General features: G+C 58.1%; 52 protein-coding genes, 2 rRNA genes and 2 pseudogenes (2 of these 56 only partly in view). 36 read left to right on the top strand and 20 right to left on the bottom strand.

The genetic code is table 11. The features are described from left to right. From tusD to AC1MEE_RS04405, 6 genes are all read left to right on the top strand, one after another. Positions 1-374: the 3' portion of a sulfurtransferase complex subunit TusD gene (gene tusD / locus AC1MEE_RS04430; RefSeq protein ID WP_480414045.1), read on the top strand. 19 nt of this gene lie to the left of the window's left edge; only the last 374 of its 393 coding nucleotides appear in the window; the start codon falls outside the window, past its left edge; the stop codon is at positions 372-374. A 1-nt stretch (position 375) separates the two neighbouring features. Continuing rightward, positions 376-738, top strand: coding sequence for a sulfurtransferase complex subunit TusC (tusC, locus tag AC1MEE_RS04425; protein WP_480414044.1), 363 nt, complete (start codon positions 376-378; stop codon positions 736-738). Next, positions 738-1,037 carry a sulfurtransferase complex subunit TusB gene (tusB, locus tag AC1MEE_RS04420; protein WP_480414043.1) on the top strand — a complete coding sequence of 100 codons (300 nt, stop codon included), beginning with the start codon at positions 738-740 and terminating at the stop codon, positions 1,035-1,037. Before tusC ends, tusB begins: the two co-directional genes overlap by 1 nt. Beyond that, a complete protein-coding gene (locus tag AC1MEE_RS04415; protein ID WP_480414042.1) occupies positions 1,034-1,369 on the top strand; it encodes a TusE/DsrC/DsvC family sulfur relay protein in 336 nt (111 codons plus the stop codon). The genes tusB and AC1MEE_RS04415 overlap by 4 nt, the downstream gene beginning before the upstream one ends. Next, entirely contained in the window at positions 1,366-2,367 is a 1,002-nt protein-coding gene (locus AC1MEE_RS04410) for a glycosyl transferase family protein (RefSeq protein WP_480414041.1), read from the top strand. Before AC1MEE_RS04415 ends, AC1MEE_RS04410 begins: the two co-directional genes overlap by 4 nt. An 88-nt stretch (positions 2,368-2,455) precedes the next feature. Then, positions 2,456-3,457 (top strand): glutathione S-transferase family protein, encoded by a 1,002-nt coding sequence (locus AC1MEE_RS04405; RefSeq protein ID WP_480414040.1) that lies wholly within the window; start codon positions 2,456-2,458, stop codon positions 3,455-3,457. 58 nt (positions 3,458-3,515) lie between these two features. On the opposite strand, the gene cysG is transcribed toward AC1MEE_RS04405, so the two are convergent. Genes cysG through ftsK form a run of 6 tightly spaced genes read right to left on the bottom strand, consistent with a single transcriptional unit; the run spans position 3,516 to position 11,036 of the window. Beyond that, complete coding sequence (gene cysG, locus AC1MEE_RS04400; protein ID WP_480414039.1) at positions 3,516-4,910, bottom strand: siroheme synthase CysG; 1,395 nt, start codon at positions 4,908-4,910, stop codon at positions 3,516-3,518. Further along, positions 4,911-6,191 carry a serine--tRNA ligase gene (gene serS, locus AC1MEE_RS04395; protein WP_480414038.1) on the bottom strand — a complete coding sequence of 427 codons (1,281 nt, stop codon included), beginning with the start codon at positions 6,189-6,191 and terminating at the stop codon, positions 4,911-4,913. A 16-nt stretch (positions 6,192-6,207) separates the two neighbouring features. Beyond that, positions 6,208-6,582, bottom strand: a complete 375-nt coding sequence (gene crcB / locus AC1MEE_RS04390; protein ID WP_480414037.1) for a fluoride efflux transporter CrcB — start codon at positions 6,580-6,582, stop codon at positions 6,208-6,210. After that, on the bottom strand, positions 6,582-7,904 hold the full coding sequence (locus AC1MEE_RS04385; protein WP_480414036.1) for a replication-associated recombination protein A: 1,323 nt from the start codon (positions 7,902-7,904) through the stop codon (positions 6,582-6,584). The genes crcB and AC1MEE_RS04385 overlap by 1 nt, the downstream gene beginning before the upstream one ends. Before the next feature lie 19 nt (positions 7,905-7,923). Next, positions 7,924-8,547 (bottom strand): outer membrane lipoprotein periplasmic chaperone LolA, encoded by a 624-nt coding sequence (lolA, locus tag AC1MEE_RS04380; RefSeq protein ID WP_480414035.1) that lies wholly within the window; start codon positions 8,545-8,547, stop codon positions 7,924-7,926. Positions 8,548-8,603: 56 nt separating this feature from the next. Continuing rightward, the gene (gene ftsK, locus AC1MEE_RS04375; protein ID WP_480414034.1) at positions 8,604-11,036 is read right to left on the bottom strand and encodes a DNA translocase FtsK; all 2,433 of its coding nucleotides are present in this window, start codon (positions 11,034-11,036) and stop codon (positions 8,604-8,606) included. A gap of 237 nt (positions 11,037-11,273) precedes the next feature. Here ftsK and AC1MEE_RS04370 point away from each other — a divergent pair, with 237 nt between their 5' ends. The 4 genes from AC1MEE_RS04370 to infA all read left to right on the top strand — a co-directional run bounded on the left by AC1MEE_RS04370 (position 11,274) and on the right by infA (position 13,213). Next, positions 11,274-11,447, top strand: a complete 174-nt coding sequence (locus AC1MEE_RS04370; RefSeq protein WP_480414033.1) for a hypothetical protein — start codon at positions 11,274-11,276, stop codon at positions 11,445-11,447. Positions 11,448-11,451: 4 nt separating this feature from the next. Then, positions 11,452-12,144: a leucyl/phenylalanyl-tRNA--protein transferase gene (gene aat, locus AC1MEE_RS04365; RefSeq protein ID WP_480414032.1), complete on the top strand. Its 693-nt coding sequence runs from the start codon at positions 11,452-11,454 to the stop codon at positions 12,142-12,144. 43 nt (positions 12,145-12,187) lie between these two features. Continuing rightward, on the top strand, positions 12,188-12,895 hold the full coding sequence (locus AC1MEE_RS04360; RefSeq protein ID WP_480414031.1) for an arginyltransferase: 708 nt from the start codon (positions 12,188-12,190) through the stop codon (positions 12,893-12,895). Between the two features lie 99 nt (positions 12,896-12,994). Next, on the top strand, positions 12,995-13,213 hold the full coding sequence (gene infA, locus AC1MEE_RS04355) for a translation initiation factor IF-1 (RefSeq protein ID WP_480414030.1): 219 nt from the start codon (positions 12,995-12,997) through the stop codon (positions 13,211-13,213). Between the two features lie 222 nt (positions 13,214-13,435). Here the strand turns inward: infA and clpA are convergent, their stop codons facing one another. Together clpA and clpS are read right to left on the bottom strand one after the other, a co-directional pair. Next, positions 13,436-15,706 carry an ATP-dependent Clp protease ATP-binding subunit ClpA gene (gene clpA / locus AC1MEE_RS04350; protein WP_480414029.1) on the bottom strand — a complete coding sequence of 757 codons (2,271 nt, stop codon included), beginning with the start codon at positions 15,704-15,706 and terminating at the stop codon, positions 13,436-13,438. Between the two features lie 29 nt (positions 15,707-15,735). Further along, entirely contained in the window at positions 15,736-16,098 is a 363-nt protein-coding gene (gene clpS / locus AC1MEE_RS04345; protein ID WP_480414027.1) for an ATP-dependent Clp protease adapter ClpS, read from the bottom strand. Positions 16,099-16,319: 221 nt separating this feature from the next. Here clpS and cspD point away from each other — a divergent pair, with 221 nt between their 5' ends. Next, positions 16,320-16,619, top strand: coding sequence for a cold shock domain-containing protein CspD (gene cspD, locus AC1MEE_RS04340; protein WP_480414025.1), 300 nt, complete (start codon positions 16,320-16,322; stop codon positions 16,617-16,619). A gap of 98 nt (positions 16,620-16,717) precedes the next feature. Here the strand turns inward: cspD and icd are convergent, their stop codons facing one another. After that, positions 16,718-17,974 (bottom strand): NADP-dependent isocitrate dehydrogenase, encoded by a 1,257-nt coding sequence (gene icd, locus AC1MEE_RS04335; protein ID WP_480414023.1) that lies wholly within the window; start codon positions 17,972-17,974, stop codon positions 16,718-16,720. A 519-nt stretch (positions 17,975-18,493) separates the two neighbouring features. On the opposite strand from icd, the gene AC1MEE_RS04330 reads away from it, so the two are divergent. The 22 genes from AC1MEE_RS04330 to nuoN all read left to right on the top strand — a co-directional run bounded on the left by AC1MEE_RS04330 (position 18,494) and on the right by nuoN (position 44,619). Further along, the gene (locus AC1MEE_RS04330) at positions 18,494-20,722 is read left to right on the top strand and encodes an NADP-dependent isocitrate dehydrogenase (protein WP_480414022.1); all 2,229 of its coding nucleotides are present in this window, start codon (positions 18,494-18,496) and stop codon (positions 20,720-20,722) included. A gap of 97 nt (positions 20,723-20,819) precedes the next feature. Further along, positions 20,820-21,260 (top strand): NUDIX hydrolase, encoded by a 441-nt coding sequence (locus AC1MEE_RS04325; protein ID WP_480414021.1) that lies wholly within the window; start codon positions 20,820-20,822, stop codon positions 21,258-21,260. A gap of 71 nt (positions 21,261-21,331) precedes the next feature. Then, positions 21,332-22,462, top strand: a complete 1,131-nt coding sequence (gene mnmA, locus AC1MEE_RS04320; RefSeq protein WP_480414020.1) for a tRNA 2-thiouridine(34) synthase MnmA — start codon at positions 21,332-21,334, stop codon at positions 22,460-22,462. Next, positions 22,462-23,082: a high frequency lysogenization protein HflD gene (hflD, locus tag AC1MEE_RS04315; protein ID WP_480414019.1), complete on the top strand. Its 621-nt coding sequence runs from the start codon at positions 22,462-22,464 to the stop codon at positions 23,080-23,082. The genes mnmA and hflD overlap by 1 nt, the downstream gene beginning before the upstream one ends. A 145-nt stretch (positions 23,083-23,227) precedes the next feature. Then, complete coding sequence (gene purB / locus AC1MEE_RS04310) at positions 23,228-24,598, top strand: adenylosuccinate lyase (RefSeq protein ID WP_480414018.1); 1,371 nt, start codon at positions 23,228-23,230, stop codon at positions 24,596-24,598. Positions 24,599-24,659: 61 nt separating this feature from the next. Next, positions 24,660-25,826, top strand: a complete 1,167-nt coding sequence (locus AC1MEE_RS04305; protein ID WP_480414017.1) for a ribosomal protein uL16 3-hydroxylase — start codon at positions 24,660-24,662, stop codon at positions 25,824-25,826. Next, positions 25,819-26,244 carry a GNAT family N-acetyltransferase gene (locus AC1MEE_RS04300; RefSeq protein ID WP_480414016.1) on the top strand — a complete coding sequence of 142 codons (426 nt, stop codon included), beginning with the start codon at positions 25,819-25,821 and terminating at the stop codon, positions 26,242-26,244. The genes AC1MEE_RS04305 and AC1MEE_RS04300 overlap by 8 nt, the downstream gene beginning before the upstream one ends. A gap of 296 nt (positions 26,245-26,540) precedes the next feature. After that, positions 26,541-27,329: a secretin N-terminal domain-containing protein gene (locus AC1MEE_RS04295; protein WP_480414015.1), complete on the top strand. Its 789-nt coding sequence runs from the start codon at positions 26,541-26,543 to the stop codon at positions 27,327-27,329. A 523-nt stretch (positions 27,330-27,852) separates the two neighbouring features. After that, positions 27,853-29,178, top strand: coding sequence for an isocitrate lyase (gene aceA / locus AC1MEE_RS04290; RefSeq protein ID WP_480414013.1), 1,326 nt, complete (start codon positions 27,853-27,855; stop codon positions 29,176-29,178). Positions 29,179-29,667: 489 nt separating this feature from the next. Next, on the top strand, positions 29,668-30,081 hold the full coding sequence (locus tag AC1MEE_RS04285) for an NADH-quinone oxidoreductase subunit A (RefSeq protein ID WP_480414011.1): 414 nt from the start codon (positions 29,668-29,670) through the stop codon (positions 30,079-30,081). A gap of 10 nt (positions 30,082-30,091) precedes the next feature. Next, on the top strand, positions 30,092-30,766 hold the full coding sequence (locus AC1MEE_RS04280; RefSeq protein ID WP_397452470.1) for a NuoB/complex I 20 kDa subunit family protein: 675 nt from the start codon (positions 30,092-30,094) through the stop codon (positions 30,764-30,766). 74 nt (positions 30,767-30,840) lie between these two features. Then, positions 30,841-32,622, top strand: a complete 1,782-nt coding sequence (gene nuoC, locus AC1MEE_RS04275) for an NADH-quinone oxidoreductase subunit C/D (RefSeq protein WP_480414010.1) — start codon at positions 30,841-30,843, stop codon at positions 32,620-32,622. Positions 32,623-32,624: 2 nt separating this feature from the next. Further along, on the top strand, positions 32,625-33,122 hold the full coding sequence (gene nuoE / locus AC1MEE_RS04270; protein ID WP_480414009.1) for an NADH-quinone oxidoreductase subunit NuoE: 498 nt from the start codon (positions 32,625-32,627) through the stop codon (positions 33,120-33,122). Next, positions 33,119-34,477 (top strand): NADH-quinone oxidoreductase subunit NuoF, encoded by a 1,359-nt coding sequence (gene nuoF, locus AC1MEE_RS04265; RefSeq protein WP_480414007.1) that lies wholly within the window; start codon positions 33,119-33,121, stop codon positions 34,475-34,477. The genes nuoE and nuoF overlap by 4 nt, the downstream gene beginning before the upstream one ends. A 137-nt stretch (positions 34,478-34,614) precedes the next feature. Continuing rightward, positions 34,615-37,332, top strand: coding sequence for an NADH-quinone oxidoreductase subunit NuoG (gene nuoG / locus AC1MEE_RS04260; protein WP_480414006.1), 2,718 nt, complete (start codon positions 34,615-34,617; stop codon positions 37,330-37,332). Next, complete coding sequence (nuoH, locus tag AC1MEE_RS04255) at positions 37,329-38,336, top strand: NADH-quinone oxidoreductase subunit NuoH (RefSeq protein WP_480414005.1); 1,008 nt, start codon at positions 37,329-37,331, stop codon at positions 38,334-38,336. Before nuoG ends, nuoH begins: the two co-directional genes overlap by 4 nt. 12 nt (positions 38,337-38,348) lie before the next feature. Further along, positions 38,349-38,897 (top strand): NADH-quinone oxidoreductase subunit NuoI, encoded by a 549-nt coding sequence (gene nuoI, locus AC1MEE_RS04250; RefSeq protein ID WP_480414004.1) that lies wholly within the window; start codon positions 38,349-38,351, stop codon positions 38,895-38,897. Positions 38,898-38,906: 9 nt separating this feature from the next. Then, complete coding sequence (gene nuoJ / locus AC1MEE_RS04245) at positions 38,907-39,407, top strand: NADH-quinone oxidoreductase subunit J (protein WP_480414003.1); 501 nt, start codon at positions 38,907-38,909, stop codon at positions 39,405-39,407. A 4-nt stretch (positions 39,408-39,411) separates the two neighbouring features. Next, on the top strand, positions 39,412-39,720 hold the full coding sequence (gene nuoK, locus AC1MEE_RS04240; RefSeq protein ID WP_449636070.1) for an NADH-quinone oxidoreductase subunit NuoK: 309 nt from the start codon (positions 39,412-39,414) through the stop codon (positions 39,718-39,720). Next, positions 39,717-41,570 carry an NADH-quinone oxidoreductase subunit L gene (gene nuoL / locus AC1MEE_RS04235; RefSeq protein WP_480414002.1) on the top strand — a complete coding sequence of 618 codons (1,854 nt, stop codon included), beginning with the start codon at positions 39,717-39,719 and terminating at the stop codon, positions 41,568-41,570. Before nuoK ends, nuoL begins: the two co-directional genes overlap by 4 nt. 39 nt (positions 41,571-41,609) lie before the next feature. Next, the gene (gene nuoM, locus AC1MEE_RS04230) at positions 41,610-43,142 is read left to right on the top strand and encodes an NADH-quinone oxidoreductase subunit M (RefSeq protein WP_480414000.1); all 1,533 of its coding nucleotides are present in this window, start codon (positions 41,610-41,612) and stop codon (positions 43,140-43,142) included. 7 nt (positions 43,143-43,149) lie between these two features. Continuing rightward, positions 43,150-44,619, top strand: a complete 1,470-nt coding sequence (gene nuoN / locus AC1MEE_RS04225) for an NADH-quinone oxidoreductase subunit NuoN (RefSeq protein WP_480413999.1) — start codon at positions 43,150-43,152, stop codon at positions 44,617-44,619. 70 nt (positions 44,620-44,689) lie between these two features. Here nuoN and AC1MEE_RS04220 read toward each other — a convergent pair whose 3' ends face one another. From AC1MEE_RS04220 to tnpA, 6 genes and pseudogenes are all read right to left on the bottom strand, one after another. After that, on the bottom strand, positions 44,690-45,754 hold the full coding sequence (locus AC1MEE_RS04220) for an AI-2E family transporter (RefSeq protein WP_480413998.1): 1,065 nt from the start codon (positions 45,752-45,754) through the stop codon (positions 44,690-44,692). Between the two features lie 372 nt (positions 45,755-46,126). Continuing rightward, the gene (locus tag AC1MEE_RS04215; protein WP_480416150.1) at positions 46,127-46,882 is read right to left on the bottom strand and encodes a methyl-accepting chemotaxis protein; all 756 of its coding nucleotides are present in this window, start codon (positions 46,880-46,882) and stop codon (positions 46,127-46,129) included. A 102-nt stretch (positions 46,883-46,984) separates the two neighbouring features. After that, positions 46,985-47,716 (bottom strand): annotated as a pseudogene (locus AC1MEE_RS04210) (cache domain-containing protein); the annotation flags it as partial. 228 nt (positions 47,717-47,944) lie between these two features. Beyond that, positions 47,945-49,471: an IS66 family transposase gene (tnpC, locus tag AC1MEE_RS04205; RefSeq protein WP_480411501.1), complete on the bottom strand. Its 1,527-nt coding sequence runs from the start codon at positions 49,469-49,471 to the stop codon at positions 47,945-47,947. A gap of 61 nt (positions 49,472-49,532) precedes the next feature. Beyond that, a complete protein-coding gene (gene tnpB, locus AC1MEE_RS04200) occupies positions 49,533-49,868 on the bottom strand; it encodes an IS66 family insertion sequence element accessory protein TnpB (RefSeq protein ID WP_480411502.1) in 336 nt (111 codons plus the stop codon). Then, a complete protein-coding gene (gene tnpA / locus AC1MEE_RS04195) occupies positions 49,865-50,182 on the bottom strand; it encodes an IS66-like element accessory protein TnpA (RefSeq protein WP_480411503.1) in 318 nt (105 codons plus the stop codon). Before tnpA ends, tnpB begins: the two co-directional genes overlap by 4 nt. Before the next feature lie 193 nt (positions 50,183-50,375). Here tnpA and AC1MEE_RS04190 point away from each other — a divergent pair. Both AC1MEE_RS04190 and AC1MEE_RS04185 read left to right on the top strand, forming a co-directional pair. Next, a pseudogene (locus AC1MEE_RS04190) lies at positions 50,376-51,665 on the top strand (cache domain-containing protein); the annotation flags it as partial. A gap of 102 nt (positions 51,666-51,767) precedes the next feature. After that, complete coding sequence (locus AC1MEE_RS04185; protein WP_480416149.1) at positions 51,768-52,523, top strand: methyl-accepting chemotaxis protein; 756 nt, start codon at positions 51,768-51,770, stop codon at positions 52,521-52,523. 38 nt (positions 52,524-52,561) lie between these two features. On the opposite strand, the gene AC1MEE_RS04180 is transcribed toward AC1MEE_RS04185, so the two are convergent. The 3 genes from AC1MEE_RS04180 to AC1MEE_RS04170 are packed head-to-tail and all read right to left on the bottom strand — an operon-like array spanning position 52,562 to position 54,884. Next, entirely contained in the window at positions 52,562-53,905 is a 1,344-nt protein-coding gene (locus AC1MEE_RS04180) for an ATP-binding protein (protein WP_480413997.1), read from the bottom strand. Beyond that, entirely contained in the window at positions 53,902-54,570 is a 669-nt protein-coding gene (locus AC1MEE_RS04175; protein WP_480413996.1) for a response regulator transcription factor, read from the bottom strand. Before AC1MEE_RS04175 ends, AC1MEE_RS04180 begins: the two co-directional genes overlap by 4 nt. After that, the gene (locus AC1MEE_RS04170; protein ID WP_480413995.1) at positions 54,570-54,884 is read right to left on the bottom strand and encodes a PepSY domain-containing protein; all 315 of its coding nucleotides are present in this window, start codon (positions 54,882-54,884) and stop codon (positions 54,570-54,572) included. The genes AC1MEE_RS04175 and AC1MEE_RS04170 overlap by 1 nt, the downstream gene beginning before the upstream one ends. 272 nt (positions 54,885-55,156) lie before the next feature. On the opposite strand from AC1MEE_RS04170, the gene queD reads away from it, so the two are divergent. Further along, entirely contained in the window at positions 55,157-55,513 is a 357-nt protein-coding gene (gene queD / locus AC1MEE_RS04165; RefSeq protein WP_480413993.1) for a 6-carboxytetrahydropterin synthase QueD, read from the top strand. A gap of 148 nt (positions 55,514-55,661) precedes the next feature. Here queD and rrf read toward each other — a convergent pair. Continuing rightward, positions 55,662-55,777 (bottom strand): 5S ribosomal RNA (rrf, locus tag AC1MEE_RS04160). Between the two features lie 155 nt (positions 55,778-55,932). After that, positions 55,933-57,671, bottom strand: a 23S ribosomal RNA gene (locus AC1MEE_RS04155); it runs 1,152 nt beyond the window's last position.

Here is a 57,671-nt window from a genome sequence, read left to right as displayed (position 1 = left end):
TTTTCTCCGCGGCCCATGCGCCCTCTTCCCGCCGTGCCTTGCTGTTTGCCCAGGCGGCGCTGGCTGGCGGCCATGAGATTGTCCGGCTGTTTTTCTATCAGGATGGCGTGCACAGCGCGTCGGGCAATATCGTCACGCCTCAGGATGAGCAGGACCTGCCCCGCCAATGGCGCGAATTCGTCAGCCAGCATCAACTCGATGGCGTGGTGTGCATCGCCGCCGCCTTGCGTCGCGGCGTCTTGAATGAAGAAGAAGCTCTGCGCTATGCGCGACCGGCAGTCAATCTGCCAGCACCGTGGGAGCTGTCCGGACTTGGCCAGTTGCATGATGCGGTGCAGATGGCCGACCGACTGATCTGCTTCGGAGGGCCTTGAGATGTCTAAATCCTTGTTGATTATCAGCCGTCAGGCCCCGTGGTCAGGCCCCGGCGCACGAGAGGCACTGGATATCGTGCTGGCGGGCGGCGCCTTCGATTTGCCCATCGGCTTACTGTTTCTCGATGACGGGGTGTTCCAGCTTTTACCCGAGCAAATGGCCGCTCAAGTACAACAGAAGGACCTGACGGCTAACCTGAAGGCCCTGTCGCTGTTTGGCATCGAGGACATTTATGCTTGTGGCGACAGCCTGGCAGAACGCGGGGTTTTTCCTGCGGGGTTGAATATGGACACACTACAGCTGCTTCATGCGTCAGAAATTTCCGTGATTATTGACCGCTACGACCAAGTGATAACGCTCTGATGTCGACTTTGCATGTTTTGTCTCACTCCCCCTTTGCAGATAGCCGTCTGACGAGTTGCCTGCGCGTGCTCGGCAAGGAGGACGCCATTTTGCTGTGCGGCGATGCGACGTACGCCCTGCGCCCTGATTGCGCGCCGCGTCGCGACCTGGAAGCGCAAATAGCGTCGATCACGCTGTTCGCACTTGAGGAAGATATCCTGGCTCGCGACCTTGAGGCTCCGCACTGGGTCGAAAGCGTCGACTACGCAGGCTTCGTCGCGCTGTCGATCCGCTTCGACAAGGTCAACACCTGGCTATGAAACAGTTGATGATTGCCGAGCGCAGCGTTGCTCTGGACAAGGACGGCTTCCTCGAAGACCTGAACGACTGGTCGACTGAGGTCGCCGCCGCCCTCGCTGTGCAGGAAGACATCATTCTCAGCCCGGAACACTGGGAGATCCTGGAATTGCTGCGGGCTTTTTATGCCGAGTTTCAGTTGTCGCCCGCGACCCGCCCGCTGATCAAATACACGGCGTTGAAGCTGGGCCCGGAAAAGGGCAACAGCCTGCACCTCAATCGCCTGTTCAATGGCACTCCCGCCAAACTTGCCGCCAAGCTGGCGGGCCTGCCCAAGCCGACGAATTGCATATGACCACTATTGCCCCGCTGATCACCGAAACCCCTGCCGAGCATCCGTTCGCCCAGTTCGTGCGCATCCTTGGCAAGGGCAAACGCGGGGCGCGCAATATGACCCGCGAAGAAGCCCGGGAGGCCATGGGCATGTTGCTCGACGAGAAAGTCGAAGACACCCAGCTCGGCGCTTTTCTGATGCTGTTGCGGCACAAGGAAGAAAGCGCGGAGGAGCTGGCAGGCTTCACCGAGGCAGTGCGCGAACGCTTGCAGACCCCAGCCTTGCAGGTCGATATCGACTGGCCGACCTACGCCGGCAAGAAACGCCACCTGCCGTGGTATCTGCTCGCCGCCAAGTGCCTGGCGCAAAACGGCGTTCGCGTACTGTTGCACGGCGGCGGCGCACATACCGCAGGTCGCCTGTACAGCGAGCAATTGCTCGACCTGCTGGGCATCCCGCTGTGCCGCAATTGGCAGGAGGTCGGTACAGCGCTCGAACAACACAACCTGGCGTTTATCCCGCTGGGCGATTGGGCGCCGCAATTGCAGCGAATGATCGACCTGCGCAACACCCTGGGCCTGCGTTCGCCGATCCATTCACTGGCGCGGGTTCTCAATCCGCTGGGCGCCCGCTGTGGCCTGCAAAGCATTTTCCACCCCGGCTATCAGGGCATGCACCGCGACGCCAGCGGCTTGCTGGGAGACCATGCGATTGTGATCAAGGGCGATGGCGGTGAGGTCGAAATCAACCCGGACACCATCAGCCATTTGTACGGCACCACGGCCGGGCAAAGCTGGGATGAGGAATGGCCCGCGCTGTCGCCAAGACGCCATGTCAAACCCGCGACCCTCGATCCTGCGCAACTGGTCGCTTTGTGGCGCGGCGAAGTAGAAGACAGCTACCCGCAACTGGCCTTGATTTCGACCATGGCGCTGGCTTTGCGTGGCCTGGGGACGCCGCGCGATGAGGCCTTCGTGCTGGCCCAGCAGTATTGGGACGCTCGCGACCGATCGATTTAACCGATCATAATTGCCCATGCTTTGCGCTATTCGTTCGAAGCAATGCAATTAAACTGGCCTTCAACGCTAAACAGCTTAGGAGTCAGACATGGGCCTTCTGGTCGAGGGACGCTGGCATGACCAGTGGTACGAAAGCAGCAACGACGGCGCCTTCCAACGTGAAAACGCGCAACGCCGCCACTGGATCACCGCTGACGGCAAACCCGGCCCGAGCGGTGAAGGTGGCTTCGCCGCACAAGCTGGCCGCTACCACCTGTACGTGTCCCTCGCCTGCCCATGGGCCCATCGCACCCTGATCCTGCGCAAGCTCAAGGGCCTGGAAAGCTTGATCGACGTGTCCGTGGTCAGTTGGTTGATGCTGGAAAACGGCTGGACCTTCGACAAGACCACCGGCTCTACTGGCGACAAACTGGACAACTTCGACTTCATTCACCAGCGCTACACCGCTGATGACGCCACTTACACCGGCCGCGTGACCGTGCCGCTGCTGTGGGATAAGCACGAACAACGCATCGTGAGCAACGAGTCATCGGAGATCATCCGCATGTTCAACTCGGCGTTCGACGGCCTGACGGGCAATCGTCTGGACCTCTATCCCGAGTCGCTGCGTCCTGCGATTAATGAACTGAACGATCGAATCTATCCGGCCATCAATAACGGCGTTTACCGCGCAGGCTTCGCCACGTCGCAGGGCGCTTACGAGCAGGCTTTCGACGGGTTGTTTGCGGAACTGGATTCGCTGGAAGTGCTGCTAAGCAAAAATCGCTATCTGACCGGTGAATATCTGACCGAGGCCGACGTGCGCCTGTTCACCACCATCGTGCGTTTCGATGCCGTGTATTACGGGCACTTCAAGTGCAACCTGCGGCGGATTGCCGATTACCCGAACCTGAGCAACTGGCTGCGTGAGTTGTATCAGTGGGAAGGCGTTGCCGAAACCGTGGATTTTGAGCACATCAAGCACCACTACTACGCCAGTCACCGCACCATCAACCCGACCGGTATCGTGCCAAAAGGTCCCGCGTTGAATCTTGATGCAGGCCATGATCGCGAACGCCTGACGGGGCGCGGCATCTGGGTCGCTGCTTGAGAGAAGACGCTACCTTGATCACCCGCAAACGCGGATGTTCAAGGCACGGATTGAAATGCTAGACCTGTGACTGAGCGCCTTCGAACCACGCCAGTTTTTCCCGCAACTGGACCACTTCGCCGACGATAACCAGCGTCGGCGCATGGACTTTATGCTCCGCAACCAGCTGTGGCAGGTTGGCCAATGTACCGGTAAACACCCGCTGATTCGGCGTGGTGCCTTGCTGGATCAGCGCCGCAGGCGTGTCCGCAGAACGGCCATGCTTGATCAGCTGTTCACAGATAATCGGCAAGCCGATCAGGCCCATGTAAAACACCAGCGTCTGTGCAGGTGCGACCAGGTCGTCCCAGCGCAGGTCCGTGGTGCCGTCTTTCAGATGCCCGGTGACGAAGCGCACCGATTGCGCGTAATCACGGTGGGTCAGCGGAATACCGGCGTAGGCTGCACAACCGCTGGCAGCGGTAATGCCCGGTACTACCTGGAACGGAATACCGTGGGCCGCCAGCTCCTCGATCTCTTCGCCGCCACGCCCAAAAATGAACGGGTCGCCGCCCTTCAGGCGCAATACCCGCTTGCCCTGCTTGGCCAGCTCAACCAACTGCTGATTGATCTCATCTTGCGGAAGCGCATGATCGGCACGTTGCTTACCCACATAAACCCGCTCGGCATCGCGTCGGCAAAGTTCGAGAATCGCGGGCGCCACCAAGCGGTCGTAAAGCACCACATCGGCTTGCTGCATCAGCCGCAAGGCGCGGAACGTCAGCAAGTCCGGATCACCCGGCCCTGCTCCCACCAGATACACTTCGCCCGGCGCGTTGGGTGCCTCGCCGTTGATCTTGGCGAGCAGCAAACGCTCGGCTTCAGCGCCCTGCCCAGCCAGTTGACGATCGGCGATCGGACCCTGGAACACGTCTTCCCAAAATGCCCGACGCTGCTGCACGTCGGGAAACAGGTTTTTGACCTCCGTGCGAAAGCGCGCCGCGAGGCCAGCCAATTGGCCATACGTCGAGGGAATCCAGGTTTCCAGCTTCGCCCGAATCAACCGCGCCAGCACCGGAGCATCACCGCCACTGGACACCGCAATCACCAATGGTGAACGGTCAACGATGGCTGGAAATATCACGCTGCAAAGTGCCGGCGCATCCACCACGTTGACGGGCACGCAACGCTGCCGGGCATCGTGCGACACCTGTGCATTGAGCGGCTGATCATCGGTGGCGGCGATGATCAGCACGCAGCCATCGAGATCGTTTTCGCTATAGCCACGTAAAATCAGTTCGCCACCGCTGCGCTCCACCAACTCGCACAACTGCGCTTCTATTTCAGGTGCGACAACCCGCAGCAACGCCCCGGCATCAGCGAGCAGGCGTGATTTGCGCAAGGCAATCTCCCCCCCACCCACTACCAGTACGCGACTGCCACGCAGGTTATGGAACAGCGGCAGGAATTCCATTTAGCCGATGACCTCAAGTCCACCCATGTAAGGCTTGAGCACCTCAGGAATACGAATCGAACCGTCGGCTTGCTGATAGTTTTCCAGCACCGCGACCAAGGTCCGACCTACGGCCAGACCGGAGCCGTTCAAGGTGTGGACCAGCTCTGGCTTGCCGGTTTCCGGGTTGCGCCAGCGCGCTTGCATGCGCCGCGCCTGGAAATCACCGCAATTGGAGCACGAGGAAATTTCGCGATATTTGTCCTGGCTCGGGATCCAGACTTCAAGGTCGTAGGTCTTGACCGCGCTGAAGCCCATGTCACCGGTGCACAAGGCCAGTACGCGGTAAGGCAGCTCCAGCAGTTGCAGAACGCGCTCGGCGTTGCCGGTGAGGCTTTCCAGCGCGGCTTGCGACCGGTTGGGCTCGACAATCTGGACCATCTCGACTTTGTCGAACTGGTGCTGACGAATCATCCCGCGTGTATCACGGCCCGATGCACCAGCCTCACTGCGGAAGCAGGGTGTATGCGCAACAAATTTCAGCGGCAGTTGTTTCGGATCGAGAATTTCGCCGGAAACGATATTGGTCAGCGACACTTCCGCGGTCGGGATCAGGTACAGATCTGCTTCACCTTCACGGGAGATCTTGAACAGGTCTTCCTCGAACTTCGGCAACTGGCCTGTACCCTGCAACGCAGGCGCCTGCACCAGATACGGGGTGTAAGCCTCTTCGTAGCCATGTTCGCTGGTGTGCAGATTGACCATGAACTGTGCCAATGCACGGTGCAGACGAGCGATGGGGCCGCGCAGCAGGGCGAAGCGCGCGCCGGACAATTTGGCAGCGGTTTCGAAATCCAGCCAGCCGTATTTTTCGCCCAGTGCAACGTGATCCTTGATCTCGAAGTCGAACGCGGCCGGTGTGCCCCAGCGGCGGACTTCAACGTTGTCGTCTTCGTCAGCACCAACCGGAACCGATTCGTGCGGCAGGTTCGGCATGCTCAGCAACATCCCATCCAGCTCGGCCTGGATGTTGTCCAGCTCGACCTTGCCAGCGCTCAGTTCGTCAGCCATGCGCTCGACGTCTGCCATCAACGGCCCGATGTCTTCGCCGCGCTGCTTGGCTTGACCGATGGATTTGGAACGGGCGTTACGCTCGGCCTGCAACTGTTCAGTGCGGGTCTGGACGGTCTTGCGCTGGTTCTCCAGCGCTTCGATGCGAGCCACGTCCAGGGTAAAACCACGGGACGCCAGGCGATCCGCTACGTCCTGAAGTTGGGTACGTAACAGTTTGGAATCGAGCATATCGTTCTCTCGTCTATCAAAGTTTGGTCAAAGACAGGCCAGCCCATGTTGAGAGCAGCCCGCCGAATACGCTGATGGCCGCATAACCCAAGGCCAGCGGAACCTGCCCGCTTTCCAGCAAGCGCAGCGTATCCAGTGAAAAGGATGAAAACGTCGTCAGGCCACCCAGAAAACCTACCATCAGGCCCGCACGAATCTCGATCGGCACTTCGGGACGCAACAGGAACAGTCCGTACAGGTAACCGATCAGCAAGCAGCCGATGATGTTAACGGCCAGCGTTGCGGTATAGAAGTGGCGCGGCCAGTTCGCCGAAATCCAGTTGGCGGTGGCGAAGCGCAATAATGTACCAGCGATACCCCCCGCGGATACTGCAAGAATCAATCGAATCACTACTTTCTCCGCTTGCGCGGGCTGACCTTGTCCAGCGCCGCCAGATGATTGAGCTTTTCCCCGATCTTCAGCTCAAGGCCGCGTGGTACCGGTTGGTAATACTGACGTGGTTCAAGATTGTCCGGGAAGTAGTCTTCGCCAGCGGCGTAAGCATCGGGCTCATCGTGGGCATACCGATATTCTTCGCCGTAGCCGAGCTGCTTCATCAATTTGGTCGGGGCATTGCGCAAGTGCAGAGGCACTTCCAGCGAACCATGCTCGGTCGCCTCGCGCATTGCTGCCTTGAAGCCCATGTACACGGCGTTGCTTTTCGGTGCGCAAGCCAGATAAACGATGGCTTGCGCCACTGCCAGCTCACCTTCGGGGCTGCCCAGGCGTTCCTGCACATCCCACGCCGACAGGCATAACGTCAGCGCGCGAGGGTCGGCATTGCCGATGTCTTCACTGGCCATGCGTACGACACGGCGGGCCAGGTACAGCGGATCGCAACCGCCATCGATCATCCGCGCGAACCAGTACAGCGCGGCGTCAGGGTTGGAGCCGCGAATCGATTTATGCAGCGCGGAAATCTGATCGTAAAACGCTTCGCCACCCTTATCGAACCGACGACGACTGTCGCCAAGCAGGCTTTGCAGCAGTTCGAGACTGATCTCGCTGCCGTCTTCGGCCAGGTCGGAGGCGTTTTCCAGCAGGTTGAGCAAGCGCCGACCGTCACCATCAGCGGCGGCCAAGAGCATTTTGAAACCTTCGTCGCTCAGGCTCAGCTGATGCTTGCCCAAGCCACGCTCTTCGGTCAGCGCGCGCTGCACCAGCTTGTGCAGCGCCGCTTCGTCGAGGCTTTTCAGGACGTAGACCCGTGCACGGGAGAGCAAGGCATTGTTCAATTCAAAGGACGGGTTTTCAGTGGTCGCACCGATGAAAATCAAGGTGCCGTCTTCCACATAGGGCAAAAACGCGTCCTGTTGCGACTTGTTGAAACGGTGCACTTCGTCGACAAACAGGATGGTGCGACGACCATATTGCCCTGCCTGCTGCTTGGCGATTTCGACCGCCTGACGGATTTCCTTGACCCCGGCCAGCACTGCCGAGACCGTTTCGAAATGCGCATCGGAGACTTTCGCCAGCAGCCGCGCCAGGGTAGTTTTACCGACGCCCGGCGGGCCCCAGAAAATCATCGAATGCAAGGCGCCCTGCTCCAGCGCTTCGCGCAAAGGCTTACCGCGCGCGAGCAGGTGCTCCTGACCGACGTACTCGTCCAGGTTGGCCGGACGCAGGCGCGCAGCCAGGGGTTGAGCTATCGGGTCACTACGAAACAAATCCATGGGCCGCGGTTAAAACCTCTTATTCCTGAATGACATCAGCGCCTTTCGGGATTACGAACTGGAACTTGCTCGCCGGGATTGGCTCGTTGGCTTTTACCCCTGTGAACAGAATATTGGTGCGCTGGCCGACGCTGTCGATCAGTTGCATGTCATTGATCATGCCGTTGCGGAAAGACAGACGCAGGCTGTCGAACAGCGTGTCCTTGGTCTTGGGCTTGAGTATGAAGTCGATCACACCGCCGGCTTCCTTGGCGCTGATGTCGAAGCTTTCGCTGATCTTGGACACATCGCCAGACAGCAGCAGCGCCGGTGTCTGGGTCAGACGCTGGTCGAGGGTCTTGATCGTCACCTGTCGCAGATCCGGATCCCACAACGAGACTTTTTTCCCGTTGGAGACCATCAGTTGCTCCTGAGGGGCATCCGTGTGCCAGTAAAACAGGCCGGGACGCTGCAACGACATATCGCCGGCTGTTTCCTGCAATTGGGTGCCGCTGCCGTCCAGTGTCAGTTGAGAAAACCGGGCGGTCAGGGTTTGCGATTTTTCAAGCAATTGGGTGAGTCGCGCGACGTCCTTGCCATCGGCATGGGCCGGGATAGCGGAAAAAGCCAGTGCAGATACCAACAGCATGCGGATAAGTCGCATGGGAGTCCTCTTTGAATTCAGTGAAGTCCGAACAGCGTATTGCCACGCTGTTCGGGTCAGTCGCGTACCGGGCTCGGCGCAATGACCTCACGCGAGCCGTTGGTGTTCATGGACGTCACGACGCCCGCCATTTCCATCGCTTCGATCATTCGGGCGGCACGGTTGTAACCGATCTTCAGCTTGCGCTGTACCGCGGAAATGGAAGCGCGACGGCTTTCCAGGACGAAACGTACCGCTTCGTCATACAGCGCATCGCTTTCGCTGTCTTCAGCACCTTCGCTGCCGCCGTCGAAGCCACTACCAGGCTCTTCAACGCCCGCCAGAATGTCTTCGTTGTAGTCAGGTGAGCCTCGCAGTTTCCACGCCTCTACGACGCGGTGGACCTCATCGTCGGACACAAAAGCGCCATGGACACGGATTGGCAGGCTGGTGCCGGGCGGCATGTACAGCATGTCACCATGGCCGAGCAATTGTTCGGCGCCGCCCTGATCGATGATGGTCCGGGAATCGATCTTGCTCGACACCTGGAACGCCATGCGCGTCGGGATGTTGGCCTTGATCAGACCGGTGATCACGTCCACCGAAGGACGCTGGGTGGCGAGAATCAAGTGGATACCGGCTGCCCGGGCTTTTTGGGCGATCCGGGCGATCAGCTCTTCGACCTTTTTACCGACGATCATCATCATGTCGGCGAACTCGTCCACCACCACCACGATGGTCGGCAATTTGGTTAACAGCGGCGCTATGTCGTGAATGCTTTCGCGTTTGTACAACGGATCTTCGAGCGGCGTGCCGGCGTCTTGAGCCTCTTTGACCTTGTGGTTGAAGCCCGACAGGTTACGTACGCCCATCTTCGCCATCAGCTTGTAGCGCCGTTCCATCTCGGCGACGCTCCAGCGCAGGGCGTTGGCCGCGTCTTTCATGTCGGTGACCACTGGGCACAGCAGATGCGGAATGCCTTCGTAGATCGACAGTTCCAGCATCTTCGGGTCGATCATGATCAGCTTGGCGTCTTCCGGGCCCGACTTGAACAGGATCGACAGGATCATGGCGTTAACCCCCACCGATTTACCGGAACCGGTGGTACCGGCCACCAACAGGTGTGGCATTTTCGCCAGGTCGGTAATCACTGGCCGGCCGCCGATGTCATGCCCCAGTGCCAGGGTCACTGGCGACTTGGCGTCATCGTACTCTGGCGTGGACAACACTTCGGAGAAACGCACGATCTGCCGGTCTTCGTTGGGGATCTCGATACCCACGGTGGTCTTGCCGGGGATCACCTCAACCACACGCACACTGGTCACGGCCAGCGAACGCGCCAGATCCTTGGCCAGGTTGGAGATTCGGCTGACCTTGACCCCGGCTGCCGGCTGAATTTCGTAGCGCGTGATCACCGGACCTGGATGAATGGAGTCGACTGTGACCTCCACACCAAACTCCTTGAGCTTGATTTCCAGCAGGTGACCGACGGCAGCCAGCGATTCAGGGGAGTAATTGAGTTTTTTCTTCTCGGCCGGATCAAGGATCGAAATCGGCGGCAAGGTACCTTCCACCGCGCTGTCGATGAACAAGGGCGCCTGTTTCTCTTTCTGCACGCGCTTGCTCGGTTCCGGCACTTTCGCCGGTGCGGGGGCAATCACGGCGGGCACGTGTTTTTCGCGCTCGGTCATGTGTTTGCTGAGGGCTTGTTCGCGCTCGATCAAACGCTCTTTGGCCTTGGCCTGCTCCCGACGATCCGGGGCGACAGGCGCCACCACTTCACTGACGCGGGTATCGACCTCACGCAACTGAGCAACCATCTGCCTGCGCTCGCTACGGGCTGTCCACCAGCGATTGGCGGCGCCCTGGAACAATTCGAACAGGTCCAGGGTGATCTTGCCTGTGACGTCCATCACCTTGAACCAGGAAAGGTCGGTGAAAACTGTCAGACCAAACAGGAACAAGGCGATGAACAGCAGCGTACTGCCCTGGATATTCAGCGCGTTTTTCGCCAGATCGCCCAGGCTTTCGCCCAGCGCACCGCCGGCCGATGCCGGCAGGCCCGCAGTGAAGTGAAAATGGATATGGGCCAGGGCCGCACCGGACAGCACCAGGAACACCAGACCGATCAGGCGCCAGGAGAACAGCCAGCCGCTCCACTGCCACGGCTCATGGCGCTGACGGAAAACTTGAAATGCCTTGATCGCCAGCAACAGCGGGAATATGTACGCGAAATAGCCTAGCACCATGAACAGTATGTCGGCCGAGAATGCGCCAGCGCGGCCCGCAGCGTTCTGTACCTGCTGGGCATTGCTGGTATGGCTCCAGCCGGGATCGGCCTGGTCATAGGTCAACAACGCCATCATCAGATACAGGCACAGGGCGCCAAAGGCAATCAGCGCACCTTCCTTGAGCCGGTAGTGCAATTGCTGACGCCACAGCGGAACGGGGCTAGGTGCTACGGTGGATTTCTTCAAAACGCTTCTTTTCCTGCGCCTTAGCGCGAACATCTAATGATTGACTACGAAATACTACGCTCTAGCGTCCGGTAAGAATAAAACAACGACTGCTTTTGCTTCTCACTCGGACGAGAACTTGAAAATACGCCAATAAAGTCGGCATTGTACGGGTTTGCACGGCCGATGCCACGCTAGTCTGGCTTGGGTGTAGCATATCTTCAAGCGCCGATCGAACGGCTCAATTTGAGCATGCATTGTCTTTTGTGACAAAGACTTATGGGGTGTTTCATGAGCAACATCAAACATCCGGGTACTGCGCTGTCAGATGTTGAAGCCGTCGATTACAACGCCTTGTCATACAAATCCGCCCCACGTTTCTTCAACGAGATCGTCTACGACCACATCGACAACGTAGAGTTGCAACAGCCGCTTGTTCCGCCCTCCCCTTTCGTTAAGTCCTGATGCCATGTTGACCTGGTTACAACGCAATACCCTGACATTCCCGCCACTGGAAAAAGCCATGCGCGAGCCTAACGGCTTGCTCGCCGCAGGTGGCGACCTGTCCGCCGACCGCTTGATCCAGGCCTATCGGCATGGCTGCTTTCCCTGGTTTGAGGAGGGACAGCCGATTCTGTGGTGGTCGCCCGATCCGCGAACGGTGCTTTTTCCTGAAGAGCTGCACATTTCGCGTAGTCTGGGCAAAGTATTGCGCCAAGAGCGCTATCAGGTGACCTTCGATCAGAATTTCGCTGCGGTGATTCAAGCCTGCGCTGCGCCACGCACCTACGCCAACGGCACCTGGATTACCGGCTCGATGCAATCGGCCTACCTTGAGCTTCATCGACGTGGCCACGCCCATAGCGTGGAAGTCTGGGAGCAAGGCATTTTGGTCGGAGGGCTTTATGGCCTGGCAATAGGCCGGCTGTTTTTTGGCGAGTCCATGTTCAGCCGGGCGGACAACGCTTCGAAAGTCGGCTTTGCGACGCTGGTCGAGCGCCTGACCGCCTGGGGCTTCGTGCTGATCGACTGCCAAATGCCGACCCAACATCTGCACAGCTTCGGCGCCAGAGCCATTGCGCGCACAACGTTCGCCCACTACCTTCGCGAGCATCTGGATCAGCCCAATATCGCCGACTGGTTACCTAGGCGAGTTTCATAGGCTGACATACACTCTTACTAAAGGTTTTATCCGAGGGTTGATCATGACCGAGCTGGCGCGGCTTAAGTTTTATGCCACTCAACCCCATTCCTGTAGCTATTTGCCAGAGGAACAGGCGACAACGCTGTTTCTGGACCCTAGCCAGCCGATGGATGTACAGGTGTATGCCGATCTTTCCGACATGGGCTTTCGCCGCAGCGGCGACCATCTTTATCGGCCTCACTGCCAGAATTGCAGCGCGTGCGTTCCTGCGCGCATCCCGGTAGGACTGTTCGTACCGGACCGCCAGCAAAAACGCATTTTCAAGCGCAATTCCGACTTGCAGGTACGCCCGGCCCAGCCACGGTTCAGCGAAGAATACTTCGACCTGTATAAGCGCTATATCGAACAACGGCACGCCGATGGCGACATGTACCCCCCCAGCCGAGATCAGTTTTCAACTTTTCTGGTACGGGATCTGCCCTTCTCCAGATTCTACGAATTTCGCCTCGGCGAGCGCTTGCTGGCAGTGGCCGTCACCGACCTTCTGCCGAACGGTCTTTCAGCGGTTTACACCTTCTACGAACCGAGCGAAGAACGCCGCAGTCTGGGCCGCTACGCGATTCTCTGGCAGATCGGCGAGGCCGCCCGGCTGCAGCTCCATGCGGTCTACCTGGGGTACTGGATAAAGAACTGCAAAAAGATGAATTACAAAACCCAATATCGCCCGATTGAGCTGCTGACAAATCAGAGATGGGTCACTCTTTATTGAAGCCTTGGCTTAACCCCTATTTTTCGGGCACAATGCACGCCGCTTTTGCCTGGCGCAGTTGCACCGGGCCATTCATTGGATACCGAGGGCTTTTACTGCATGTCGAAAGAAGAAAGCTTGGAAATGGAAGGCACTGTCGTCGACACCCTGCCCAACACCATGTTTCGTGTGGAGTTGGAAAACGGACATGTCGTCACCGCGCATATTTCCGGCAAAATGCGTAAGAACTACATCCGTATTCTTACCGGCGATAAAGTGCGCGTCGAAATGACGCCCTACGACCTGACCAAAGGGCGTATCACTTACCGCGCCCGCTAACAGGTCTTAACAAAAACGCCTGGCATCTGCCGGGCGTTTTTGTGTGCCCGAAGGGGACTGATTTATTTTTCGCGCTCTTTGAAAAATCAATCTGTCCCCGACCTCAACAGCGGGACAGATTGATTTTCGATGAAGCGCTGAAAATAAATCAGTCCCCTCGCGCGGGCACAAAAAAGCCCTGCACCCCACCTTTCAGTGGAATGCAGGGCTTTTTGTTTTGGCTCAGGCCATTTCTGCCGTTGTCTCGAAGTCGAAGGTCATTTCCCCGTCCTTGACGTCGATGTGCACTACACCACCGTGCTCGGCCAACTCGCCAAAGAGAATCTCTTCAGCCAGCGGACGCTTGATCTTGTCCTGGATCAAACGAGCCATTGGTCGTGCACCCATCTGCGCATCGTAGCCACCTTCTGCCAACCAGGTTCTGGCGGCATCAGTCACTTCAAGCAGCACACGCTTGTCTTCCAGTTGCGCCTGCAGTTCGGTAAGGAACTTGTCCACCACGCTTTTAATGACCTCATGGCTGAGGCGACTAAATTGGATAATGGTGTCCAGACGGTTGCGGAATTCTGGCGTAAAGCTCTTCTTGATCACTTCCATTGCATCGGAAGAGTGATCTTGATGAGTGAAGCCAATCGATGCCCGCGCCGCGGTTTCCGCACCGGCGTTGGTGGTCATGATCACAATCACATTGCGGAAGTCCGCTTTGCGCCCATTGTTATCGGTCAGCGTACCGTGATCCATCACCTGCAACAGCAGGTTGAAGACTTCCGGATGCGCCTTCTCGATCTCATCGAGCAGCAGTACGCAATGCGGCTGCCTGGTGATCGCCTCGGTCAGCAAACCGCCCTGATCGAACCCGACGTAACCTGGCGGCGCACCGATCAAGCGCGAGACGGTATGGCGTTCCATGTACTCAGACATGTCGAACCGCACCAACTCGATACCCAGTGCCTTGGCCAACTGGCGGGCTGCTTCGGTCTTGCCGACGCCGGTAGGACCGGCAAACAGGAACGAGCCGACCGGTTTATCCGGCGATTTCAGACCTGCGCGCGACAATTTGATTGCCGTCGACAACGCATCGATCGCTGCATCCTGACCAAATACGGTCAACTTGAGGTCGCGCTCGAGGTTACGCAGCAGTTCCTTGTCGGAGCTGTTGACGTGTTTAGGCGGAATACGCGCGATCTTGGCCACGATATCTTCGACCTGGGCCACTTCGATGCGCTTCACGCGCTTCTCGAGCGGTTGCAGGCGCTGGTAAGCCCCCGCCTCGTCGATCACATCAATGGCTTTGTCCGGCATGTGCCGATCATTGATATAACGCGATGCCAGCTCAGCAGCAGCGCGCAATGCCTCGTCGCTGTACTCGATACCATGATGCTGCTCGAAACGCCCCTTGAGGCCCCTCAGGATGCCTATGGTGTCTTCAACCGATGGCTCGGACACGTCGACTTTCTGGAAACGCCGCGCCAACGCCCGATCTTTTTCGAAGATCCCGCGGAATTCCTGGAAGGTCGTCGAACCGATGCACCGGATATCACCCGAAGACAACAGCGGCTTGAGCAGATTGGACGCATCCATCACGCCACCGGAAGCTGCACCGGCACCGATGATGGTGTGGATTTCATCAATGAACAGAATTGCCTGAGGACGTTTGCGCAATTCATTGAGCAACGCCTTGAAGCGCTTCTCGAAATCGCCGCGATATTTGGTCCCGGCCAGCAAAGCGCCCAAATCGAGGGAATACACCACACTGTTGGCGAGCAGGTCAGGCACCTGACTGTCGACGATACGCTTGGCCAGACCTTCGGCAATGGCGGTTTTACCCACCCCGGCCTCACCGACCAGCAGTGGATTGTTTTTGCGACGACGCGCCAGAATCTGCGCCACGCGCTCGACTTCCATCTCGCGCCCGACCAACGGATCGATGCGACCCTGACGAGCCAGCTCATTCAAGTTGCTGGCATAGGCATCCAGAGGATTGCCTGAAGAAGAAGACTCACCGCCCTCGTCGTCCTGCATATCTTGCTCACCCTCAGAGTGATCGCCATGCCCTGGCACTTTAGAGATGCCATGAGCGATGTAGTTGACAACGTCGATCCGGGCAACGCTCTGCTGCTTGAGCAGAAACACTGCCTGGCTTTCTTGCTCGCTGAAAATAGCGACCAGCACGTTAGCGCCAGTGACTTCCCGCTTGCCCGAACTCTGCACATGGAAGACAGCACGCTGCAGCACCCGCTGAAAGCCCAGGGTTGGCTGGGTTTCGCGATCCTCGTCATGAACGGGAATCAACGGTGTCGTGGAGTCGATGAACTCCTGCAGATCATGCTTGAGCTTGTCGAGGTTTGCGCCGCAGGCACGCAGAACGGTCGCGGCAGCCTCATTATCCAAAAGAGCCAGCAGGAGGTGCTCAACCGTCATGAACTCATGACGCTTGGAGCGAGCCTCCTTGAAGGCCAGATTGAGGGTGACTTCGAGCTCACGGTTTAACATAGCTTCACCTCATACCCAAGTGGTCGGCGTTAACCGTCCTTCTCGATCTCACAGAGTAGCGGATGCTGGCTTTCCCTGGCGTATTGGTTGACCTGCATTGCCTTGGTCTCGGCGATGTCGCGGGTAAACAATCCACATACTGCCCGTCCCTCTGTATGGACGGCCAGCATGACCTTGGTCGCCAGCTCGCGATTCAGGTTAAAAAACACCTCGAGCACTTCGACGACGAAATCCATCGGTGTGTAATCATCATTAAACAAAACCACCTTGTACATCGGTGGCGCCTGCAACGCTGGCTTGGCTTCTTTCAGCGCCAGACCAGCGGCACCATCGTCGTGCGTCTCTGGACGATCCTGATTGAATGTTAGTCGAATCTGGCTGAATGCATGCATGGAAAGAAAGGTTCGTAGGTGGGCGGATTCAGTAATTTAGTCGCAGTCTGACCGGTTTTTAAATGGACTGCCGCATGACCTTGACTATCGGCAAAACAGTGTTACAAACAATAGAACCCACATTGGGTAAAAAGGGTCCGTGCAGTCAACCAAATTCTTTTCGGTCCGGCGGATGAGGTGGATCATACTCCAGACGGAGTCCTTTGCAGAGGGAAGTGAGCATGGCAAACAGCAGTACTACCCCCACCAGGCACGGAAAAGTCAAATGGTTCAACAACGCCAAAGGCTACGGTTTCATTGTTGAGGACGGCAAACCCGATGATGACCTGTTCGCCCACTACTCGGCGATAACGATGGAAGGCTACAAGACCCTGAAAGCGGGTCAGTCCGTCGTTTTCAACATCATCCAGGGCCCCAAAGGGATGCACGCTGTAGAAATCAAAGCAGCGAGCGAAACCCAGACTTCCCGCCCTGTTGATGCCTCGAACCTGACCCATAATCCGCTGAATATGACCGTCTGAGCCGCCCACCCTCAAACCGTCATACCAAAAGCCAGCCGAAAAAAAACCGGCCAGTTCAATCAATTTGAACTGGCCGGTTTTGCTTAGCGCCGATCAGCTCACATGTGAGAGATCAGGGCGTCGCCGAACGCGGAAGAAGACAGCAGTTTAGCGCCGTCCATCAGACGTTCGAAGTCATAGGTCACGGTCTTGGCCGAGATTGCGCCGTTGGTGCCCTTGATGATCAGGTCAGCCGCTTCGGTCCAGCCCATGTGACGCAGCATCATTTCAGCGGACAGGATCAGCGAACCCGGGTTCACCTGGTCTTTGCCAGCGTACTTCGGTGCAGTGCCATGGGTAGCCTCGAACATGGCAATGGTGTCGGACAGGTTGGCGCCTGGGGCGATGCCGATACCGCCAACTTCAGCAGCCAGGGCGTCGGACAGGTAGTCACCGTTCAGGTTCAGCGTCGCGATCACGTCGTATTCGGCCGGGCGCAGCAGGATCTGCTGAAGCATGGCATCGGCGATGGCGTCTTTAACGATAACGTTCTTGCCGGTTTTCGGGTTCTTGAACTGCATCCAAGGACCGCCATCGAGCAAGGTAGCGCCGAATTCTTCAGCAGCCACTTCGTAGGCCCACTCTTTGAAGGCACCTTCGGTGAACTTCATGATGTTGCCTTTGTGCACGATGGTCAGCGAGTCGCGGTCGTTATCGACTACATACTGCAGAGCCTTGCGCGCCAGACGTTTGGTGCCTTCCAGGGAAACCGGCTTGATGCCGATACCGCAATTCTGGTCGAAACGGATCTTGGTAACACCCATTTCCTCTTTGAGGAACTTGATGACCTTGATCGCTTCCGGAGAGCCGGCTTTCCACTCGATACCTGCATAAATATCTTCGGAGTTTTCGCGGAAGATAGTCATGTCGACGTCGCCTGGCTTCTTGACCGGACTAGGCACACCTTCGAACCAACGCACTGGGCGCAGGCAAACATACAGGTCGAGCTGTTGACGCAGGGCAACGTTCAGGGAACGGATGCCGCCGCCGACTGGAGTGGTCAGCGGGCCCTTGATGGAAACGACGTAATCTTTGACAGCGTCCAGGGTTTCCTGAGGCAGCCAGGTATCCTGATCGTAGACTTGAGTGGCCTTCTCGCCAGCGTAGACTTCCATCCAGGAAATCTTGCGCTCGCCGCCGTAAGCCTTCTTAACAGCAGCATCAACAACCTTGATCATGACTGGGCTGATGTCGACGCCAATACCATCACCTTCAATGAAGGGGATGATTGGATTGTTCGGCACGTTTAGAGAATGGTCTGCGTTGACGGTGATTTTGTCGCCGACTGCTGGAACCTGAATCTTCTGGTATCCCATGCTGCACTCCGTTTGTGATTAAACATCATGGTTGCCGAGCGTACCCCAGTTCAGGACTGGAACCAAATGGTCCATTGGTCGATAAGCGACACAGTATTCTTCCCAACCAACAAGCCGGACAACAAGAAGCGCGCTTGCCGCCTGAACGCTTGGCACAAGGCCAGCGGAGATCGTTCGCCAGCCTCTGGGCAACGCTCTGGAAACACCGACCAATGGCCAATATCCAGCCTCTCGTACTACGACCGGCACCCACTACTATCGTATTAATCCATAAGACCAATGTTATACTGCCCGAGTGACCAATGAGTCACTGAGGGTCGAGCCGTCTGGATCAAGACTTTCAACCCTCGAGCAGGCTGGGCTATTACCGTAGTTCAACCGCTTGACGCTCTATTGATGCACTCAACATCACCGCGACGAACCCTCGACTTTCGGCTCATTGATGACTTTGGACGAAAGCGCCTACCTGCGCATCTCGAGATTTTGTGCACGCTCAGCAAAGAAGAGAGTTTCCCGAAAATGTCCATCCGCTCGAAAATCATCTACACCTTCACCGATGAAGCCCCTGCACTCGCCACGTACTCGCTACTCCCCATCATCGAAGCCTTCACTGCATCTTCCGATATCTCGGTCGAAACCCGCGATATTTCTCTCGCCGGCCGCATTCTCGCAAGCTTCCCCGAGAACCTTGACGCCGACCAACGAGTGCCGAACCATCTCGCCGAGCTAGGCACCCTGGCCACCACGCCAGAAGCCAACATGATCAAGCTGCCTAACATCAGCGCCTCGGTTCCGCAGCTCAAAGCAGCCATCAAGGAACTGCAAGAGAGCGGCTTTGACATACCGGATTACCCGGAAGCAACGACCAGCGACGCGGACAAGGAAGCCAAGTCCCGCTACGACAAAATCAAGGGCAGCGCAGTCAACCCGGTTTTGCGCGAAGGCAACTCTGATCGTCGCGCACCGCTGTCGGTGAAGAATTACGCGCGCAAGCACCCGCATAAAATGGGCACCTGGAGCGCAGAGTCGAAGTCGCACGTGGCACACATGACCAGCGGCGACTTCTACGGCACCGAAAAATCAGCCCTGATCGAAGCCGCTGACGCCGTTAAAATCGAACTGGTCGCCAAAGATGGCACCACGACGGTCCTGAAAGAAAAAACCACCGTAAAGGCTGGTGAGATCATCGATTGCGCGACCCTGAGCAAAAAAGCGCTGAGTAGCTTCATCGTCGCTGAAATCGAAGACGCGAAAAAACAAGGCGTGCTGCTGTCAGTACACTTGAAAGCCACCATGATGAAAGTCTCCGACCCGATCATGTTCGGCATCATCGTTGCCGAGTACTTCAAAGACGCGCTGACCAAGCACGCCGCTGCACTGAAAGAAGTCGGCTTCAACCTGAACAATGGTATCGGCGACCTGTACGCCCGCATCAAGGCACTGCCTGCCGAGCAACAAGCCCAGATCGAAGCCGACATCCAGGCCGTGTACACCACACGTCCGCCACTGGCGATGGTCAACTCCGACAAAGGCATCACCAACCTGCACGTACCGAGCGACGTGATCGTCGACGCTTCGATGCCGGCGATGATCCGTGACTCGGGCAAGATGTGGAACACCGAAGGCGCGCTGCAAGATACCAAGGCTGTCATCCCGGATCGCTGCTACGCCACCATCTACCAGGCTGTCCTGGAAGACTGCAAAAAGCACGGCGCATTCGATCCGACCACCATGGGTAGCGTGCCAAACGTTGGCTTGATGGCTCAAAAAGCCGAAGAGTACGGCTCGCACGACAAGACCTTCGAAATCAAGGCTGACGGCGTAGTACGGGTAACCGACGGCCAAGGTCGCCTGCTGATGCAGCAAAACGTCGAAGCCGGTGACATCTGGCGCATGTGCCAGACCAAAGACGCGCCGATCCAGGACTGGGTCAAACTGGCCGTCAACCGCGCACGCGCCAGCAACACCCCGGCCGTGTTCTGGCTTGATCCGATGCGCAGCCATGACGGCGTGGTGATCGAGAAAGTCCAAAAATATCTGAAAGATCAGGACACTTCGGGCCTGGACATCCGCATCATGTCGCCAGTCGACGCGATGGCCTTCACCTTGGCGCGTACTCGCCTGGGTCAGGACACCATCTCGGTCACCGGCAACGTATTGCGCGACTACCTGACCGACCTGTTTCCAATCATGGAACTGGGCACCAGCGCCAAAATGCTGTCGATCGTGCCACTGATGAGCGGTGGCGGTCTGTTTGAAACGGGCGCAGGTGGTTCGGCTCCCAAGCACGTTCAGCAGTTGCTCGAAGAAAACTTCCTGCGCTGGGATTCGCTGGGTGAGTTCCTGGCCCTGGCCGCCTCTCTCGAGCACCTGGGCAATACCTACGACAACCCGAAAGCCAAGGTATTGGCCAGTACGCTTGACCAGGCAACCGGTCAATTCCTGGACAACAACAAATCACCTTCGCGCAAAGTAGGAAACATCGACAACCGCGGCAGTCACTTCTACCTGGCGCTGTACTGGGCCCAGGCTCTGGCCGCGCAAACTGAAGATGCGTCCCTGCAAGCGCAATTCAGCCCGCTGGCAAAAAACCTGACCGACAACGAGGCGACTATCGTTGCCGAACTCAACGCTGTTCAGGGCAAACCGGTAGACATCGTTGGTTACTACTCCTTTGACCCGGCTCTGGCGGCCAAAGTGATGCGCCCTAGCCACACCTTGAACGCTGCGATCGCCGCACTCGTGTAAGGCGCAACCGGCCGGGCGCCTTACCGCGCCAGACCATCAGAAACCCCGGCCATGTGCCGGGGTTTCTGCCTCTGGGACTTTTTTACAGGACATTTATATGGATTGGCATCCCCATATCACCGTCGCCACGATTGTCGAAGACCAAGGGCGCTTCTTACTGGTCGAGGAGCTTAAAAGCGGACAGCTGGTGCTCAACCAACCCGCCGGCCATCTGGAACCCAACGAAACCTTGCGCCAGGCCGCTGTCCGCGAAACCCTCGAAGAAACCGGCTGGGATGTCGAGCTCACTGGCGTCGTAGGTGTCTACTTGTATACCGCGCCGAGTAACGGCGTGACGTATCAGCGAGTGTGCTTTGTCGCCAGACCTCTTCGACATCACCCGCAACGCAGCCTGGACACCGGCATTGTCGGCGCTCTCTGGTTAAGCCGCGATGAACTGATCGCCCAGCCCGAGCGCTGGCGCAGTGAGTTGGTCCTGCGCTGCGTCGACGACTACCTCGCCGGGCCTCTGCACGACCTGGACCTGATCCGTGATTAAATACCTCTTTAGCCTTGGCGCCGACAGCCTGTTAGAATCGCGTCCTTTTTACAGACACACATCGAATCCCTATGCGTGATCCAGCCCCCCACGATCCAGCAAAGACGCGCGTTATCGTCGGCATGTCCGGCGGCGTTGACTCTTCCGTTTCTGCCCTTCTGCTGATCGAGCAGGGGTATCAGGTGGAAGGCCTGTTCATGAAGAACTGGGAAGAAGACGATGGAACCGACTATTGCACCGCCCGCGAAGACCTGGCCGATGCTCAGGCCGTTTGCGACAAAATCGGCATCAAGCTGCACACCGCCAACTTTGCCGCCGAGTACTGGGACAACGTGTTCGAGCATTTCCTGGCCGAATACAAGGCCGGACGCACGCCGAACCCGGACATCCTGTGTAACCGCGAAATCAAGTTCAAGGCGTTCCTCGACTACGCCTTGATGCTCGGTGCCGATCTGATCGCCACTGGCCACTACGTGCGTCGCCGCGACATCGACGGCCGTACCGAACTGCTCAAAGGCCTGGACCCGAACAAGGACCAGAGCTACTTCCTGCACGCCGTGGGCGGCGAACAGATCGCCAAGACGCTGTTCCCGGTCGGCGAGCTGGAGAAGCCTGCCGTACGCGCCATCGCAGAAAAGCATGACTTGGCCACCGCCAAGAAAAAAGACTCCACCGGCATCTGCTTTATCGGCGAGCGTCGCTTCAGCGACTTCCTCAAGCAGTACCTGCCTGCTCAGCCCGGGGAGATCAAGACCACCGAAGGTGAAGTCATCGGCCATCACCACGGCCTGATGTATCACACCATTGGCCAACGCCAAGGGCTCGGCATCGGCGGCTTGAAAGATGCCAGCGAAGACCCGTGGTACGTACTGATCAAGGACCTGGAAAACAACGAACTGATCGTCGGCCAGGGCAATGACCATCCATGGCTGTTCTCCCAGGCACTGATCGCATCGGAGATCTATTGGGTCAATCCGATCGACCTGAGCAGCCCACGCCGACTGACCGCGAAAGTGCGTTATCGCCAAAGCGACCAGAAATGCACGCTCGAGCAAACGGCCACAGGCTACCGCGTCACGTTCGACGACCCCCAGCGTGCGGTGACACCGGGCCAGTCCGTGGTGTTTTACGACGGCGAAATCTGCCTGGGCGGCGGCGTCATCGAAGTGGCCGAGCCCTGGCACAGCAAGGACAAGCGCTGATGACTCCGACGCAAGAACAATTGGTCGCCCTGGGCGGTGTATTCCAGGCGGCAGTGCTGGTCGACAAGATCGCCAAGACCGGCCAGGCCAATGAGGCGCTGCTCGGCTGCATGCTGGGCAGCCTGCTGGTACTGGACCCCAAAGATACGCTGGACGTCTACGGCGGCGACGACCTGAACCTGCGCGAGGGCTATCGCTCGCTGATCAGCGCGCTGGAGCGTGACCCAACGACCCTGCAACGCGAGCCGTTGCGCTATGCCCTGTCGATGCTGGGCCTCGAGCGTAAACTGGCCAAGCGTGACGACCTGCTTGAGGTGATCGGTAAACGTTTGCCACAGATCAAGCAGCAGGTGGAACATTTCGGCCTGGTTCACGACAACGTGATCGCCGCCAGCGGTGCGCTTTATCAAGACACACTAAGCACGTTACGCCAACGAATCCAGGTTCACGGCGACATGCGCAACCTGCAGCAACCGAGCAACGCGTCGAAAATTCGCGCCTTGCTGCTGGCCGGCATCCGCTCAGCACGATTATGGCGACAGCTGGGCGGTCACCGCTGGCAATTGGTCATCAGCCGTCGCAAGCTACTTAAAGAGCTTTACCCGATGCTGCGCGGCTGATTCGCCACGCTGTAACGGCTGCCACCCTTGACACCGACACTATTAACTATCGCGCGCTCTACGCTGGTCAGTCCGAACCGAACTGACCAGCATTTCATGTATGATACGCGCCCCATTTCGTTGCCCGACTGTCCGAGAGCACCCCATGCAGCTTTCTTCGCTCACTGCGGTTTCCCCTGTTGACGGCCGCTACGCCGGCAAAACCCAGGCCCTGCGCCCGATTTTCAGCGAATACGGCTTGATCCGTTTTCGCGTCATGGTTGAAGTCCGCTGGCTCCAGCGCCTGGCCGCTCACCCGCAAATCACTGAAGTTCCGGCCTTTTCCGCCGAAGCCAATGCGATCCTCAATACTCTGGCTGAAGACTTTTCCCCAGCCCACGCCGAACGCGTCAAAGAGATCGAGCGCACCACCAACCACGACGTCAAAGCCATTGAGTACCTGCTCAAGGAACAGGCCTCCAAGCTGCCTGAGCTGGCCAACGTCAGCGAATTCATCCACTTCGCCTGCACCAGCGAGGACATCAACAACCTGTCCCACGCCCTGATGCTGCGTGAAGGCCGCGACAACGTACTGCTGCCGCTGATGCGTGAGATCGCTGGATCCATCCGTGAACTGGCGATCCGCTTCGCTAACGTGCCGATGCTGTCGCGCACCCACGGTCAACCGGCTTCCCCGACAACTCTGGGCAAAGAGCTGGCCAACGTGGTGTATCGCCTGGAGCGTCAGATCGCTCAGGTCGCTGCCGTTCCACTGCTGGGCAAGATCAACGGCGCGGTCGGCAACTACAACGCACACATCTCCGCTTATCCGGACATCGACTGGGAAGAGAACGCTCGTGCGTTCATCGAAGACGAGCTGGGTCTGGGCTTCAACCCCTACACCACGCAGATCGAACCGCACGACTACATCGCCGAGCTGTTCGACGCGATCGCTCGCTTCAACACCATCCTGATCGACTTCGACCGCGATATCTGGGGTTATATTTCCCTGGGCTATTTCAAGCAGCGCACCATCGCGGGTGAAATCGGCTCTTCGACCATGCCGCACAAGGTCAACCCGATCGACTTCGAAAACTCCGAAGGCAACCTGGGTATCGCCAACGCGCTGTTCCAGCATCTGGCCAGCAAGTTGCCGATTTCCCGCTGGCAGCGCGACCTGACCGACTCCACTGTCTTGCGCAACCTGGGTGTTGGCTTTGCGCATAGCGTCATCGCTTACGAAGCCAGCCTTAAAGGCATCAGCAAACTGGAACTCAACGCGCAGAAAATCGCCGCAGATCTGGATGCATGCTGGGAAGTGTTGGCTGAGCCGATTCAAACGGTCATGCGCCGCTACAACATCGAAAACCCCTACGAAAAACTGAAAGAATTGACCCGCGGCAAAGGCATCAGCCCTGAAGCGCTTCAGACTTTCATCGAAGGTCTGGAAATGCCTGCCGAAGCCAAGGCTGAGTTGAAAAAGCTCACCCCGGCCAATTACATCGGCAATGCCGTGGCTCAAGCCAAGCGCATCTGACCCGCAACAACTTTTGCACACGCCCGGCTGTGCCGGGCGTTTTCATTTCAAGGGCTTACAAATGAATCCTGATATTCCTCTTCAACTTCTGGGCGGCATCAGCGCACGTGAATTTCTGCGCGACTACTGGCAGAAAAAGCCCCTGCTGATCCGTCAGGCACTGCCGGATTTCCAAAGTCCGATCGACGCCGACGAACTGGCTGGCCTCGCCCTGGAAGAGGAAGTCGAGTCGCGCCTGGTCATCGAGAACGGCGAGCGCCCGTGGGAATTACGCCGCGGCCCGTTTGCCGAAGACGAGTTCAGCAAACTGCCGGAGCGCGACTGGACCCTGCTGGTGCAAGCGGTCGATCAGTTCGTGCCGGAAGTCAGCGAACTGCTGGAAAATTTCCGTTTTCTGCCCAGCTGGCGCATTGATGACGTGATGATCAGCTTCGCCGCGCCAGGCGGCAGCGTCGGCCCGCACTTCGATAACTACGATGTGTTCCTGTTACAGGGTCATGGCAAGCGCCACTGGAAGATCGGCCAGATGTGCGACTCCGACAGCCCGCTGCTGGAACACGCAGACCTGCGCATCCTGGCGGACTTCCAGGCCACCGACGAGTGGACCCTGGAGCCCGGCGACATGCTGTACCTGCCGCCGCGCCTGGCCCATTGTGGTGTGGCCGTCGATGACTGCCTGACCTACTCCGTCGGTTTCCGCGCACCCAGCGCTGCCGAAGTACTGACCCACTTCACCGACTTCCTCAGCCAGTTCCTGCCGGACGAAGAGCGCTATACCGACGCTGACGCCCAACCGGTCAGTGATCCGCATCAGATCCAGCACGACGCGCTCGACCGCCTCAAAGGCTTGCTGGCCGAGCACATGAACGACGAGCGCCTGTTGCTGACCTGGTTCGGCCAGTTCATGACCGAGCCGCGTTATCCAGAAATGGTCGTCGGCCCCGAGCTGGACGAAGACGATTTGTTCAGCAGCCTGGAACAAGGCGCCGTGCTGATCCGCAACCCGAGCGCGCGCCTGGCCTGGTCCGAAGTCGACGATGACCTGCTGTTGTTCGCCAGCGGTCAAAGCCGCCTGCTGCCCGGCAACCTGCGCGAACTGCTCAAGCTGATCTGCGCTGCCGACGCATTGCACACTGATAACCTCGGCCCATGGCTGGCCGATGATCAAGGACGCAACCTGCTCTGCGAGCTGGTCAAACAAGGAAGCCTGGGGTTTGCTGATGAATAAGATCCATGTACGTGTCGCTGACTGGCAAAAAGATAACGCGCAAATCCGGCGCATTCGAGAAGCCGTGTTCATCGCTGAGCAATGCGTACCGCCGGAACTTGAGTGGGATGCCGACGACGCCAGTGCGATTCACTTCCTTGCGCTGGAAGACGATTTCCCGATCGGCACCGCCCGTCTGCTGCCGGATGGTCAGATCGGTCGCTTATCGGTGCTCAAGGACTGGCGCGGCCTGAAAGTCGGCGATGCGCTGATGGATGCAGTCATTAGCGAAGCGGAAAGTCGTGGTTTGAAGCAACAGATGCTGAGCGCTCAGGTGCAAGCCACGCGCTTCTACGAGCGCCTTGGCTTCACCATCGTCAGCAGTGAGTTTCTCGAAGCCGGGATTCCACACGTCGATATGGTGCGCGGCGCGGCCTGACAGCCGGACGCCATTCCTGTAGGAGCGCGCTTGCCCGCGATCGGGTGCGCAGCAGCCGCAAAACCCGCGAACTCGATGCCGGTAATGGAACTGGGCTAAGGTTTTTTGGGACCGCTGCGCAGTCCATCGCGGGCAAGCGCGCTCCTACAAGGATTGCCCCCACTTTGATCTGTGAACGCCCCGCTCTCTACACTGAGGCCGGGGCGTTTTGCTGTCTGCGATTCAACTTGGCCACTCCCGGGCCGACAAACTGTCAAACTCAAGCCTTTACGCACCCCGATTGCGGAGATACGGACATGTTCCTACGCACCCTGCTCACTTCACTGCTGCTGGTCTGCAGCTTTAGCGCCATGGCTGCGACAGAGGTCGTGCCCCTGAACTATCGCACCAGCGATGACCTGTTGCCGGTGGCCAGGTCTTTTCTGGGCAAGGAAGGCACGGTCAGCGCCTATAACAATCAACTGATCGTCAATGCCGAGCCAGGCAAAATACAGGAATTGCGTAACCTGCTCTCGCAACTGGATAAGGTTCCCAAACGCCTGCTGATCAGCGTCGATACCAGTGACAGCAACTATCAGGACGATCAGGGCTATGCCGCCAATGGCTCGGTACAGACGCAAAACGGTGACGTCAGTGTCCGCAACCAGACCCGCATCATCAACCTCAGCACTGATAGCCGTAACGGTGGCGTGCAGCAGGTTCAAACCAGCGAAGGAACCCCCGCGCTGATTCAGGTAGGCCAGGCCGTGCCGCTGACCACTACCCAGACCAACAACAACGGCTATGTGCAAAGCGACACCCAATACCGCAACGTCACCCAAGGTTTTTACGTCACTGCCAGCCTGACCGGCGAGACCGTGCACTTGAGCATCAGCACCAATCGCGACCGCATGAGCCAGGAGCGTCCTGACGTAGTGAACCTGCAAAGCACCGACACCCAGGTCAGCGGTCGACTGGGGGAGTGGATCACCCTCGCTGGTGTCAGCGAGCAATCGCAAGCCGGTCAACAGGGGCTAGTGCAACGCCACACCACTCAGGGCCGGAGCGACATGACCTTGCGCGTGAAGGTCGACGCTCTGGATTGAAAATCGAGACCAAAGCACCAAAAACTGACTGATTAGTCGTATTAGACTAATTATGTAGTGCCATGAAAAAAGCACTACAAAACATTTGACGGGTCAAAATTCACAAGGCATGATTGCCCCGCTCCCGCTTATCAGAGGCTCTGCAAAGAGCCTTCGAATCGCTGCTCTAACCTACCCACCTGAGCCGATTCGTGTCCGTACCGCCCACAAGGCAGTTTGACGAGGTTGCGACTGGAACGAAGTTGTCCCGAGGGACGGAAGCGTAATACGGTAGATCGGCAATACCCACTGCGTGATCGCATCAAGGCATCCACGAGCCAAGCTGCGCCCACCAGATGTGCCTTTACACCCGCTCTCTTCCCCTCTTGAGCCTCTCGTTCTCTCGTCGCCTCCCCGCCAAACCCCGGCTTTAATGCCTAAGCTTCTGATAAGTGAGTAGCCAGCGACGTGCCTTCTGCAAATCAGGGCGTTTTGGCGGAGCAGGAATTTTCCACCCAAGACCTATGCGACGAGGTTTATCTCCATGGCACTGACACGCGAACAGCAAATTGCAGCCCTTGAAAAAGACTGGGCTGAAAACCCACGCTGGAAAAACGTGACCCGCAATTATTCTGCTGCTGACGTCGTCCGCCTGCGTGGCTCGGTCCAGCCTGAGCATACGTTCGCCAAGCTGGGCGCCGACAAGCTCTGGAATCTGGTTACCCAAGGTGCCAAGCCTTCCTTCCGCCCCGACAAAGATTTCGTCAACTGCATGGGTGCCCTGACCGGCGGCCAGGCTGTACAACAGGTCAAGGCTGGCATCCAGGCGATCTACCTGTCTGGCTGGCAAGTGGCCGCGGACAACAACTCCGCCGAGTCGATGTACCCTGACCAGTCGCTGTACCCGGTGGATTCGGTTCCAACCGTGGTCAAGCGCATCAACAACTCGTTCCGCCGTGCTGATCAGATCCAGTGGAAAGCCGGCAAAAACCCGGGCGATGAAGGCTACATCGACTACTTCGCACCGATCGTGGCAGACGCTGAAGCCGGTTTCGGCGGCGTGCTGAACGCTTACGAACTGATGAAGAGCATGATCGAAGCGGGCGCTGCTGGCGTGCACTTCGAAGACCAACTGGCATCCGTGAAGAAGTGCGGCCACATGGGCGGCAAGGTTCTGGTGCCAACCCAGGAAGCCGTACAGAAGCTCACCGCTGCCCGTCTGGCTGCCGACGTCGCTGGCGTACCGACCATCATTCTGGCCCGTACCGATGCCAACGCCGCTGACCTGCTGACCTCCGACTGCGATCCTTACGATCTGCCGTTCGTAACAGGCGAACGTACTCAGGAAGGCTTCTACAAGGTTCGCGCCGGTCTGGACCAGGCCATCGCTCGCGGTCTGGCCTACGCGCCATACGCCGATCTGATCTGGTGCGAAACCGCCAAGCCGGATCTGGACGAAGCCCGTCGCTTTGCCGAAGCGATCAAAAAGGAATATCCGGACCAGCTGCTGTCGTACAACTGCTCGCCTTCCTTCAACTGGAAGAAAAACCTGGACGACGCGACCATCGCCAAGTTCCAGCGCGAACTGTCGGCCATGGGCTACAAGCACCAGTTCATCACCCTGGCGGGCATCCACAACATGTGGCACAGCATGTTCAACCTGGCGCACGACTACGCCCGCAACGACATGACTGCCTACGTGAAGCTGCAAGAGCAAGAGTTCGCTGACGCGTCCAAGGGTTACACCTTTGTGGCTCACCAGCAGGAAGTCGGCACTGGCTACTTCGACGACATGACCACCGTGATTCAGGGCGGCTCGTCCTCCGTGACCGCGCTGACCGGTTCGACCGAAGAAGAACAGTTCCACTGATTCAGCTTCGAAGCACGAGCAAGCGGCCATTCCAGACCGTTTGAAGAGCAACTGGAATGCCACATGACTGACGCCCCGACTGGTTCGGGGCTTTTTTTTGCTGAGGTTTTAATACAGCGAAAAGAGTAAAATGAGCTCTCCCGCAACTTGCGGCTGAGGACATATGAAGACAACTTCCCCGCCCTCACCCAGTGCAACCAATTGAAAACCACCACAAACAATATTGATTATCATTCAGCTGTAGGAATATTCATTACCGGTCTGACAAAACAGATTCAACAAAACCTCGGCTAATGCCCGCAGAGCATGGCCTGCGTCTATTTCGAAGGTCTCTATGCCCTAAAGTATTAGAATAATTTCACTGTAGAAAATTTACTTGCTACCTGTTTACCCATAAAATCACCCGGATTGATTTCGCTGCGACATATCGTCACTGCATTGTTTCTTTTCAAGCCCAGAGACCTTTGCTCTCTGTCAAGGATTACCAGCATGCCCGAATCGACAGGTCTGATCGCCCATAACTGGGGCTTCGCCATTTTCCTTTTGGGTGTTGTCGGCCTCTGCGCCTTCATGCTCGGTGTATCCAGCCTCCTGGGCAGCAAAGCCTGGGGTCGCAGCAAAAACGAGCCGTTCGAATCCGGCATGCTGCCCACGGGCGGTGCCCGTCTGCGGTTTTCGGCAAAATTCTATCTGGTCGCGATGCTTTTCGTGATCTTCGACATTGAAGCCCTCTTTCTCTTTGCCTGGTCTGTGTCTGTCCGCGAAAGCGGCTGGACCGGATTCGTCGAAGCTCTCGTTTTCATAGCAATTCTGTTGGCAGGTCTTGTCTACCTATGGCGGGTAGGGGCGCTCGATTGGGCTCCTGAAGGTCGTCGTAATCGACAAGCGAAGCTAAAACAATGAGGCTTTGGCGATGCAATACAATCTCACCAGGATCGACCCGGATGCTCCGAACGAGGAGTATCCAATCGGTAAACGGGAAACCGTTTCCGATCCGTTAGAAGATCAAGTCCACAAAAACATCTACATGGGCAAGCTTGAAGACGTGCTGAACGGCGCGGTCAACTGGGGGCGTAAAAACTCCCTGTGGCCGTACAACTTCGGCTTGTCGTGCTGCTATGTGGAAATGACCACCGCCTTCACGGCGCCCCACGACATCGCACGCTTCGGCGCCGAGGTTATCCGGGCATCACCGCGTCAGGCGGATTTCATGGTTATTGCCGGGACTTGCTTTATCAAGATGGCGCCGATCATCCAGCGTCTCTACGAGCAAATGCTCGAGCCCAAGTGGGTTATTTCCATGGGCTCGTGCGCCAACTCCGGTGGCATGTACGACATCTATTCAGTAGTCCAGGGGGTAGACAAGTTCCTTCCCGTGGATGTCTACGTGCCTGGCTGCCCGCCCCGCCCAGAGGCTTTCCTGCAAGGCTTGATGCTATTGCAAGAGTCTATTGGCCAGGAGCGTCGTCCTCTTTCCTGGGTCGTCGGTGATCAAGGCGTATACCGCGCCGAGATGCCGTCGCAAAAGGAACAGCGCCGCGAACAGCGTATTCAGGTCACCAACCTGCGCAGCCCCGACGAAGTCTGATCCAGCTCTTTCTTTTTACAAAAGAGACAAGAACCCGGATTCATTCTTTACGTTGACCGAAAGCGATCGAGACCATGACTGCAGGCACCGCTCTGTACATCCCGCCTTACAAGGCTGACGACCAAGATGTCGTCGTTGAATTGAATACCCGTTTTGGCCCTGAGACGTTCACCGTCCAGTCGACCCGTACCGGCATGCCGGTGCTATGGGTTGCCCGCGCCAAACTGATCGAAGTGCTGACCTTCCTGCGCCAGCTGCCCAAACCTTACGTCATGCTGTATGACTTGCACGGCGTCGACGAACGCCTGCGCACCCATCGCCGCGGCTTGCCGGGTGCTGACTTCAGCGTGTTCTACCACCTGATGTCGATCGAGCGTAATAGTGACGTAATGATCAAGGTGGCCTTGTCTGAGGACGACCTCAGCTTGCCGACCGTCACCGGAATTTGGCCAAACGCCAACTGGTACGAGCGTGAAGTGTGGGACATGTTCGGCATCGACTTTGCCGGCCATCCGCACCTGTCCCGGATCATGATGCCACCGACCTGGGAAGGTCACCCGCTGCGCAAGGACTTCCCGGCGCGCGCCACCGAGTTCGATCCGTTCAGCCTGACCCTGGCCAAACAGCAGCTCGAAGAAGAAGCGGCACGCTTCCGCCCTGAAGACTGGGGCATGAAGCGTTCGGGCCCGAACGAGGACTACATGTTCCTCAACCTCGGTCCGAACCACCCTTCTGCTCACGGCGCATTCCGCATCATCCTGCAACTGGACGGTGAAGAGATCGTCGACTGCGTCCCGGATGTCGGTTACCACCACCGTGGTGCCGAGAAGATGGCCGAGCGGCAGTCCTGGCACAGTTTCATTCCGTACACCGACCGTATCGACTACCTCGGCGGCGTGATGAACAACCTGCCGTACGTGCTTGCGGTGGAGAAGCTGGCAGGCATCAAGGTGCCGGAAAAAGTCGACACCATCCGCATCATGATGGCCGAGTTCTTCCGTATCACCAGCCACCTGCTGTTCCTGGGGACCTACATCCAGGACGTGGGCGCAATGACCCCGGTGTTCTTCACCTTCACCGACCGTCAACGCGCTTACGTTGTGATCGAAGCCATCACTGGTTTCCGTCTGCACCCGGCCTGGTACCGCATCGGTGGTGTCGCCCACGACCTGCCTCGCGGTTGGGAGAAGCTGGTCAAGGACTTCGTCGAATGGCTGCCCAAGCGCCTCGACGAGTACCAGAAAGCGGCGCTGGATAACAGCATCCTGCGCGGCCGGACCATCGGCGTCGCAGCTTATAACACCAAGGAAGCGCTGGAATGGGGCGTTACTGGCGCCGGCTTGCGTTCCACCGGTCTGGACTTCGACCTGCGTAAAGCACGTCCATACTCGGGCTACGAGAACTTCGAGTTTGAAGTGCCGCTGGCCGCCAATGGCGACGCCTATGACCGTTGCATCGTGCGCGTCGAAGAGATGCGTCAGAGCATCCGGATCATCGACCAGTGCCTGCGCAACATGCCGGAAGGCCCGTACAAGGCGGATCACCCGCTGACGACGCCGCCGCCAAAAGAGCGCACCTTGCAGCACATCGAAACCTTGATCACGCACTTCCTGCAAGTTTCGTGGGGCCCGGTCATGCCGGCCAACGAATCCTTCCAGATGATTGAAGCGACCAAGGGCATCAACAGCTATTACCTGACGAGCGACGGCGGCACCATGAGCTACCGTACCCGGATTCGCACCCCAAGTTTCCCGCACCTGCAGCAGATCCCTTCGGTGATCAAAGGCAGCATGGTCGCGGACTTGATCGCGTACCTGGGTAGTATCGATTTCGTTATGGCCGACGTGGACCGCTAAGCATGAACAGCCCGCTTATCCAGACAGACCGTTTCGCTCTGAGCGAAACCGAGCGCTCGGCCATCGAGCATGAGATGCATCACTACGAAGACCCGCGCGCGGCGTCTATCGAAGCCTTGAAGATCGTCCAGAAGGAACGTGGCTGGGTGCCTGATGGCGCCATTTATGCCATTGGGGAAGTCCTCGGCATTCCAGCCAGCGACGTTGAAGGTGTGGCGACGTTTTACAGCCAGATTTTCCGCCAACCGGTCGGCCGTCACATCATCCGCGTTTGCAACAGCATGGTCTGCTTCATCGGCGGCCACGAGTCGGTCGTCAGCGAAATCCAGACTTCGCTCGGTATCGGCCTGGGTGAAACCACCGCCGACAACCGCTTCACCTTGCTGCCAGTGTGCTGCCTGGGCAACTGTGACAAGGCGCCGGCCGTGATGGTCGATGACGATACTTTCGGCGACGTACAGCCTGCTGGCGTGGCCAAGATGCTGGAGGGTTACCTATGACCATCACGTCCTTCGGCCCTGCCAACCGCATTGCGCGCTCGGCAGAAACCCATCCGCTGACCTGGCGCTTGCGCGATGACGGCGAACCTGTCTGGTTTGACGAGTATCAACTCAAAGACGGTTACGCCGCCGCACGCAAGGTCTTCGCCGAACAGTCGCCTGACGACATCGTTCAAGCGGTCAAAGACTCCGGTCTCAAGGGTCGTGGCGGTGCAGGCTTTCCCACGGGTGTGAAGTGGGGCCTGATGCCCAAAGACGAATCCATGAACATCCGCTACTTGCTGTGCAACGCGGATGAAATGGAACCCAACACCTGGAAAGACCGCATGCTGATGGAGCAACTGCCCCATCTGCTGGTCGAGGGCATGCTGATCAGCGCCCGGGCGTTGAAAGCCTACCGGGGTTACATCTTCCTGCGCGGCGAATACACCACGGCTGCCAAGAACCTGAGACGCGCCGTGCAAGAGGCCGAAGCGGCCGGCTTGCTGGGCAAGAACATTCTCGGCAGCGGTTTTGATTTCGAGCTGATCGTGCACACTGGCGCCGGGCGTTATATCTGCGGCGAAGAAACCGCCCTGATCAACTCCCTGGAAGGCCGTCGCGCCAACCCGCGCTCCAAGCCGCCCTTCCCTGCCGCCGTCGGCGTGTGGGGCAAGCCGACCTGCGTGAACAACGTCGAGACCCTGTGCAACGTGCCGGCCATCGTCGGTAACGGCAACGACTGGTACAAATCCCTGGCCCGCCCAGGCAGCGAAGACCAAGGCACCAAGCTGATGGGCTTCTCCGGCAAAGTGAAGAACCCTGGCCTGTGGGAACTGCCTTTCGGCCTGCCCGCACGCGAGCTGTTCGAAGACTACGCCGGCGGCATGCGCGACGGCTTCAAGCTCAAGTGCTGGCAGCCAGGCGGCGCCGGTACTGGCTTCCTGCTGCCTGAACACCTCGACGCGCAGATGTACGCCGGTGGCATTGCCAAAGTCGGCACGCGGATGGGTACGGGTCTGGCCATGGCCGTCGATGACAGCGTCAACATGGTGTCCTTGCTGCGCAACATGGAGGAGTTCTTCTCCCAGGAGTCCTGCGGCTTCTGCACACCATGCCGCGACGGCCTGCCGTGGAGCGTGAAAATTCTGCGCGCCATCGAGAACGGCGAAGGCCAACCGGGCGACATCGATACGCTGCTGGGGCTGGTCAACTTCCTCGGCCCAGGCAAGACCTTCTGCGCCCATGCACCGGGCGCCGTGGAACCTCTGGGCAGCGCAATCAAATACTTCCGGCCGGAATTCGAAGCGGGCATCGCGCCACAGCGCGATGCCCACGCGACCCTGGCCCAGCGTCCGATTGTGGTTGGCGCATAACAAGACAAAAGGGTCGGTAGCCCATAAAGCCGCCGACTTCGTGCCCGATGACGCCTTAACAGGCTGTTTTATACGGGTAGCACCGAGATTCCATTAGCCACGCCCGCTGACAACGGGCCAACGAAGAACTTTGAACCATGGCCACTATCCACGTAGACGGCAAAGCGCTCGAGGTCGATGGCGCAGACAACCTGTTACAGGCATGTCTGTCGCTGGGCCTCGACATTCCTTATTTCTGCTGGCACCCCGCCCTTGGCAGCGTTGGCGCTTGTCGCCAGTGCGCGGTCAAGCAGTACAGCGACGAGAACGACAAACGTGGTCGTATCGTCATGTCCTGCATGACCCCCGCCACTGACGGCAGCTGGATTTCCATCGACGACGAGGAGGCCAAGGTCTTCCGCGCCAGCGTCGTCGAATGGCTGATGACCAACCACCCGCACGACTGCCCGGTCTGCGAAGAAGGCGGTCACTGCCACCTGCAAGACATGACCGTGATGACCGGTCACAACGAGCGCCGCTATCGCTTCACCAAACGCACCCACCAGAACCAGGAACTCGGTCCGTTCATCGCTCACGAGATGAACCGCTGCATCGCCTGCTACCGTTGCGTGCGTTTCTATAAAGACTACGCCGGCGGCACCGACCTTGGCGTATTCGGCGCTCACGACAACGTGTACTTCGGCCGTGTCGAAGATGGCACGCTGGAAAGCGAGTTCTCCGGCAACCTCACCGAGGTCTGCCCGACCGGTGTGTTCACCGACAAGACTCACTCCGAGCGCTACAACCGCAAGTGGGACATGCAGTTCTCGCCGAGCATCTGCCATGGCTGCTCCGCCGGTTGCAACATCAGCCCCGGCGAGCGCTACGGCGAAATCCGCCGTATCGAAAACCGCTACAACGGCTCGGTCAACCAGTACTTCCTGTGTGACCGTGGCCGCTTCGGTTATGGCTACGTCAACCGCGAAGACCGTCCGCGTCAGCCATTGTTGGCTGACGGCCAGGTCAAGCTGAGCCTGGACGCCGCCCTCGATAAGGCCGCCGATTTGCTGCGCGGTCGTAACATCGTCGGCATCGGCTCACCGCGCGCCAGCCTGGAAAGCAACTTCGCCTTGCGCGAACTGGTCGGTGCCGAACATTTCTACTCGGGTATCGAAGCCGGTGAACTGGAACGCCTGCGTCTGATCGCCAAGGTCCTGAAAGACAGCCCGCTGCCGATCCCGACCATGCGCGACATCGAAGACCACGATGCGATTTTCGTCCTCGGCGAAGACTTGACCCAGACCGCCGCACGTATGGCCCTGGGCCTGCGTCAAGCGGTCAAAGGCAAGGCCGAAGACATGGCCGCGGCGATGAAAGTCCAGCCATGGCTCGATGCCGCGGTGAAGAACATCGGCCAGCACGCAATGAACCCGCTGTTCATCGCCAGCCTCGCCGACACCCGTCTCGATGATGTCGCCCAAGAGTGCGTTCACGCTGCCCCCGACGATCTGGCGCGCATCGGTTTCGCCGTCGCCCACGCCCTGGACGCCAGCGCGCCAGCGGTCGAAGGCCTGGACACCGAAGCACTCGAACTGGCCCAGCGCATCGCTGCTGCCCTGCTCGCGGCCAAGCGTCCGTTGATCATCTCCGGCAGCTCGTTGGGCTCAACCGCACTGATCGAAGCCGCGGCAAACATCGCCAAGGCACTGAAGCTGCGCGACAAGCAAGGTTCGATCAGCCTGATCGTGCCTGAAGCCAATAGCCTGGGTCTGGCAATGTTCGGCGGTGAGTCTCTCGACGACGCCTTGCAGGCTGTGATTTCCGGTAAAGCCGACGCCATCGTGGTGTTGGAAAACGATCTGTATCACCGTGCCGACGCTGCCACGGTCGATGCTGCATTCGCTGCTGCGAAAGTGCTGATCGTTGCTGACCATCAAAAAACCCCGACCAGCGATCGTGCTCACCTGGTACTGCCAGCGGCCAGCTTCGCTGAAGGCGACGGCACCCTGGTCAGCCAGGAAGGCCGCGCCCAGCGCTTCTTCCAGGTCTACGACCCGACCTACCTGAATGCCGGCATCATGATCCACGAAGGCTGGCGCTGGATGCATGCCCTGCGTGCGACCCTGCTGAACAAGCCGGTGGACTGGACTCAGCTCGATCACGTCACCGAAGCCTGTGCTGCAAGCACTGCGCAGCTGGCCGGGATCGTCAACGCCGCACCGTCTGCTTCGTTCCGCATCAAAGGCTTGAAACTGGCTCGCGAACCGCTGCGTTACAGCGGCCGCACGGCCATGCGCGCTGACATCAGCGTGCATGAACCACGCACTTCGCAAGACAAGGACACCGCGTTTTCCTTCTCCATGGAAGGTTACTCGGGTTCGGCCGAACCGCGTCAGCAGGTGCCGTTCGCCTGGTCCCCGGGCTGGAACTCGCCGCAAGCCTGGAACAAGTTCCAGGACGAAGTCGGCGGTCACCTGCGTGCGGGTGATCCGGGTACTCGCCTGATCGAAACCCAAGGCGATGGCCTGTCCTGGTTCGCCAGCGTTCCGGGCGCGTTTTCGCCGGCTCGCGGTACTTGGCAAGTGGTGCCGTTCTATCACCTGTTCGGCAGCGACGAAACCTCGTCCAAAGCCGCCCCGGTGCAAGAACGTATTCCACAAGCCTACGTGGCGCTGGCCAAGTCCGAAGCGGATCGTCTGGCTGTCAACGATGGCGCCATGCTCAGCGTGAGCGTTGCCGGTCACACCCTGCGTCTGCCACTGCGAATCAATGAAGAACTGGGCGCCGGTCTCGTGGCTCTGCCTGCCGGTCTGGCTGGAATCCCGCCTGCGGTGTTCGGCAAAACCGTTGATGGTTTGCAGGAGGCAGCGCTATGACCTGGTTCACGCCTGAAGTGATCGATGTGATCATCTCGGTTCTCAAAGCCATCGTGATTCTGCTGGTCGTCGTGATCTGCGGCGCGCTGCTGAGCTGGGTCGAGCGTCGTTTGCTCGCCCTCTGGCAGGATCGTTATGGCCCTAACCGGGTTGGCCCGTTCGGTGCGTTCCAGATTGCTGCCGACATGATCAAGATGTTCTTCAAGGAAGACTGGACGCCACCGTTCGCCGACAAGGTGATTTTCACCCTGGCACCGGTCATGGCCATGAGTTCCTTGTTGATCGCCTTCGCGATTATCCCGATCACCCCGACCTGGGGCGTGGCGGATCTGAACATCGGCGTGCTGTTCTTCTTCGCCATGGCCGGTCTGTCGGTCTATGCGGTGCTGTTCGCCGGCTGGTCGAGCAACAACAAGTTCGCCCTGCTCGGCAGCCTGCGTGCTTCGGCCCAGACCGTTTCCTATGAAGTGTTCATGGGGCTGGCGCTGATGGGCATCGTGATCCAGGTTGGCTCGTTCAACATGCGCGACATCGTCGATTATCAAGCTCAGCACCTGTGGTTCATCATTCCGCAGATCTTCGGTTTCTTTACCTTCTTCATCGCCGGCGTCGCCGTGACTCACCGTCACCCCTTCGACCAGCCGGAAGCGGAACAGGAACTGGCCGACGGTTACCACATTGAATACGCCGGCATGAAATGGGGCATGTTCTTCGTCGGTGAGTACATCGGCATCGTGCTGATTTCGGCGCTGCTGGTGACCTTGTTCTTCGGTGGCTGGCACGGTCCGTTCGGCATTCTGCCGCAAATCCCGTTCATCTGGTTCGTACTGAAAACCGCGTTTTTCATCATGATCTTCATCCTGTTGCGCGCGTCTATTCCGCGCCCACGGTATGACCAAGTGATGGATTTCAGCTGGAAGTTCTGCTTGCCGCTGACCCTCGTCAACATGCTGGTGACCGCTGCGATCGTGTTGCTCAACACGCCCGCCGTCGCGGCTCAGTGAGGATAGAAAATCATGTTCAAGTATCTGTTTGACATCATTCACGGCACCTACACCCAGTTCCGCAGCCTGGTGATGATTTTTGGTCATGCCTTCCGCAAGCGCGACACCCTGCAGTACCCGGAAGAACCGGTGTATCTGCCGCCGCGCTACCGTGGCCGTATCGTCCTGACCCGTGACCCTGACGGCGAAGAGCGCTGCGTAGCCTGCAACCTGTGCGCCGTGGCCTGCCCGGTCGGTTGCATCTCGCTGCAGAAAGCTGAAACCGAAGACGGTCGCTGGTACCCGGAGTTCTTCCGTATCAACTTCTCGCGCTGCATTTTCTGTGGCCTCTGCGAGGAAGCCTGCCCGACCACCGCGATCCAGCTGACACCGGATTTCGAAATGGCCGAGTTCAAACGTCAGGATCTGGTTTACGAGAAAGAAGATCTGCTGATCTCCGGCCCTGGTAAAAACCCTGATTACAACTTCTATCGCGTTGCCGGTATGGCCATCGCCGGTAAGCCTAAAGGCTCCGCGCAGAATGAAGCCGAACCGATCAACGTGAAGAGCTTGCTGCCTTAAGGAAGAAAGATGGAATTCGCTTTCTATTTCGCATCCGGCGTCGCTGTTGTGTCCACCCTTCGGGTGATCACAAACACGAACCCGGTGCACGCCCTGCTTTACCTGATCATTTCGCTGATTTCGGTCGCGATGACTTTTTTCAGCCTCGGTGCTCCATTTGCCGGTGTACTGGAAGTCATCGCTTACGCAGGCGCCATCATGGTCCTGTTCGTGTTTGTGGTGATGATGCTGAACCTGGGCCCGGCCTCGGTTCAGCAAGAACGTGTCTGGCTCAAGCCTGGCATCTGGACGGGTCCGGTGATTCTCGGCGTACTGCTGCTCGGCGAGTTGTTGTATGTGCTGTTCAACAACTCGACTGGCGCCGCCATCGGCCACACCACTGTGGACGCCAAGGCCGTGGGCATCAGCCTGTTCGGTCCTTATCTGCTGGTGGTTGAACTTGCCTCCATGCTGCTGCTCGCGGCAGCAGTGACGGCATTCCATCTCGGCCGTAACGAGGCGAAGGAGTAAAGCCATGAATGCAATCCCTCTCGAGCACGGTCTGGCAGTCGCCGGCATCCTGTTCTGCCTCGGTCTGGTCGGTCTGATGGTGCGCCGCAACATTCTCTTCGTGCTGATGAGCCTGGAGATCATGATGAACGCCTCCGCTCTGGCCTTCATCGTCGCCGGTAGCCGTTGGGCGCAGCCGGATGGACAGATCATGTTCATCCTGGTGATCAGCCTTGCAGCCGCCGAGGCCAGTATTGGCCTGGCGATCCTGATGCAGCTGTATCGCCGCTTCCACACTCTCGATATCGACGCTGCCAGCGAGATGCGCGGATGAACCTTCTCTTTCTGACTTTCGTATTCCCCCTGATTGGGTTCCTGCTGCTGGCGTTCTCCCGTGGACGCCTCTCGGAAAACCTTTCCGCGCTGATTGGTGTCGGCTCCGTCGGACTGTCGGCGATCGTGACGGCCTGGATTATCTGGCAGTTCAACGTTGCACCGCCTGAGGGTGGTCACTTCACCCAACTGCTGTGGCACTGGATGTCGGTGGATGGTTTCGAACCGAGCTTTACCCTGTATCTGGATGGTCTGTCCTTGACCATGCTGGGTGTGGTGGTCGGCGTAGGTTTCCTGATCCACCTGTTCGCTTCCTGGTACATGCGCGGTGAAGCCGGTTACTCGCGCTTCTTCGCCTACACTAACCTGTTCATCGCCAGCATGCTGTTCCTGGTCCTGGGCGATAACCTGTTGTTCCTGTACCTCGGTTGGGAAGGCGTGGGCCTGTGCAGCTATCTGTTGATCGGTTTCTACTACAGCAACCGCAACAACGGTAACGCCGCGCTCAAGGCTTTCATCGTCACCCGTGTCGGCGACGTGTTCATGGCCATCGGCCTGTTCATCCTGTTCCAACAGCTGGGCACGCTGAACATTCAAGAGCTGCTGGTCCGCGCACCGACCCATTTCGCCAGCGGTGATTTCTGGATCGTTCTGGCCACCTTGATGCTGCTCGGTGGTGCGGTCGGTAAATCCGCGCAACTGCCGCTGCAAACCTGGTTGGCCGATGCGATGGCAGGCCCGACTCCAGTGTCGGCATTGATCCACGCCGCGACCATGGTCACCGCAGGTGTCTACTTGATCGCACGGACCCACGGTCTGTTCGAACTGGCACCCAATATCCTGCATCTTGTAGGTATCGTTGGTGGCGTGACCCTGGTGCTGGCAGGTTTCGCGGCACTGGTGCAGACCGACATCAAACGTATCCTCGCCTACTCGACCATGAGCCAGATCGGCTACATGTTCCTGGCGCTGGGCGTAGGTGCCTGGGAAGGCGCGATTTTCCACCTGATGACCCATGCCTTTTTCAAGGCGCTGTTGTTCCTCGCTTCCGGTTCGGTGATCGTTGCCTGCCACCACGAGCAGAACATCTTCAAGATGGGCGGTCTGTGGAAAAAGCTGCCACTGGCTTACGTCAGCTTCATCGTCGGTGGTGCTGCGTTGTCTGCCCTGCCATTGCTGACCGCGGGCTTCTACTCCAAGGATGAGATTCTTTGGGAAGCCTTCGCCAGCGGTAACCACGCTCTGCTGTACGCAGGTCTGGTCGGCGCGTTCATGACCTCGCTGTACACCTTCCGCCTGATATTCATCACCTTCCACGGTGAAGCGAAGACCGAAGCGCACGCGGGTCACGGCATTGCTCATTGGCTGCCGCTGTCGGTGCTGATCATTCTGTCGACCTTTATCGGCGCCTTGATCACTCCACCGTTGGCCGGTGTCTTGCCGCAGAGCGTCGGTCATGCCGGTGGCGAAACCAAGCACAGCCTGGAAATCGCCTCGGGTGCTATTGCCCTGGCCGGTATCCTGCTCGCGGCCCTGCTGTTTCTGGGCAAGCGTCGCGTTGCCACTGCCATCGCCAACAGCGCTCCGGGACGTTTCCTCTCGGCCTGGTGGTTCGCGGCATGGGGCTTCGATTGGCTTTACGACAAGGTGTTCGTCAAGCCGTATCTGATGATCATCCATCTGCTACGCAAAGACCCACTCGACCGCACCATTGGTTTGATCCCGCGTCTGGTCAAGGGCAGCCATAACGCCCTGAGCCGCACCGAGACTGGCCAACTGCGTTGGTACGCCGCTTCAATGGCTGCAGGCGCTGTATTGGTGCTCGGCGCCATCGTGCTGGTTGCGGTCTGACATGAACCTTGCGAATTTGCGAAAGGAATTGAGCCCATCATGATTCTGCCTTGGCTAATCCTGATCCCCTTTATCGGCGGCCTGCTGTGCTGGCAAGGTGAGCGCTTCGGCCCTACCCTGCCACGCTGGATCGCGCTGCTGACCATGTCCCTGGAACTCGCTCTCGGCCTCTGGCTGTGGGCCCATGGAGACTTCCATTTTGCTCCGGCGCCTGGCGTCGACCCCACTTGGGCGATCGAATTCAAGTACCAGTGGATCGAGCGCTTCGGTATCAGCGTGCATCTGGCCCTCGACGGCCTGTCACTGCTGATGGTGTTGCTGACCGGCCTGCTCGGTGTGCTGTCGGTGTTGTGTTCGTGGAAAGAGATCCAGCGTAACGTTGGCTTCTTCCACCTCAACCTGATGTGGATTCTCGGTGGTGTGATCGGCGTGTTCCTCGCCATCGACCTGTTCATGTTCTTCTTCTTCTGGGAAATGATGCTGGTGCCGATGTACTTCCTCATCGCGCTCTGGGGTCATAGTTCATCGGACGGCAAGAAGACCCGGATCTACGCAGCGACCAAGTTCTTCATCTTCACTCAGGCCAGCGGTCTGATTATGTTGGTGGCGATCCTGGGTCTGGTGCTGGTCAACTTCAACAGCACCGGTGTGATCACATTCGACTACACCCAGTTGCTCAAGACCAAGCTGGCACCGGGTACTGAATACATTCTGATGCTGGGCTTCTTCATCGCCTTCGCGGTGAAGCTGCCAGTGGTGCCGTTCCACTCCTGGCTGCCGGATGCCCACGCTCAGGCACCGACGGCGGGTTCCGTGGACCTGGCGGGTATTCTGTTGAAGACCGCTGCTTATGGTCTGCTGCGCTTCGCCCTGCCGCTGTTCCCTAATGCCTCGGCCGAGTTCGCGCCGATTGCCATGACGCTGGGTCTGATCGGCATTTTCTACGGTGCGTTCCTCGCGTTCGCCCAGACCGATATCAAGCGCCTGATCGCGTTCTCCAGCGTTTCGCACATGGGCTTCGTACTGATCGGGATCTACTCCGGCAGCCAGTTGGCTCTGCAGGGCGCCGTAATCCAGATGCTCTCTCACGGCGTCTCGGCAGCCGCGTTGTTTATCCTCAGCGGCCAGTTGTACGAGCGTCTGCATACCCGCGACATGCGTGAAATGGGTGGCGTCTGGTCACGCATCGCGTATCTGCCGGCGGTCAGCCTGTTCTTCGCAGCCGCGTCTCTAGGCTTGCCAGCCACCGGCAACTTTGTCGGCGAGTTCCTGATCCTGATCGGCACCTTTGCCGGTTCTCCGTGGATCACTGCGATTGCAACGTCTGGCCTGGTGTTCGGTTCGGTCTACTCGCTGATCATGATCCACCGTGCCTACTTCGGCCCTTCCAGGTCGGATGAAATTCTCCACGGCATGGATGGACGTGAACTGATCATGGTGGTGGGACTGGCAGCACTGCTGGTCTATATCGGCGTTTACCCGCAACCGTTCCTCGATACCTCTGCCGCTACGATGCATGGCGTGCAGCAATGGTTCGGTACCGCCTTCACTCAACTCGCTTCGGCCCGGTAAGAGCGCTATGGACCTGACGATTCAACACTTTATTGCGCTTGCGCCGCTGCTGATTACCAGCGCCACGATTCTTGTGGTGATGCTGGCAATCGCCTGGCGTCGCAATCACTCGCAAACCTTCCTGCTCAGCGTGGGCGGACTCAACCTGGCGCTGCTGTCGATCTACCCAGCTCTGAAAGTCGCGCCATTGGTAGTGACGCCACTGCTGCACATCGATAGCTTTGCCTGTCTGTACATGGCGCTTATCCTGGCCTCGACACTGGCGTGCGTGACCTTGGCTCACGCTTATCTCGGTGAAAAGGCTAACGGCTACCCCGGCAACCGCGAAGAACTTTACCTGCTGATTTTGATGGCAGCGGCCGGTGGTCTGGTGCTGGTCAGTGCGCAACATCTGGCGAGCCTGTTCATCGGTCTGGAACTGCTGTCGGTACCGGTTTACGGTCTGGTGGCCTACGCCTTCTTCAACAAGCGTTCACTCGAAGGCGGCATCAAGTACATGGTGCTGTCGGCGGCAGGCTCTACGTTTCTGCTGTTCGGCATGGCGTTGCTGTATGCCGAAGCCGGCACCTTGAACTTCAGCGGTATCGGTGCAGCCTTGGCGGCGACCGGGCTGCCTAGCCCGATCGCGCAGTTGGGCCTGGGCATGATGCTGGTAGGTCTGGCGTTCAAGCTGTCGCTGGTACCATTCCACTTGTGGACTCCGGACGTTTACGAGGGCGCTCCTGCGCCAGTGGCGGCATTTCTGGCGACCGCCAGTAAAGTCGCGGTGTTCGCAGTGCTGGTCCGTCTGTTTCAGATCTCCCCTGCTGCCAGCAGTGGCGTGCTGAACGATGTACTGTCGGTGATTGCCGTCGTTTCGATCCTGATGGGCAACTTGCTGGCTCTGATGCAGACCAACCTCAAGCGTCTGCTGGGTTACTCGTCCATCGCCCACTTTGGCTACCTGATGATCGCGCTGGTTGCCAGCCATGGACTCGCCGTCGAGGCGATTGGCGTGTACCTGGTGACCTACGTGGTCACTACCTTGGGTGCCTTCGGTGTGGTCACCTTGATGTCCTCGCCTTACAGCGGTCGTGATGCGGACGCACTGTTCGAATTCCGCGGTCTGTTCTGGCGTCGTCCGTACCTGACCGCGGTGATGACTGTGATGATGCTGTCACTGGCGGGTATCCCGCTGACCGCCGGCTTCATTGGTAAGTTCTACATCATCGCCACGGGCGTCGAGTCGCACCAGTGGTGGCTGATCGGTTCGTTGGTCATCGGTAGCGCCATCGGCGTGTTCTACTACCTGCGGGTGATGGTCACGCTGTTTCTGGTCGAGCCAAGCCTGCACCGTCACGATGCCCCGTTCAACTGGGCACAACGTACCGGTGGCGTAATGCTACTGGTGATCGCGCTCCTGGCGTTCGTCCTCGGTGTCTACCCGCAACCGTTGCTGGACGTGGTGCATCACGCGGGCCTGCAACTGGTCAGTTGATACGCTGAAGCACGCTGATCCACCGAAAAAGGCCCTGCTCATGCAGGGCTTTTTTATCGCGAGTGGAAACCTAGCCAGGCAAACGCACGCTCTTCTTGGTTTCGACGAACAGGCCCCACGTGGACATGAACAACGCGGCCACCAACGGCCCGATGACAAATCCGTTCAAGCCGAACACGGCCATGCCACCCAGGGTCGAGATCAGGACCAGGTAATCCGGCATCCTGGTGTCCTTACCCACCAGAATCGGCCGCAGCACGGTGTCCACCAGGCCGATCACGAACACCCCGAACAGCCCGAGCACCACGCCCTGCCAGATCATGCCGCTGAGCAGGAAGTAGACGGCCACCGGTGCCCAGACGATCCCCGCCCCCACCGCTGGCAGCAACGAAAAAAAGGCCATCAATACCGCCCAGAGCAAGGCGCTGGGGATGTCGAGGAACCAGAAAATAATGCCACCTAGCGTCCCTTGGACGATGGCCATCACCACATTACCTTTCACCGTCGCCCGCACCACTCGGTTGAACCTCAGCTGCAAACGGCGTTTTTGCGGCTCGGCCAGTGGCACTGCGGCGCGGATTTTGCGCACCAGATCAGGACCATCGCGCAGGAAGAAAAACAGCAGGTACAGCATGATGAAAAAACTCACCACGAAATCAAACGTTCCCTGACCTACGCTGAAGGCTTGGGTCGCCAGGTACTGGCTGCCCTGCATCGCCGTGTTGACGATCTTGTTGCGCAGGCCATTGAGATCCCCCATGCCGACACGGTCGAGCAAATGCCGAAAGTAAGGTGGCAACAAATCTTTGAACTGCGCCAGGTAACTGGCGATGTCCAACTGCCCGCTTTCGACATTCTTGTACAGCGTGGTGCCTTCCTGGACCAACAAGGTACTGATCACGATGACCGGCAAAATCGCGATCAGCAGGCAGATCATCAAGGTACACAGCGACGTCAGATTGCGTTGCCAACCAAAGCGCAGCAGTAATCGCCGTTGCAGAGGTGCGAAGATGACGCCCAGGATCACCGCCCAGAAAACGGCGCCGTAAAAGGGCAAAAGAATCCAGATGAATGCGAGGGTGACCAACACCAACAGCACCAGAAAGGTTTTGTCTTGCAGCGTGTTTTCGTTCATGTCCTGTCCATATCAGTCAGGCCCGGCCTTCACTCGACTTACTGTTTAGTCAGCCAATCCACAGACGAGTGCCATCCGCCATGCGATCAGCTTAGACACGGAGCGACGTCATGGAAGGGTTGACTGGATGGGACCGGGACGCAACGAGGACGCGAGAGGTTGTTTAGCAAAGTGGACAAGGCCATTGCAGCCTTATCCCGAGCAGGCTATGTGAAAACTACTGCAGGCTGGGCGCCTTCGGCGCTACGCGCACAATACTGCGTTAAAAACAGGCTCGGAATGCTCATTTACAACCCGTAGACTCCGCTTCCTCGCCTGTTTTTGCCTTGTCTTGCCTTCGCTCGCTACGTTTTCACACAGCCTGCGAGCCCGTCAGATGCGGAACTGCCCGACCAGTTTGCCCAGGCGTTGGCCCAGGTCTGCCAGGCTGCGTGAGGTCTGTGCGCTTTGCTGGGTTTGATCGGCGACGCTGTCCACCGCCTGAGCGATCTGATGCACGCTGCGATTGATCTCCTCGGCCACAGCAGTCTGCTCTTCGGCGGCGCTGGCAATCTGCGCGTTCATCGAGTTGATCGTACCGATCAGCCCCGCAATGGTGTCCAGCGACGTGCCCGCTTCGTTGGCCCGCGCCGAAGTGCCGTCGCCAGCCTCGCTGGAGCGACGCATCGCGTCCACGGCGCCCTGCGTGCCCAACTGCAAACGGTCGATCATGCCCTGAATCTCTTGGGTGCTTTGCTGAGTCCGACTGGCGAGCGCCCGTACCTCGTCAGCAACTACCGCGAAACCACGCCCAGCCTCCCCTGCCCGCGCCGCTTCTATCGCCGCGTTAAGCGCCAGCAAGTTGGTCTGGTCGGCAATGGAGCGAATCACTCCCAGCACGCTCACGATCGAAGAAACATCGTTCTGCAGGCTATCCAGAGACGTGCCGCTGCTACGGATGTCATCGACCAAGGCATGGATCTGTTTGATGCTGCCATCCACCACACGCTTGGCCGCCTGGCCTTCGGCGTCGGTTTGCTGAGCTGCGACTGCTGCGCCTTGCGCGCTTTTTGCCACCTCATGGGCCGCTGCGGACATTTCATTAATTGCTGTGGCCACCTGATCGGTTTCGTGACGCTGACGCTCCATCGCCTTCTCGGAGCGGTGGGCCTGGTCGGACACCTCACTGACCAGTCCCGTCAGTTGGGTGGTCATTTCGGCGATTTGACGCACCAGCCCATGAATTTTGTCGACGAAACGGTTGAACGAGCCAGCCAACTCGCCCAACTCATCCCCGCTGGTGACTGCCAGACGACGAGTCAGATCGCCTTCGCCGGCCGCAATGTCGTCCAGGTTGGCCTTCATCAAACGCAGTGGACGCACAATGGTACCCGCCAGAACGGCACCGACGATGGCAATCACCACCAACACCAGCAGGGCGATGCCAATGATGCTCAGCAACATGCTTTGCATGCGCGCGTCGACATTCTTCTGGACCTCGGCGACCTGAGCTTCAATCCCGTCCAGGTTGACCGACGAACCGAACGCCATGTCCCATTTGGGCAGGTATTCGGTGTAGCCCAGTTTGGGCAACACCTCTGATTTTCCCGGTAACGGTGAAGAATACTGCAGGTAGTGCGTACCCGCCTTGCCGACCGCGACCAGTTCGCGGTTGACGTAGACACCATTGGGATCGCGGGCGTCTTTGAAGCTTTGACCGATGCCTTCAGGGCTGCTGCCCTTAAATAGCCGCACCGCCTCTGAGTCGTATCCGAAGAAGTAACCGTCCTTGCCGTAAGTGATGCTGGAGAGCATTTTCACCACCTGCGCCCGCGCCGCCATATCCCCTGGTGCCGCAGCGTCATACAGCGGCTTGATAGAGCCCAGTGCCACAGCGACGTAGTTTTGCAGCGTGGCTTTGGCTTCGGTGAGCAGGCGTTGCCGCGTGTCCTCAACCTCCCGCTTTGCCTGCCCCTGCAGCATGAACACAGTGGTGACGCTGATTACCAGAGCAAAGATCAACACCGGCAGCACCGCCAATGACAGCACTTTGGCCTTCAAATTAAGACGCATAAGTTTTTACTCTTATTAGGATCCCAGTGTTTAAGTCGCAACGTTTGATTGGTTAGCGGCCTCGACCTTAAAAAGTTGAGAAACGTCCGTCGGTTTTGTAGGAGAAAGGTATGCGTCCGGGCATCACGCCTTGCGTAATTAGACCGGCTGCCACTTATGCGGCAGCAACTCGTCAATCTCACTCGCCCGCTGCGTCGGCAGTCGCGTGAGAACGTCCTTCAGATAGGCATACGGATCATGGCCATTCAGCCGCGCAGACTGGATCAAGCTCATGATCGCTGCCGCCCGCTTGCCGCTGCGTAACGACCCTGCGAAGAGCCAATTCTTGCGTCCAAGAGCCCATGGTCGGATCTGGTTCTCGGCCCAATTGTTGTCTATGGGTACGGCCCCGTCATCGAGGTAGCGCGACAGAGCTGCCCAGCGTTTCAGGCTGTAATCCAGTGCTCTGCTGATAGCTGAACCTTCGGGCACGAGATCGCGCTGGGCGATCATCCAGGCATGCAGTGCATCCATCACAGGCACAGCCTTTTCTTGCCGTATTCGACGGCGTAAATCCGGTTCCAGGTCGCGGACTTCACTTTCGATTTCGTAAAGCAACTGGATGTAGCGCAGGGCTTGCTCGGCGAGCATGCTCTTGTTGGTGGCATGCAGTTCGAAGAACTTGCGCCGCGCATGGGCCATGCAGCCGATCTCGGTCACACCGAGTTCGAAGCTGGCCTTGTAACCACCAAAATCATCGCAGACCAGCTTGCCCTTCCAGCCTTGCAGGAAGTTGCGAGCATGCTCACCGGCGCGGCTGGGGCTGAAGTCGTAAACGACTGCCGCTGTTTCGCAGAATTGGCTGGTGGCGTAGGCCCAGACATAAGAGCGATGGGTTTTCTTTGAGCCCGGAGCGAGCATCTGAACCGGTGTTTCATCGGCGTGGATGACCAGCTGCCCGAGCACTACGTCGCGCAGCGCATCGACCAGAGGCTGCAACTGCACGCCAGTAACGCCAACCCATTGAGCCAAGGTTGAACGCGGAATTGCCAAGCCAGCCCGACCGAAAATCGATTCCTGGCGGTAAAGAGGCAGATGGTCAGCAAACTTGGCGATCATGACATGGGCCAGCAACCCGGCGGTCGGGATGCCCTTGTCGATGACCTGCGCCGGAACGGGGGCCTGGATCAGCGTTTCGCAGTCATCGCACACCCACTTGCCACGGACATGGCGTTCAACGGTAAACACGCCGGGCGTGTAGTCCAGCTTCTCGCTGACGTCTTCACCGATGCGTTTCAGTGCGCAGCCACATGGGCAGTGAGTATTGTCGGGCTCGTGATGGATCAACGTGCGTGGAAACTCTGCCGGCAACGCAGTGCGCTTAGGTTTTTGCTTTTTTTCGGTCGCCGCTGGCACTGCTTGCAAGGCCTGAAGCTCTGCTTCAATCGCCGCGATATCGGTATCGATCAAGTCATCGAGCAAGCTGGCCTGCTGCGGATTCAACTGCTCGCTGCGCTTGGCAAACTTCAAGCGCTTGAGTTGTGCGATCTCGTGGGTCAGCTTCTCGATCACCGTTTGGTCGCGGTTGATCTTCTTGCCCATAGTGTCGACCTGCGACAGCAACTGCGCTGCCAAGGCACGCAGTTGGTCGGGAGACATTTGGTCGAGATTGGGCGAAGAAGTCATGCTGCGGATTTTGCCAGAGCGGGCAATTCACAGCGATAGACCGATAGGCTAATGGTGGCCTTTAAAGCAGTGTGATCGCGCTGCCGGAACCCACGCGTTGCCATGGCAGGCCCAGCACCAAGGCTTGAAGTTGCTCGGCATCCAACTCCATCTCAGAGCCATGGCGAATGCCTGGCCAGTGAAACTTGCCTTGGTTCAACCGGCGAGCAGCCAGCCAGATTCCGAAGCCGTCATGCACCAGCACTTTCATGCGAGTGGCGCGGCGATTGGCGAACAGATAAGCACAGTGCGGCTTCGCCGCACCAAACACCGCGATCACTCTGGCCAGCGCAGTCTCGGTACCCGCTCGCATATCCATCGGTTCGGTGGCGAGCCAGATGGCATCGATGCGGATCACAGGGCAAGCCCCCGGATGAAGCGGGCGCACCCTTCGGGATCGCAAGTTGGCCATTTCACTGTGAGCGTTTGCTGACCGAGCGGTAATTCAATGATCGCCGACGCTTCGGTCTTTCGTTTTGGTTCGACTTTCAAAGCAATGAAGGCTGGCAGCGCGACTGCCTGTTGATCACGATAAAGCGGTATCCACCGGCGAACGACATTGGCGTTGATACCGTGCCTCATCGCAATAGCCGCCACGGAAACACCGGGTTGTTCGCACTCTTGGACGACTTGGGTTTTGAAGGATTTCGGGTAGGACTTACGTTGGCGCATGGCGATCCTGGCGTTAAGGGTAATTGCGTCCGCTTAAAAATACGCGGACACAATCGCCCTTATCGGCCGGGCTCGGAAGGTGTGTTCGCCGGCCCCTTACGGAGAAAGCATATTTAATTGTCGGAATAAAGAAACAATGTGCATAGCCGATAACGATAAAATCTTCCTTCTTATCCGCTAAAAGGACTTTTTCATGTCGCTCAGACAGCTTTCCATTCAATGGAAAATTACCCTGCTGGCCGGCCTGTGTCTGTCGGGTATCGTTACCTTGCTCGTGGGGCTTTCTCTGTACCGCATGGAGCACAGCTCCGAGCTGGTGAAAGCGTCGAGCATGGAGATGCTCAACGAAGCGGCTCAGTCGCGGATCGAAGCTCAGGGCGATGTGCAGGCGCTGACTATCCGCCGCCAGTTCATGGATGCTTATCAATATGGCAACGGCTTCGCACGCCAGGTGTTGTTTCTGCGCGATCAGGCCGAGAAGCGTTTTCTCGACGCCTTCGATCTGCGCGAAGACCTGACACGCCAAGTGAAGGCTGCGCTTGAGGCCAATCCGGAGTTGCTCGGGATTTCGCTGGTCTTTGAACCCAACGCACTGGATAGCAAGGACGAATTGTTCGTCAATCAAAAAGAGCTGGGCAGCAATGACAAGGGCCGTTTTGCCCTGTATTGGTCGCAGCCTGTCGCCGGCAAACTGACGTCTATGTCGCTGCCTGAAAGCGACATAGCCGACACCAGCACCGGCCCCAGCGGAGAAGCGAACAACGCCTGGTTCACTTGCCCGCGCACGACGCGCAAACCCTGCGTCATCGAGCCCTACTTCTACGAGATCGATGGTCAGAATGTATTAATGACCAGCATCGTCTTCCCCCTGATCCTGGACGGAAAGCTCATTGCATCGCTGTCGGTCGACATCAACCTCAACAGCTTGCAAGCAGACAGCCAACAGGCCAGCCAAAGTCTGTATAGCGGACAGACTGCCGTCAGCATCATCAGCCCGGTTGGCGTGCTGGCAGGTTTCAGCCCGGATGCCAGCAAACTCAGTAAGCGTCTCGATCAGGTCGACCCGGCGAACGGCGCCGAAATCGTGCGCTTGCTGGCCAGCAGCAGCCATGTGCAAAGCCTGCGGGCCAATCAACGGCTGAAGGTCCTGGCCTCTTTCATGCCGATCCCCGGCGGCAAACCCTGGGGCGTGGTGCTGGATGTGCCGGAGAAAGCACTGGTCGGTCCGGCTGAAGCGCTTAAGATACAGCTCGATCAGCGCAACGCTGACGGCGTGGTGATGGAGCTGGGCCTGGGCCTGTTGGCGGCGGTCATTGGCTTGTTGCTGATCTGGCTGATGGCCCGCAGTGTCACGCGCCCAATCCTCGGGGTTGCGCATATGCTCGAAGATATCGCCAGTGGCGAAGGCGATCTCACTCGTCGCCTGGAGTACGCCAAGCAGGATGAGCTAGGGCAATTGGCTAGCTGGTTCAACCGTTTTCTGGACAAGCTGCAGCCCATCATTGGTGAGGTCAAACGTTCGGTTCAGGACGCCCGCAATACCGCCGATCAGTCAGCCGGTATCGCGACTCAGACCAGCGCCGGCATGGAGCAGCAGTATCGCCAGGTGGATCAAGTCGCAACCGCTTCCCATGAGATGAGTGCCACCGCTCAAGATGTCGCCCGTAGCGCCGCTCAGGCCGCACACGCTGCCCGCGATGCCGATGAAGCGACGCGACAAGGGCTCAAGGTTATCGACCAGACCACTGGCAGTATCGACAACCTGGCAGCCGATATGAGCACGGCCATGATTCAAGTCGAAGGTCTGGCGGTCAGCAGTGAAAAAATCGGCTCGGTGCTGGAAGTGATCCGGGCGATTGCCGAGCAGACCAACCTGCTGGCGCTCAACGCGGCGATCGAAGCGGCACGCGCGGGTGAAGCCGGACGAGGTTTTGCCGTGGTGGCCGATGAAGTGCGTAATCTTGCTCGCCGCACCCAGGAGTCAGTCGAAGAAACCCGCCTGGTCATTGAGCATCTGCAAACCGGTACTCAAGAAGTCGTCAGCTCCATGAGCAATAACCACCGTCAGGCGCAAAACAGCGTCGAACACGTCAGCCAGGCTGTGACTGCGCTACGGCGGATCGGCGAGGCGGTCACGGTAATCTCGGACATGAACCTGCAGATTGCCAGTGCCGCAGAGGAACAGAGCGCCGTCGCCGAGGAAATCAACAGCAACGTAGCGACCATTCGCGACGTCACCGAGTCGCTGTCCGGGCAGGCCAATGAGTCGGCTCGGGTGAGTCAGTCCCTCAATAGCCTGGCTAATCATCAGCAAAGCCTGATGGACCAGTTCCGCGTCTGACCCTCTTGCAGACTCCGGCGGCCACTGCCGGAGTCTGACTAATTGCTGATACCCACACGCTCTGCTGCCGTTCGCTCAGGAAGATCGATGCGCACCTGGAGCCCCCCGAGCGGGCTGACCAACAACTGCAGATTGCCGCGCCATGCGTCGACAATGTCGCGCACGATACCCAGGCCCAAGCCATGGCCGCTGATTTGTTCATCCAGACGCATGCCACGGCTGAACACCTGATCACGGCTGGCCTCAGGAATACCTGGGCCGTCATCATCGATCAGCAAACAAAAACTCTGCGGCTGCTGCGTGATGCTCAGACGCACTGCGCTGTCGGCCCACTTGCAAGCGTTATCCAGCAGATTGCCCAGCAGCTCGAGAAGATCTTCTCTGTCCCAAGGTAAGCGCAGGCCGGGCACAGCCGCTTTGCTCAGCTCGAGGTGATCGCCATGGATCATGCCCAGCGTCGCGAACAGGCCGGGCAACTCTGCGTCACAATCAAACTGCGCGCCCGGCAGGGTATCCCCGGAAAGGCGGGCACGGTTCAATTCGCGGGTCAGGCGCTGCTGAATCTGCTCCAATTGCTCGCGCAACGTGCTGCGCAGGTCCGGATAGGCATCGAGCTTTTCGCTCGCGGCCAGACTGACCAGCACCGCCAGCGGCGTTTTCAGCGCATGACCAAGATTGCCCAGCGCGTTGCGTGAGCGTTTGAGGCTGTCCTCGGTATGAGCGAGCAGGTGGTTGATCTGCGCAACCAACGGCTCCAGCTCCACGGGTACTCGATCATCAAGCTGTGAGCGCTGCCCCTGCTGTAACTGGGCGATCTGCTCACGGGCATTCTCAAGCGGTCGTAGCGCACTACGCACCGTGAGACGTTGCAGGACGAGAATCAAAATCAACGCCGCCAGCCCCACCCCCAACCCAATCTGTTGAAGACGCTCAAAGCTGGCCTTAACCGGTGTGTAGTCCTGAGCGACAGTGATGGAAAGTGGTTGGCCGAATCGACGGTAATCCGCACGTAGAACCAGCAATGACTGACCACTGTTTCCCAACTCGAAGTTGGTGTGCAGGCCGGGAGTTTCCGGTTCAGGTAGCTCAAGATCCCAGAGTGAGCGAGAACGCCAATGGCCTTCAGGGAAGTCGATACGGAAATAGTGTCCGGAATAAGGTTGCTGGTAGGCCGGCGCCAGGTGTTGCACATCCAATTGCGGACCTTGCAGGCCTCGTGCAAGCGCCGCCAGCAGGTGTTCGCTTTCATTGCGCAATCCTGATTCCAGGTAGCGCTGCAATCCCAACTCGAACAACCACAGACTGGTTTGAGCCAACACCAGGCCCACGATCACCAGCACGCTGATCAACCCCAGACTGAGGCGAGCCTGTATGGACCTCACCCGCCCGCCCCACCAAAGCGATAACCCTGACCGCGGCGCGTTTCGATCACCGTGCGGCCGAGCTTGCGCCGCAAATGATTGACGTGGACTTCGATTACGTTGGAGTCGCGCTCACTTTCTCCGTCATATAAATGCCCGGCCAAATGGTTTTTGGAGAGTATTTGTTCGGGATGCAGCATGAAGTAACGCAGCAGACGAAACTCAGCGGCGGTCAGCCGGATTTCAGCGCCATCCTGGGCCACACATTGACGATTTTCGTCCAGATGCAGGCCAGCCGCTTCTAGCCTGGGTTGATTGGCCAAGCCATGGGATCGTCGTAACAACGCTTGAATGCGCAGCTGTAGCTCTTCGGGGTGAAAGGGTTTGCTCAGATAATCATCGGCGCCTGCTTTGAGCCCTTCAATACGTTCAGCCCATGAGCCTCGGGCCGTCAGAATCAAGACCGGAGTCGCCAGGCCGCCGGCACGCCACTGCTGAAGAACATCAAGGCCCGGCAAACCGGGGAGCCCAAGATCCAGGATGATCAAATCGTAAGGCTCACTGGCCCCCTGATACACCGCGTCGCGCCCATCGGCCAGCCAGTCCACTGCATAGCCTTGCCGGTTGAGTCCGGCAACCAGTTCATCTGCCAACGGCACATGGTCCTCAACCAATAACAGCCGCATCAATCATCTTCCTTGTCCTTTAATAATCGACTGTCGCGAGCATCGAACTTCAACTCCCGGACCACACCTTGCACCGTCAGCAACTCCACTGCGTAAAAGTAGACGCCGCGCTTCTCCTTAAGCTCTGTCTCCAGCAACTTTGCACCAGGGTAAAGCCCCAACGCTTGTCCTATCAGTTGCTCGAGCGGCAGAATCACACCTTGCTGACGCAATCTCAGCGCTTCGTCCTGGTCCAGGCTCCGGGCTTCGACCCCGAAGCAGAACAGGGTCAGAAGCAGAGCTAGAAACCGGTAGGGATGTCCACTTACTTTCATTGCTTAATCATCTGGCCGTTGGTTGCGGCAAACACAGCAGCCATGGGTCTCATGACCGGTTTCCGCAGGAATAAATGATTTTTACGGTTATCAAGATAAACGCCCCTCCTTAATTGAAGCTGAATTCATCTGGCCAGGGTCAGGCAAGCGGTAAAAGACGCTCGGCGAGCAGGCCGTTCTTTGTTTTAGCGCATCGGACAAACCATTGCTGCTAAACTGCACATCTGCTTTTATCGCCTTGGCGATTGCCACTTCCTAGAGCTGAATACACTGTGGAAATTTTCAAAGAGTTTACGTTCGAATCTGCACACCGCCTCCCCCATGTTCCTGAGGGCCACAAATGCGGGCGCCTGCATGGGCATTCATTTCGTGTAGCGATCTATTTGGCAGGCAAAGTCGACCCCCATACAGGCTGGATCCGCGACTTCTCCGAAATCAAAACTATCTTCAAGCCGCTCTACGAACGTCTCGATCACAATTATTTGAACGACATTCCCGGCCTTGAGAACCCGACCAGCGAAGTCCTGGCGAAATGGATCTGGGATCAGTTGAAGCCCTTGCTGCCGGAGCTATCAGCCATCCGTATTCACGAGACCTGCACGAGTGGGTGTGAATACCGCGGCGATTGAGTTCGACAGATATAAAAAAACCACCTATCCGGTGGTTTTTTTATGCCTGCTGATTCTGGGTTGTTAAGCAGCGCACGGTACCTCAGCTTTTCCCCGCGCAAAAACAAAACCCCTGTCTGCGTAAGCAGACAGGGGTTTCGGAATTTAATCTTGACGATGACCTACTCTCACATGGGGAAACCCCACACTACCATCGGCGATGCATCGTTTCACTGCTGAGTTCGGGATGGGATCAGGTGGTTCCAATGCTCTATGGTCGTCAAGAAATTCGGTAGCCAGTTCGTGGGCCCTTGCGGGTTCACGCGCCAGCGAATGGGGATGTGATAGATTTGTGGGTGTTGCCAATTTTCGACGTGTGTCGTCTTCACACACCGCAATCTGGCCCTTCTTTCGAAGCAAGCAGATTGCTTGGGTGTTATATGGTCAAGCCTCACGGGCAATTAGTATGGGTTAGCTCAACGCCTCACAGCGCTTACACACCCCACCTATCAACGTCGTAGTCTTCGACGGCCCTTCAGGGGACTCAAGGTCCCAGTGAGATCTCATCTTGAGGCTAGTTTCCCGCTTAGATGCTTTCAGCGGTTATCTATTCCGAACATAGCTACCCGGCAATGCCACTGGCGTGACAACCGGAACACCAGAGGTTCGTCCACTCCGGTCCTCTCGTACTAGGAGCAGCCCCTCTCAAATCTCAAACGTCCACGGCAGATAGGGACCGAACTGTCTCACGACGTTCTAAACCCAGCTCGCGTACCACTTTAAATGGCGAACAGCCATACCCTTGGGACCGGCTTCAGCCCCAGGATGTGATGAGCCGACATCGAGGTGCCAAACACCGCCGTCGATATGAACTCTTGGGCGGTATCAGCCTGTTATCCCCGGAGTACCTTTTATCCGTTGAGCGATGGCCCTTCCATACAGAACCACCGGATCACTAAGACCTACTTTCGTACCTGCTCGACGTGTCTGTCTCGCAGTCAAGCGCGCTTTTGCCTTTATACTCTACGACCGATTTCCGACCGGTCTGAGCGCACCTTCGTACTCCTCCGTTACTCTTTAGGAGGAGACCGCCCCAGTCAAACTACCCACCATACACTGTCCTCGATCCGGATAACGGACCTGAGTTAGAACCTCAAAGTTGCCAGGGTGGTATTTCAAGGTTGGCTCCACGCAGACTGGCGTCCACGCTTCACAGCCTCCCACCTATCCTACACAAGCAAATTCAAAGTCCAGTGCAAAGCTATAGTAAAGGTTCACGGGGTCTTTCCGTCTAGCCGCGGATACACTGCATCTTCACAGCGATTTCAATTTCACTGAGTCTCGGGTGGAGACAGCGCCGCCATCGTTACGCCATTCGTGCAGGTCGGAACTTACCCGACAAGGAATTTCGCTACCTTAGGACCGTTATAGTTACGGCCGCCGTTTACCGGGGCTTCGATCAAGAGCTTCGCGTTAGCTAACCCCATCAATTAACCTTCCGGCACCGGGCAGGCGTCACACCCTATACGTCCACTTTCGTGTTTGCAGAGTGCTGTGTTTTTAATAAACAGTCGCAGCGGCCTGGTATCTTCGACCGGCGTGGGCTTACGCAGTAAATGCTTCACCCTCACCGGCGCACCTTCTCCCGAAGTTACGGTGCCATTTTGCCTAGTTCCTTCACCCGAGTTCTCTCAAGCGCCTTGGTATTCTCTACCCAACCACCTGTGTCGGTTTGGGGTACGGTTCCTGGTTACCTGAAGCTTAGAAGCTTTTCTTGGAAGCATGGCATCAACCACTTCGTGTCCCAAAGGACACTCGTCATCAGCTCTCGGCCTTAAGATCCCGGATTTACCTAAGATCTCAGCCTACCACCTTAAACTTGGACAACCAACGCCAAGCTGGCCTAGCCTTCTCCGTCCCTCCATCGCAATAACCAGAAGTACAGGAATATTAACCTGTTTTCCATCGACTACGCTTTTCAGCCTCGCCTTAGGGACCGACTAACCCTGCGTCGATTAACGTTGCGCAGGAAACCTTGGTCTTTCGGCGTGGGTGTTTTTCACACCCATTGTCGTTACTCATGTCAGCATTCGCACTTCTGATACCTCCAGCAAGCTTCTCAACTCACCTTCACAGGCTTACAGAACGCTCCTCTACCGCATCACCTAAGTGATACCCG

The sequence above is a fragment of the Pseudomonas sp. ASL3 genome (genome assembly GCF_056680425.1).
This window is presented reverse-complemented; position numbering and strand designations above follow the sequence as displayed.

Bases quoted from the DNA above. Each gene is read 5' to 3' on its own strand.
- nuoH (WP_480414005.1), top strand. From the start codon at position 37,329: ATGACCTGGTTCACGCCTGAAGTGATCGATGTGATCATCTCGGTTCTC.
- AC1MEE_RS04370 (WP_480414033.1), top strand. From the start codon at position 11,274: ATGAGCAACATCAAACATCCGGGTACTGCGCTGTCAGATGTTGAAGCC.
- AC1MEE_RS04185 (WP_480416149.1), top strand. From the start codon at position 51,768: ATGGAGCAGCAGTATCGCCAGGTGGATCAAGTCGCAACCGCTTCCCAT.
- AC1MEE_RS04405 (WP_480414040.1), top strand. From the start codon at position 2,456: ATGGGCCTTCTGGTCGAGGGACGCTGGCATGACCAGTGGTACGAAAGC.
- tusB (WP_480414043.1), top strand. From the start codon at position 738: ATGTCGACTTTGCATGTTTTGTCTCACTCCCCCTTTGCAGATAGCCGT.
- AC1MEE_RS04280 (WP_397452470.1), top strand. From the start codon at position 30,092: ATGCAATACAATCTCACCAGGATCGACCCGGATGCTCCGAACGAGGAG.
- AC1MEE_RS04325 (WP_480414021.1), top strand. From the start codon at position 20,820: ATGGATTGGCATCCCCATATCACCGTCGCCACGATTGTCGAAGACCAA.
- AC1MEE_RS04300 (WP_480414016.1), top strand. From the start codon at position 25,819: ATGAATAAGATCCATGTACGTGTCGCTGACTGGCAAAAAGATAACGCG.
- lolA (WP_480414035.1), bottom strand. From the start codon at position 8,547: ATGCGACTTATCCGCATGCTGTTGGTATCTGCACTGGCTTTTTCCGCT.
- aat (WP_480414032.1), top strand. From the start codon at position 11,452: ATGTTGACCTGGTTACAACGCAATACCCTGACATTCCCGCCACTGGAA.
- aceA (WP_480414013.1), top strand. From the start codon at position 27,853: ATGGCACTGACACGCGAACAGCAAATTGCAGCCCTTGAAAAAGACTGG.
- tnpC (WP_480411501.1), bottom strand. From the start codon at position 49,471: ATGACTTCTTCGCCCAATCTCGACCAAATGTCTCCCGACCAACTGCGT.
- nuoE (WP_480414009.1), top strand. From the start codon at position 32,625: ATGAACAGCCCGCTTATCCAGACAGACCGTTTCGCTCTGAGCGAAACC.
- nuoJ (WP_480414003.1), top strand. From the start codon at position 38,907: ATGGAATTCGCTTTCTATTTCGCATCCGGCGTCGCTGTTGTGTCCACC.
- AC1MEE_RS04360 (WP_480414031.1), top strand. From the start codon at position 12,188: ATGACCGAGCTGGCGCGGCTTAAGTTTTATGCCACTCAACCCCATTCC.
- infA (WP_480414030.1), top strand. From the start codon at position 12,995: ATGTCGAAAGAAGAAAGCTTGGAAATGGAAGGCACTGTCGTCGACACC.
- nuoC (WP_480414010.1), top strand. From the start codon at position 30,841: ATGACTGCAGGCACCGCTCTGTACATCCCGCCTTACAAGGCTGACGAC.
- serS (WP_480414038.1), bottom strand. From the start codon at position 6,191: ATGCTCGATTCCAAACTGTTACGTACCCAACTTCAGGACGTAGCGGAT.
- AC1MEE_RS04295 (WP_480414015.1), top strand. From the start codon at position 26,541: ATGTTCCTACGCACCCTGCTCACTTCACTGCTGCTGGTCTGCAGCTTT.
- clpS (WP_480414027.1), bottom strand. From the start codon at position 16,098: ATGCATGCATTCAGCCAGATTCGACTAACATTCAATCAGGATCGTCCA.
- ftsK (WP_480414034.1), bottom strand. From the start codon at position 11,036: ATGTTCGCGCTAAGGCGCAGGAAAAGAAGCGTTTTGAAGAAATCCACC.
- nuoL (WP_480414002.1), top strand. From the start codon at position 39,717: ATGAACCTTCTCTTTCTGACTTTCGTATTCCCCCTGATTGGGTTCCTG.
- AC1MEE_RS04175 (WP_480413996.1), bottom strand. From the start codon at position 54,570: ATGCGGCTGTTATTGGTTGAGGACCATGTGCCGTTGGCAGATGAACTG.
- cspD (WP_480414025.1), top strand. From the start codon at position 16,320: ATGGCAAACAGCAGTACTACCCCCACCAGGCACGGAAAAGTCAAATGG.
- tnpA (WP_480411503.1), bottom strand. From the start codon at position 50,182: ATGCGCCAACGTAAGTCCTACCCGAAATCCTTCAAAACCCAAGTCGTC.
- AC1MEE_RS04170 (WP_480413995.1), bottom strand. From the start codon at position 54,884: ATGAAAGTAAGTGGACATCCCTACCGGTTTCTAGCTCTGCTTCTGACC.
- purB (WP_480414018.1), top strand. From the start codon at position 23,228: ATGCAGCTTTCTTCGCTCACTGCGGTTTCCCCTGTTGACGGCCGCTAC.
- nuoG (WP_480414006.1), top strand. From the start codon at position 34,615: ATGGCCACTATCCACGTAGACGGCAAAGCGCTCGAGGTCGATGGCGCA.
- nuoK (WP_449636070.1), top strand. From the start codon at position 39,412: ATGAATGCAATCCCTCTCGAGCACGGTCTGGCAGTCGCCGGCATCCTG.
- clpA (WP_480414029.1), bottom strand. From the start codon at position 15,706: ATGTTAAACCGTGAGCTCGAAGTCACCCTCAATCTGGCCTTCAAGGAG.
- mnmA (WP_480414020.1), top strand. From the start codon at position 21,332: ATGCGTGATCCAGCCCCCCACGATCCAGCAAAGACGCGCGTTATCGTC.
- tusC (WP_480414044.1), top strand. From the start codon at position 376: ATGTCTAAATCCTTGTTGATTATCAGCCGTCAGGCCCCGTGGTCAGGC.
- AC1MEE_RS04285 (WP_480414011.1), top strand. From the start codon at position 29,668: ATGCCCGAATCGACAGGTCTGATCGCCCATAACTGGGGCTTCGCCATT.
- AC1MEE_RS04215 (WP_480416150.1), bottom strand. From the start codon at position 46,882: ATGGAGCGTCAGCGTCACGAAACCGATCAGGTGGCCACAGCAATTAAT.
- nuoI (WP_480414004.1), top strand. From the start codon at position 38,349: ATGTTCAAGTATCTGTTTGACATCATTCACGGCACCTACACCCAGTTC.
- nuoM (WP_480414000.1), top strand. From the start codon at position 41,610: ATGATTCTGCCTTGGCTAATCCTGATCCCCTTTATCGGCGGCCTGCTG.
- AC1MEE_RS04330 (WP_480414022.1), top strand. From the start codon at position 18,494: ATGTCCATCCGCTCGAAAATCATCTACACCTTCACCGATGAAGCCCCT.
- nuoN (WP_480413999.1), top strand. From the start codon at position 43,150: ATGGACCTGACGATTCAACACTTTATTGCGCTTGCGCCGCTGCTGATT.
- AC1MEE_RS04385 (WP_480414036.1), bottom strand. From the start codon at position 7,904: ATGGATTTGTTTCGTAGTGACCCGATAGCTCAACCCCTGGCTGCGCGC.
- cysG (WP_480414039.1), bottom strand. From the start codon at position 4,910: ATGGAATTCCTGCCGCTGTTCCATAACCTGCGTGGCAGTCGCGTACTG.
- hflD (WP_480414019.1), top strand. From the start codon at position 22,462: ATGACTCCGACGCAAGAACAATTGGTCGCCCTGGGCGGTGTATTCCAG.
- AC1MEE_RS04305 (WP_480414017.1), top strand. From the start codon at position 24,660: ATGAATCCTGATATTCCTCTTCAACTTCTGGGCGGCATCAGCGCACGT.
- AC1MEE_RS04220 (WP_480413998.1), bottom strand. From the start codon at position 45,754: ATGAACGAAAACACGCTGCAAGACAAAACCTTTCTGGTGCTGTTGGTG.
- nuoF (WP_480414007.1), top strand. From the start codon at position 33,119: ATGACCATCACGTCCTTCGGCCCTGCCAACCGCATTGCGCGCTCGGCA.
- AC1MEE_RS04415 (WP_480414042.1), top strand. From the start codon at position 1,034: ATGAAACAGTTGATGATTGCCGAGCGCAGCGTTGCTCTGGACAAGGAC.
- AC1MEE_RS04410 (WP_480414041.1), top strand. From the start codon at position 1,366: ATGACCACTATTGCCCCGCTGATCACCGAAACCCCTGCCGAGCATCCG.
- icd (WP_480414023.1), bottom strand. From the start codon at position 17,974: ATGGGATACCAGAAGATTCAGGTTCCAGCAGTCGGCGACAAAATCACC.